Genomic DNA, 55,697 nt, shown 5'->3' with positions numbered 1-55,697 from the left:
AGGTTGGCGCGCACGCCGTCGGTGTCCGCCAGCACGAAGCGCGCGCCGCGCACCGGTGCGAACTGCTCGGTTTCCTGCACCAGCTGGCCGCCGGGCGCGGAGCGGAAGCCGGGCAGGCGGCCATCGGCAAATTCCGGCGGGCTGCGCACGTCCAGCAGGTACGTGGTGCGGCCGGGTTCCGCGATCAGCTGCGCCAATCCCTCGTGCGCCACGCGCAGCACGCCGGCGCGGTCGGCCAGCGCCCGAGCATCCGAAGCCGCCTGGCGGTGATTGGCTTCCGTGGCCGGCGGATAGGTGCGCGACTGGCCGTGCGCCAGCTTCTGCCCTGCCAGGGTCCAGCCGATGGTGCCGTTGCGCAGCGCCGAGACGGGATTGGGCACGCCGGCGTTGATCAGCGACTGGGTACCGATGATGCTGCGCGTGCGGCCGGCGCAGTTAACGATGATGCGGGTAGCCGGATCGGGCGCCAGTTCGCGCGCGCGCAGCGCCAGCTCGGCGCCCGGCACGCTATGACTGCCCGGGATGCTCATGGTCTGGTATTCGTCGTAGCGGCGGGCGTCGAGGATGACGATGTTGTCGCCGCCGTCGATCAGCGCCTGCACTTCGGGCGCCGACAGCGATGGCGTGTGGCGCTGTTCCTCCACCAGTTCGCCGAAAGATTTACTCGGCACATTCACGTCGCGGAACAACTCGCCGCCGGCATCGCGCCAGCCATCGACGCCGCCCGCCAGCACGGCCACATCGAGGTAGCCCAGCTGGCGCAGACGCGCGGCGGCTGATGCGGCCAGGCCTTCACCGCCATCGAGCGTGACAACACGCACGTCGCGGCGCGGCAGCTTGGTGTAGGCATCGAGCTCGATGCGGCCGAACGGCAAATTGGCGGCGAACAGCGGGTGGGCCTGGGCGTGCGGGTCTTCCTCGCGCACGTCGAGCAGCGCGATTTCGCGGCCGGCCAGCAGGTCAGCGCGCACGTCTTGATAGGTCGCGGTAAGATTTTTGGTCATGGTTGGTTGGCGTAGGCGGAACGAAAAGGTTTCACAGCGCCATCAAGCGAGAAGACGCTGCGGTCCACCGCGCCGATGTCGGCGCCATAGACATGGATGCCGATCGACACGCGGTCGGCGTAGGCATTGAAGACCTGGTGGATGTCGCCCAGCGATGGCGAGACGGCGGTGACAGCGCCGGTCTCGAGCCGCTGCGGCGCTCCCAGTTTGACCAGCGCGCCGTCGGCCGTGCGTTCGAAATCCTGCGAAATCTCGGCGCCGCGCAGCAGCCCGATCAGGCCCCACACGGTATGGTCGTGGATGGGCGTGGACTGGCCCGGGCCCCACACAAAACTGACCACGGAAAAGCGCGCCTGCGGATCGCGGTACAACAGGTACTGGCGGTAGTATTGGGCGTCGGGCTGGGCCAGGTCGTCGGGCAGCCAGTCGTCGTGGGCCACCAGGTCGCGCAGCAGTGTCGCGCCCTCGCGCACCACGCGCGGTTCGTCGGCGCCCTCTTCCAGCACGCGGCCCAGGTCCTCGATGAAGCGGCGCAGCCGGGGCGGCGCCGGCTGTCCGGTGGCGATAGTGTCTGCCATGGTTACTCCCTGATTACGCGGCCTGACGGCGCGCGGCGGTGTTGCGGTTTTCCGGCACGTCCAGGCCCAGATTACCACGCAAGGTGGTGGCCTCGTACTCGCGCCGGAACAGGCCGCGCTCCTGCAGCACCGGCACCACGTGGGTGATGAAAGCATCGAGCTGGTACGGCAGCGCCTCGAACAGGATGAAACCGTCGGCGGCATCGTTCAGGAACCAGCGCTGGATCGCATCGGCCACCTGCACGCCGGTACCGACGAACTCCTTGCGCGGGCTGGCGTAACGCAGCGCAGCCTGGCGCAGCGTGAGATTTTCCTCGCGGGCGGTGCGGATGATGCGCTCCGACGAGCTGCGATTGCTGTCGGCGCCATATTGGGCGATGTCCGGGAACGGGCCGTCGAGCGGATACTGGGTCAGGTCATGCTCGTTGAAGGACCGGGCCAGCGCCACCAGCGCGTCTTCGATGCGGATCAGCCCTTCGGCCTGGCGGTGCAGCGCCTGCGCTTCCTCTTCAGTCGCGCCCACGATGGCGCGCAGCGCCGGCAGCACGCTGACCTGGTGCGGCGCGCGGCCGAAGGCGGCGGCACGCTTCTTGATGTCGGCGTAATACGCCTGCGACGATTCGATGGTGGAGCCTTCGGTGAAAAAGGCGTCGGCATACCGCGCCGAGAAATTGCGGCCGTCTTCCGATGCGCCGGCCTGGAAGATCACCGGCTGCCCCTGCGGCGAGCGGGCGATATTGAGCGGTCCGCGCACCGAGAAGAACTCGCCCTGGTGGTTGAGCGTATGCAGCTTGGTCGGATCGATGAACTGACCGGTTTCCTTGTTGTGCACCAGCGCGTCGTCCTCCCACGAATCCCACAGTCCCTGCACAGTGGTCAGGTGTTCGGCGGCGATGCGGTAGCGCACTTCATGCGGCGGGTGCGTCGGTTTGCCGTAGTTCTCGGCGCTGCCCGACAACCACGAGGTGACCACGTTCCACCCCGCGCGGCCACGGCTGATATGGTCGAGCGACGCGAACTGGCGCGCCACCGTGTACGGCTCGCTGTAACTGACGGTGAGCGTGCCCACCAGGCCGATGTTTTTCGTGTGGGTGGCGACCGCCGAGAGGATGGTGAGCGGCTCGAAGCGGTTCAGATAATGGGGGCTCGATTTTTCGGTGATATGCACGCTGTCGGCCACGAACAGAAAGTCGAACTTTCCCTGCTCCGCCAGCCTGGCCTGGCGCAGGTAGAAGTCGATATTGGTGCTGGCCGTGGGATCGGCGTCGGGATGGCGCCAGTCGCCCCAGCCGGGGCCTACGCCGTGGAGGATGAAGCCGAGTTTGAGTTGGCGCGGTGCTTGATGTGTGCTCATGATGACTCCTTGTATCGATTCTCTGTATGGTTTTCAGACCGGGCGGAACACGCTGGCATCGACCAGCGCACTCGCATCCACCCGCTTGGGGAACAGCTTCGCTGCATAAAACGTATCGGCCACATCCTGCAACTGGCGCACGATCTCCTGGTCCACGGCGCGCAGTTGCGGGCGGTCGCGGCCCACCACCAGCTTCACCACGTCCGGCGGCAGGCCGGTCAGCTGCTGGAAAACTGCGGCATATTCCTCGGGATGGGCATTGGCCCAGGTGTTCGACAGCGCCAGGCGCCGCAGCACGTCCGCCAGCGCCGAGCGCTTGCCGGGATCGGCCAGCGCGGCGTCCGACGCGGCGATCACGCCGATGCCGGAATTGATGCCCACGCCGTCGCGCAGGATGCGCGCGCCCTGGATTTCGGCATTGGCCTGGTACGTGCCGAACGTGGCCCATGCTTCGATCTTCCCGCTCGAAAAAGCCACGGCGGCGTCGCTGGGCAGCATGAAGCCGGTGACCACGTCGTCCGGTTTCAGTCCCGCCTCGCGCAGCGCGCCGAACAACAGGTAGTGGGACACACTGCCGCGCGCGGACGAGACGATCACGTTGCGCCCCTTGAGGTCCGCCACCGTCTTGATCGGTGAACCGGGCGGCACCAGGATCGCCACACCGGTCGGCGACGACACGCTGGCCGCCACCACTTTTACCCGCGCGCCGCCGGCAGCAGCAGCCAGCGCCGGCGTGTCGGCCGCCATCGCGGTATCGACATCGCCCGACACCACCGCCTCGAACAACGGCGCGGCGCCCTGGAAGCTGGCCCACTTGATCTGGTACGGCAGGTTGTCGAGCACCCCGGCCGCTTCGGCCTTGGTGCGCAACAGCTTGACCTGGTCGCCCAGTACCAGCGTGACCTTGGAAAGGTCGGGCGCAGCGCCGGCAGCAGCGGTGGCGCCAGCTACCCCACCCTGCTTGCCGCAGGCGCCCAGCAATGCCGCCGCCGGCAGCATGGTCAGCAGGCGGCGCAGGCGGTCGGGCTCAAAAGTCATATGCGACCTTGCCATAGTAATAGGCGCCGCTCGGCGCGAATGGCGACGGGCCATAGGTAAAGCCGCTGCTGCCCGAGTTGGCGTCGCCGGGACCGTTGCGGTCAGGCTTGGTGTCGAACAGGTTGGCCGCGCCCAGCACCAGCTTGACGCTCTTGCTGACCGCGTAGCTGACGTCGAAATCCGTGAGCCACTTGGCGCCAAAATGGTAATCCTGGGCGCGGTTGGCGGTGGTTTGCCAGGTGTAGGAATCGAAGCGCGTGGTTTGCGCATTGACTTCCCAGTCGCCCGCGAACCAGCGCGCCGACAGGATGATCTTGGTGCGCGGCGTGGCGCTCAAGTCGCCGATGCCGCCGCCGGCCGAGTAGCCGAACCACACCGAGCTGCCGCCGGTATTGGCGCCCAGCGCGGTGATCTCCGGAGGCGTGGCGTTGATGCGCTGGACCTTGGTGCGGTTCCAGTTCACTGCCGCGCCCCAGCGCACCAGGCCATAGCTGCCGTAGTCGCTGGTCAGATCGGTCACCAGGTCGGCGCCACGGGTGCGGGTGTCGATGGCGTTGGCGAAGTACTGCACCCACTCGGTGCCGGTCAGTCCGGCCGCGCGCAGCGTCGGTGCGAAGGCGGGGCCGAACATGTAGCCGGTGCGGACGATGCGGTCTTTTACCTTGACCTGGTAGCCGTCGAGCGTGATGTTGATATTGTCGGCCGGTTTGAGCACCAGCCCCAAGCCGAAGTTCACCGACTTTTCCGGGTCGAGATCGCGCGCGCCAAAGCGGCGGGCCAGGTCGGAGTCGTTGCGCAGCAGCTTGGACAGGCTTGGCGCCACCTCGCCCGTCACCGGGTTGATGTTGGTGCGGTTGTCGGTTTGCGAGTAGCCGATCTGCGTGAGCGACGGCGCGCGGAAGCCGGAACCGGCGGTGCCGCGTATCGCCACCACCGGCGAAAAATCGTAGCGTGTATTGAGCTTGCCGCTGGCGGTATTGCCGGCGCTGTCGTTGTAGTGCTCCGCGCGCACCGCCGCACCCACGAACCACTGCTCCACCGGGTAGAAACCGATGTCGTTGTAGATCGCCAGCACCGTGCGTTTTACGCGCGTGGCATCGTCCGGCGACAGGGCCACACCGGCCTGCGCGCCCACCGCTGCCGGCCGGCCCACGTTCGGATTGCCTTCCTGGTCGCCGGGCTGGAAGATGTAGCCGCCATTGATGTAACCGAGGCGATCGCCCGCATAGGTGGAGAAACGCTCGAGGCGCTGCTCCAGGCCCCACGACCATTGCAGCTGCTTTTTCAGGCCCACGTCGAAGGCGCGCGTAAAGTCTTCGTTGGTAGTCCACTGTTCGAACTGGTACGTGGCCAGGTTGTCGAAGCTGGTCGGCGACGTCGGTCCCAGCGACGGGTTCAGGGTAAGGTTGCTGTACTGGCGGGCGCGGTTCTTGCCGTAGCCGGTGCTGATATCCCAGTTCCAGCCGGCCGTGCGGCCACGTGCGCCGGCATTCAACTGGAAGTCGAAGGCGCTCATGTTATTGATGGCGAAGTAGCCGTCCGGGTATACCTGGGCCAAGGTCGCCAGGCCATTCGGGCGGCGGAAGTTATTGCCGGCCACCGTGTTGCGGGTGCCGGCCGTGCCGAACGCGTACAGCGTGGTGTCCTTGTCGAGCGGCTTTTCCAGGTTGAAGCCGACGTCGTAGGCTTCGATACCGGGGTCGCCGTTGTGGGCGCCGTCGCGGTTCCAGGTAGCGTTCTTGGGGTTCGATGCCGGCGAATACGCCACCAGGTTCGTCGATGGGAAGTTTTTCCACGACTGGCCGCGCTTGCGCGCCGCCACGCCGATATTGACAAAGCCGTCGTCGCCCAGGCGGAAACCGGCATTGCCTTCGATCTTGGCGTTGCTCGGATTGCCGTCCACTTCTTTCAGCTCGCCGTAACTCACTCCCAGCTGACCGCCATGGTTGCCGGTCTTGAGGATCACGTTGACCACGCCGGCCACCGCGTCCGAGCCATACTGGGCGGCAGCGCTGTCCTTGAGCACTTCGATATGGTCGATAATCGACAGTGGAATGGTATCGAGATCGATGGCGTTAACGCCGCTGGTGTCGCCGCCGCCGTTGGTCAGCAGCGCCGAGTTGTGGCGGCGCTTGCCGTTGACCAGCACCAGCGTATATGCCGGTCCCAGGCCGCGATTGCTCACCGGCCGCACCACCGAGTTGACGCCGGCCTGGTTGGTGCCGAAGTTAAACGACGGCAGCAGGCGCGCCAGCGCCTCGCCCAGTTCGGCGCGGCCGGTATGGATCAATTGCTCGCCGCTGATCACGTCGATCGGCGCCGGGCTGTCGGCCACGGTGCGGGCCTCGCCGCGCACGCCGGTGGTCACCACCACGTCCTGCACCTGGCCCATGCTGGTTTGTGCCGCAGTGCTTTGTGCGATGGCCACGCCAGCGCCAAGCAAGCCTGCTGCCGCCAGTGCCAGTTGCAATGCCGTCAGGCGTGGCGATTTATTGTTATGAGTGGTCTGCTGCATGCCGTAATTCCCTCTTGTTTGGATGTATTGGTTACAGATAGGTTGAAAAGCTGCGGTCCCACAATGGGCGCACGTCGATGCGGCGCGCCAGCAAGCCCGCATCGGCAAACACGTTGGCCACCTGCTGCTGCGAGGCGATGGCCGCGTCGTCTATGGCGGTGAGCTTGTAGGGCTGGCTGCGCTGGCTCACCTGGTTGAGGAAGTACTGCGCCGGCACACCCGCGATCTGGCCGCTCTTGGCGGACCAGGGCTGCGGATTGCGGTTGATCCAGTCGTACACCTTCGAGATGCGTTGCAGGTAGTCGCCGATGGCCGCGTGCCGCACCGGATCGGCGATGGCCTTGGTGGCGGCGCTGATCACGTAGTTTCCGGACAAATAGCCGTCGGCCGTGCGCAGCACGCGCGCGCCCTGGCTCTTGGCCAGTTCCACCACCAGGCCGAAGATCACCCAGGCATCGAGCTGGCCGCTTTTGAAGGCCGCAAAGGCATCCTGCGGCGCCAGCGCTACCGGTTCGATGTCCTTGAAGGTCAAGCCGTTTTCCTTGAGCAGCTTGATCAGAAAGTAGTGCGACGTGGTGGAGCGCGCATAGCCGATGCGTTTGCCCTTGAACTGGGCCGGATCGGCAATTTTGGAACCCTTCGGCACCAGCACCACCTGGTTGTTGACATCCCCGCGCAGCACCGCCACCACCTTCATCTTGGCGCCGCTGGCGGCGGCAAAGATAGGCGGGATTTCGCTCATGCCGCCCAGGTCCAGCGAATCGGCGGCCAGCGCTTCCACGATCAGGTTACCGGCCGCGAATTCGGCCAACTGGGTGCGGTACGGGATCTGGTCCACGCCCGCCTCCTTGAAGTAATACGAGTCGCCGCCCTTGTAAGTGCCCACGCGCAGAAAAGCATTGCGGGCCTGGACCGCGTTGGCGCGCACGCCGGTGCTCCAGCCGCCGAACAGCGCGGCGATGCCGCCCGCCGCGCCCAGTCTGGCGGAACGTTGTAGAAATTGACGACGAGCGCCGCCCTTCGATGCCTTCGAATCCATAGCTACCGCCTGTACGAGTTGAGAGGTGTTGGTGCTTGCTCAGTTAATCCTGAAAACGATATTCCCGGCCAGCAGGTAGCTGGCGCCACCGAGGTCGGGCAGCTTGGGGAACGGCGCCGCCCGGCGGATAGCCTCGCGCGCCGCCTCGTCCAGCGCCGGGATGCCGCACGAGTCGATATCGAACGACAGCAGCGCGCCTTGGGGGCTCAGTGTCAGCCGATAACCGACCTTGCCCTGCTGGCGCCGCATCTTCGCTTCGCGCGGGTAATCGGTACTGCTGTTGATGCGGGCGTAGACCTGGTTCACGTAGTCGGTCGGGATGCCATCAGTGCTGATCTGGCGCGGCGCCGCCGGGGCCACGGGTGCCGGGGGTGCCGGCGGCGCCACGGGTGCTAGCGCGACCGGTGCCGGCGTGGTAACGGCGGCAACTGGCACAGGCGCCGGCGGCGTGAATGTCTCCTGCGGCACCGGCACTATTTTTTGTACCGGCACCGGCTGCACCACGGGTAGCGGCGGCGCCAGGGTCTTTTGCTGCAGCGGCTCCGGCTTGGGCAGCGTGATTTCCTTGGGCGGCGGCAGGTGGATCAGCTGCACCACCAGCGGTGGCGGCGGCGCCTTGATGACCGTGCTGCTGAAGTTCCAGATCGCCACCGCTGCCACGCCGTGGAGCACGATGGAGACGACCGCGCCGGGCCGGCGCCACCAGGCCCGCGCGCCGCCGTCGCCAAGGACCGGATACGAGGTCACAAAACTGTCGTTGGCAGCAGGTGTGACGACGACTGCATCGGCCTGGATAACAGGTGCGGCTTGTGCCGGGTAGCGGTCGCGCAGAGAGAGTGTGGCGCTGGACATTGGATTCCCCTTTTTGAAAACGATTAATCGAACAGGTCCGGCTCTTCGCGCGTGATCACGTCCCACAGCGGCTGGAAGCTGAACCAGCCGCCGGCGTCGGACCCGATCTGGCCGGCAGTGTGGCGCGCCACCTCGTGCGGAATCGGCTTGGTGGGACCGGCTGCCTCGGACAGCAACTGCGCCTGCGCCGCATTCTCGAACGAGATGTAGCGCCACACGGCCGACTCCACCGAGGAACCCACGGTCAGCAGGCCGTGGTTTTGCAGGATCACGGCCTTGCGCGGTCCCAGCGTCTGGGCGATGCGCTCGCCCTCGCTGGTATCGAGCACTACGCCGCTGAAGTCCGAGAAGATTGCGTGATCTTCGTAAAAGGCGCACGAGTCCTGCGTGAGCGGGTCGAGCAGGCGGCCCTGGGCGGCAAAGGCCTTGCCGTACAAGCCGTGCGAATGGGCCGCCGCGATCACGTCCGGGCGCGCCTTGTGCAGCTCGGAGTGGATGGCAAACGCTGCGCGGTTGAGCAGGCCGTCGCCCTCCACCACCTTGCCGTCGTGGCTGACCAGGATCAGGTCCGATACCCGCACGTGGCCGAAGTACACGCCGGCCGGATTGACCCAGAAATGGTCCGGGAACTCGGGATCGCGCGCGGTGATGTGGCCCGCGCCGCCCATGTCGAAGCCATAGCGCGCAAACAGCCGGAACGACACGGCCAGCCGCTCCTTGCGGTGCTGGCGTTGCGCTTCCAGGGTCGGCGGTGGCGGCGGTTCGGCAAAGATGATGTTGCCGTTGGCGTCGCGCGGGGCGTTGTGGATGGCCGGGCGCGGCACCGCTTTACCGACGGTACGCAAATGGGGGCGCGACAGCGGCGCGGAATGCAGGGGGGATGGGCTGCTCATAATGATCCTCTTCTTGTTCAGTAGCCGCGCGCGGTATCCACCACGTCGGTCAGGGGAGCGCCGCTGCGGAAGCGGTCCAGGTTCAGCAAAAACTTGTCGATCAGCGCCGGCACGATCTGCTCGGTGCTGGGCGAAATATGGGGCGAGAGACGCACGCGCGGGTGGCCGTAGAACGCATGGCCGGCCGGCAGCGGCTCGGGGTCGGTCACGTCCAGCGTAGCCAGCGCCAGCGCGCCTTCGTTCAGTGCATCGAGCAGTGCCTGGTGATCGACCAGATTGCCGCGCGCGATATTGATCAGGTGCAGGCCGGGCCGGGCGTGCTTGAGGGTGGCGCGGTTGATGGCGTGGCGCGTTTCCGGTGTCGATGGCGCGGCCAATACCAGGTGGTCGGCGCGCGCGATCAATTCCTCCAAAGTGGCCACCCGCTCCACGCCCTCCACTTCGAACGGCGCATTTGAGCGGCGCAGCGCCACCACCTTGATGCCCAGCGCCAGCGCGCGCTGCGCCAGCGCCTGGCCGATGGAGCCGAAGCCATACAGGCCCAGGGTGGTGCCCTGCACCAGTCGCAGCGACAGGCGGCGCCAGTCGCCGGCCTGCTCCAGCCAGATCTCCGGCACGCGCTTGGCGGCAGTGAAGATCGCCGCCAGCACGTATTCGGCAATCGCGACGGACGCGGTACCGCGCGCCGACGTCACCACCGGACCGTTGAACAGCCAGTCCGGGTAATAGTCGATGCCCACCGACGCCAGCTGCACCCAGCGCACGTCCTGCCAGCCGCTGGGCGCGGGCGTGTGCAGCAGGGACTGGCCCTTGGGCGCCGGCAGCGCGAACACCACGTCTGCGCCCGGCGGCAGCGCGGTCAATGGGCCCGGTGGCACATCGACCACGGCCAAGCCAGCGCGCTGCGCCAGCAAGGCATTGACCTTGGGATCGAACTGGCTGGCTACGATGACATCGCTCATGTGCTTCTCCTTGTGTGACTTTATGACTGTGTGACTTTATGACTGTGTGACTGTATGACTTAAGCGGCCAGGCGCTGGGACTGGTCCTGCGCTTCGCGCTCGGCAACGGCAGCGCGCACCAGCGGAATCAGTTCGCGGCCGTATTGCAGCGCGTCGGTGATCGGGTCGAAGCCACGGATCAGGAAGGTGGTCACACCCAGTTCCCAGTATTTGAGCAGCGCATCGCGCACCTGTTCCGGCGTGCCTACCAGGCCGGTCGAATTGCCGGCCGCCTTGGTCAGCGCAGCGATGCCGGTCCACAGCCGCTCATCGACCACCTTGCCCTGCGCGGCCGTGTCGAGCAGGCGCTGCGAGCCGACGTTTTGCGGTTGCTGCGGACGGCGGCTGAAGTGGTCGTTGCGGCCCACGCGCTCGGTGGCGGCGGCGAGGATGGCGTCGGCCTTGGCCCATGCCTTTTCTTCGGTCTCGGCCAGCACCGGCCGCAGCGACAGGCTGAAACGGATCTTGTCGGCGCGGCCGTACTTGGCGGCGGCTGCACGCACGCGGGCAATCGTCTCGCCCACCTGCGCCAGCGATTCGCCCCACAGCGCATACACGTCCGCGTGCTTGCCGGCCACCTCGATGGCAACGTCGGACGAGCCGCCGAAGTACACCGGCACGCTGTGGCCGTTCACCGGGCGCACGCCGGCGTTCTGGCCCTTGTGGCGGTAGATCTGGCCTTCGTGATCGAAGGCGCCGCTCGACGACCAGGTCTGCTTGACGATGTCGAGGTATTCGTCGGTGCGGGCGTAGCGCTGGCCGTGGTCGAGAAAATCGCCGTCGCGCTGCTGCTCGGTGTCGTCGCCGCCGCTGATGACGTGGACCGCCAGGCGGCCGTCGCTGAAGTGGTCGAGCGTGGCAAACTGGCGCGCCGCCAGCGTGGGGGCGACAAAGCCCGGACGGTGGGCCAGCAGGATGCCCAGCTTCTCGGTTTGCGAAGCGATGTACGACGCCACCTGGAAACCGTCCACCGAGGCGCTGCTGTGCGCCACCAGCACGCGGTCGAAACCTGCGTATTCGTGGGCGCGGGCCACCGCGCCGAGGAACGCCTTGTTGACGACCGGGCCTTGCGGCAGCACGGTTTCGGAGACTTCCTGGGTAGCGCTAAAGCCGATGAATTCGATGCTCATGATGCTTCCTTTGCAGTGATTGAAGATAAGCCGGCGCCGCCGGCGGGAGATATTTTTTTGGCCGCGCTCGCAGCAAACGCCGCGCGGCCGGCATTGACCAGGATGGTGTCGTTTTGCGGCGTGTGGATGCGGCTGCACAGCACGTCGCGGTAATGGCGTTGCAGCGCATTGGTGCGCGACAGGCCGGGGTTGCCGCTCAATTCGATGGCCTTTTCCACGACCTGAATGGCCTGGTTGGTCACCAGGTACTTGACCTGGAACGCGTCTTTGGACGCGATCGAGCCATTGGCGGCGGCGTCGATCAGCACGCGGTTGGAGAATAGCCAGGCATCGATCTGGCCCAGCGCTTCCTGGAAGCGCGGCAAGGAGGACAGCGGCGCACCGAGGTTGGCCGGCACCCGTTCTTCGAGCCAGGTTGCCAGCCAGTCGCGGGCAGAACGGGCCACGGCGTCGTAAATGGCCGACAGCAGCACCGACATCCACAGCAGCAGCGCAGGTTCCAGGTCCGGCGCGGCGCCGGCGGGCGCCGCATCCACCGCATGGTCGAGTGGTACCAGCACGTTGTCGAACACCACTTCGTGGCTGCCGGTGGCGCGCATGCCCAGGTGGTCCCAGTTTTCAATCACGGTAATGCCCGGCGTATCGCGCCGCACCAGCCAGCTGCCCACCAGCGGCTCGGCATCGTCGCTGCGGGCCCACACGCCGAGCCAGGTCAGGCGCGGAATGCCGGTCGAGTAAATCTTGCGGCCGCTGATGCGCCAGCCTTCCGGCGTGCGGCGGGCAATGGTGTTGGGCAGGCCTCCGCGCGCCGGGGTACCCAGTTCCGGCTCCACCCGCAGCGCGTTGATCAGGGCGCCGTCGCGCAAGGTTTCGCGCACCACGCGATCAAGCAGGTGCTGCGGCCACTTGGCCTTGCGGTCGGACGCATGCTGCAAGTACTGCATGGTGAGCACCAGGGCGGTGGACGGCTCGCCGCGCGCCACGGCCGCAACAACCCGCGTGGTCTGCGCCAGGTCGGCGCCAAGGCCGCCCAAGGCGCGCGGCACGGTCAGGCCCAGCAGACCCAATTGGTGCAGGCGTTCGAAGTTCGCGTGCGGGAAGCTGGCATCGCGGTCATGGTCGGCAGCGGTGGCGGCGAATTCCGCCGTCAAGGTGTCCAGCAGCGCGGCAAATTCCGGGCTGTCCAGTTGCTGCGTGTGGTCTGCGGTAGGTAAGCGGAGGACGGAGGTAGGCATGGTCGGAACGCTCGATTAAATCGAAAAATTGCTGAAGTTGAACGGGGTGTGGACTGGCGTGGGCACCGGGGCTACCGGTTCGGGTGCCGCTTCGATCTCCACGCCCAGCAATTGCAGCAACTGGGCGCGCACGCGCTGGAACTCGGGCCGCTCGGCGCTGCGCGGGCGCGGCTGGGTAATCGCGATGTCGGAGACGATGCGGCCCTTTTCCAGCACCAGCACGCGATCGGCCAGCAGCACCGCTTCATCGACGTCGTGGGTCACCAAGAGCACCGACGGCCGGTGTTCGCGCCACAGCGCCAGGATCAGCTGGTGCATACGGATACGGGTCAGCGCATCGAGCGCGGCGAACGGCTCGTCAAGCAGCAGCAGCTTCGGTTCGCGCACCAGCGCCCGGGCCAGCGCCACGCGCTGCGCTTCGCCGCCGGACAGCGTGGCCGGCCAGGCGTATTCGCGGTGGGCCAGCCCTACTTCGGCCAGCGCCTGGTTGGCGCGTTCACGCGGCTGGTCGATGTTCAAGCCGAGGGTGACGTTGCGCCAGGCGCGCTTCCATGGCATCAGGCGCGGCTCCTGGAACACGGCGGCGCGGGCTTGCGGCACGTCGAGCGTGCCGGACGTGATGCGATCGAGGCCGGCCAGCGCCCGCAGCAGCGTGGTCTTGCCCGAGCCGCTGCGGCCCAGCAGCGCGACGAATTCGCCGGGGCGGATATCGAGGTCGAGCTGATCGAGGATGGTGTTGTCGCCAAAGCGCTTGGTCAGCTGGCGTGCGCGCACCTGGGTATCCGTGGTGACCGGGGTTGGCACGGCTTGCACCTGCGGCCGGCCGCCCGCTTCATTGCACACATCGTTACGCAAATGAGCGCCGGGCAGATCGAGTGGTATGGTCTGCATGAATCAATCCTTGATAAAAGTCGGACGCCAGGCCAGCGCGTAGTGTTCGATGGCGCGTACCAGCAGGTCGGTGGCCAGGCCCAGCAGGCTGTAGACCAGCAGGCAGACGACGATGACGTCGGTGCGCATGAAGTCGCGGGCGTTGTTGATCAGGTAGCCCAGGCCCGCCGTGGCGTTGATCTGCTCCACCGCCACCAGCGACAGCCAGCTCACACCCAGCGAGTAGCGCAGGCCCACCAGGAACGACGGCAGCGCGCCGGGCAGGATCACGTGCACGATCAGCTGCGGGTACGAGAGGCCGAACAGGCGCGCTGCCTCCACCAGCTTGGAATCGATGCCGCGTATGCCGCTGTACAAGGTCAGGTACATCGGGAACGTGGTGGCAAACGCGATCAGTGCAATCTTGGTGAACTCGCCGATGCCGAACCACAGGATGAACAGCGGTACCAGGCCCAGGAACGGTAAGGTGCGCGCCATCTGCATGGTGGAATCGACCGCCATTTCGCCCTGGCGCGTAAGGCCGGCGATCAGCGCCAGCGCGGTGCCTAGCGTGAGCGAGACGGCCAGGCCGGTGCACACGCGCTGCAGCGATACCAGCACGTTGCTGCCCATTTCGCCGGACGCGATCAACTCGCCGAGGGTGACAAAAATTTGCGACGGTGCGGCCAGGATGCGCTCCGGCAGCACGCCGGTGCGCGAAGCGATTTCCCAGATTACCAGCATCACCAGCGGGCCGATGGCGCGCTTGACTAGGGGCGTGATGGTCTTGCCGATTGCCCAGCGGCGGGTACCGGGCGGCGAGGCGTTGCAGGCGGGAGTGAGTACCGACATTGTGCTTTCCTGTGCTGGTTATCGAGGGCTGTGCAGCCGATGAAACCTAGTATAGAAAGCAAATGATTATGATAGAACTAATTGTTTCGACTATTGATATATGATTTTCTGGAATAATCCTGAGGCCTGACCATGCGCATTACGCAAACTGCGCAAACAAGTGACGAGCGCAAATAAAGACCCCGCCACCATTCTAGGTAAGCGGGGCCCATTTACTAAGCCGCTATTTTGTATATCGTTATACGTGGTCAGCGCGCCACAATTTTCAAAGGCGCTGCCGCAAACGCCTGCTCCACCGATTCCGCAAACAGATCGATCGCATGCTGCACCGGCCCCGGTTGCAGCGGCTGCACCAGCCAGATATCGAGCACCGGCTTGAAGTCGGTGACGTTGACGATGTCGAGCTGTGCGCGGTGGCGGCTGCGCTCAAGGATCGGCCGCGGCATCAGGCCCAGCCCCACACCGTTGGCCACCAACCCCAGTTGCAGGTCGGTGCCGAAAGTCTCGAGGTTGATCTTGAACGACAGCCCCTGCTCGGCCAGCGCGCGCGCCAGCCCGGCGCGGAAGCCGCAGCCGTCCGGGTTGAGCACCCAGCCCTGGCCGAAAATATCGCGCAGCTTGTAGGCGCGGCGCGACAGCGCATCTTTTTTCGCCACCACCACCAGCTCGATGCGGCCCAGCGTGCGGCCGCGCAGACCGTCGGGCAGCACCTTGGTGGCCGGGAACAGCGCCACCGCCGCATCGATCTCGCCCTTGTCCACACGCTGCACCAGTTGCGCGCCCCAGCCGGACGCCACTTCCGTGTGCAGGCCATCGAAGGCCTGGTTGAGCTTTTGCAGGGTATCGAGCAGCACCACGTCGCCGATGGTCTGGATCACGCCGATGCGGAATACGCCGGTGGGTGCATGGTCTTCCTGCACCAGGTCGCGCAGCCGCTCGACCTCCAGCAGCACCTTGGCGCACTGCTCGTACACCTGCTTGCCCATGGCGCTGGGCTTGGGCGGCTTGACGCTGCGGTCGAGGAGTTCCACGCCCAGCGCCTGCTCCAGGTTTTGCACGCGGCGCGTGATGGCCGACTGGGTAAGCCCCAGCGCGTCGGCAGCGGCGCTGATGCTCTGGTTGCGCACCACGGCCACGAAGGCGCTGATGTCATCAATTTTCATAAGGGTTTCGGTGTAAGGCATGCGGTATCAGGCGCCATCTTAGCAGTATCGTTTCAGATTCAGAATTTGTAGTTGGCGCGCACGTAGTAATAGCCGCCGTTAAAGGCAATCTGCGACGCCGACGTGTCGAAGCGGTACACGCCCAGGTAGCGGCTGGCGGCCGGCGTCTCGGTCGGATACACGTCGAACAGGTTGTTGGCGCCCACGGCCAGTTGCAGATTCTTCGTGGCCGCGTAGCGCACTTCGAGGTCGGTGATGGTCTTCGGCTTGTTTTCGATGTGGTTGAACACCGACGTCGAATAGATGTTCGGCCCCGAATAGAAAGTGGCCTCGGTCTCGGTCTTGCCGTAGCGGGTGGCGTGCAGGGTCACGCTCCACTGGTCCAGGCTCCAGGTGCCGCCGACGATCAATTTATTCTTCGGCGTGGACGTGGTCAGGTAGCCAACCTGCTGGGCGTTGAGCAGCGGGCGGCCATTGCGGTCATTGGCTATCTTTGTCACCTTGCTGTCGTTGATGTTGGCGCTGAAGTCCCAGTCGATGCGGCCGGCGCTGCCGAAATCGGCCGGGTAGCCCGCCACCAGGTCCACGCCGCGCGTGCGCGTTTCCACCCCGTTGGCAAAATAACTGGCGCTTACCGATGACAGCCCGGTGGGCAATGCGATACCGGCGGCGGTCAGTGCATTGATCGCGGCCGCGCCGCTATAGGTGCCACCCTGCACGATGCGGTCGCGGATCTCGATGTGGTACGCGTCCAGCGTCAGGTTGAGTTTATCGATGGGCTGCGCCACCAGGCCCAGGTTGTAGCTGCGTGACTTTTCCGGTTTTAATGGCGCCGCGCCCAGGGTGCGGGCGGCATTTGAATTCACTGCCAGCTGGCCGCCGGCAGTGGTGGGCGAGACGGCCAGGCTGGTGTAATACGACTGCGCCAGCGACGGCGCCCGGAAGCCGGTGCTGCCGGTGGCGCGGATGGCGTAGCGCGGATCGAACTCGTAGCGCGTGGACAGCTTGGCGTTGCGGGTACTGCCGGCGTCGGAAAAGCGCTCGTAGCGGGCCGCCACTTCCGCTTCCCACTGTTTAGTGAGCTTGGTGGACAGGTCGAGGTACGCCGCGCTGATGTTGCGCGAGTGCTTGCCGGCGCTGACCGGCGACAGGCCGGGCAAAGCTTGCGAACCGCTGCCGAAGTACGAGGCCGGATCGCCGGCGCCGATCTCGTAGCTCTCGCGCCGGTACTCGGCGCCCAGCGCCACGCTTAGTGCGGCCGGCAGCACGCCGGTCTCGAACGAGCGGGCGATATCGCCATTGGCGCTCTGCTGGATATTGTGGAATTTCGACAGGTGGAAGCTCGTCGGCGTGGCGCCGGTGGCGGCGTACAGGTCCGTGTTGGCCGAATCGTTCATGCCGATCTTGACGTTGTCGCTGCCATAGCTGGCGCTCAGGTCCCAGCGCCAGCCGCCAAGGTCGGTGCCCTTGATGCCGGCGGTGAGCGCGGCATCGGTTTCGTTACTGGTCTCGACGGGGCTGAACCCGTTCGGGAACACCTGCGGCAGGCGCGAGGCCAGGCGGAAGTTCTGCACGGTGGCGCCGGCGCGGTGGGCGGCGGTGCCGAATGCATACAGTTCCACGTCTGGCCCGAGCGGGATGCCGGCGTTGGCGCTGAACGATTCGCGGCGGATGCGCGGGTCGCCCAGGGTGCGGTTGTCGTAGCCGCCGGTACGCTCATCGGGGCCGCTGCGTACGCTGTGTTCGTGGCGGCGGTACTCGGCGCTCAGGTGCACGAAGCCGTCCGCGCCCAGCGGCAGGCCCACGTCGGCCGCGCCGCCCAGGGTAAAGCCGTCGCGCTTGTAGTACTGGCCGCTGGTGGCGGTCAGCGTGCCGCCCTGGCTCGATGATTTGAGGATGACGTTGATCACGCCGGCAATCGCATCGGAACCGTATTGGGCGGCGGCGCCGTCGCGCAGTACCTCGATGTGATCGACCGCGCTCACGGGAATCAGGTCGATATCGACCGGCGTGGCGCCCTGCTGCGCGCCCGGGTCGGCGCTGATGTTGGCGGTGGTGTGTCGGCGCTTGCCGTTCACCAGCAGCAGCACGTGGTTGGGGCTCAGGCCGCGCAGCGTGAGCGCGCTGGTGAGATTGGCGGCGTCGCCAGCTTGCGCCAGGCGGTTAATCGACGGCAGCAGCTTGACCAGTGCGTCGCGCAGGTCGGTCTGGCCAGTGCGCTGCAAATCCTTGGCGCTGATCACATCGATGGGACTGAGGCTCTCGGCGGCCGAGCGGGTGATGTCGCGGGTGCCGGTGACCACCACATCCTGGACCATGATGGGGGATGCGGCGTCTTCCGCCAACACGGGTGCGGCGGTAAACAGCAAGGAGATGGCGATGGCTAATTTGGTACGGGATGGCTTCATGCAGGGCTCCGGTAACTGTAAGGGTTAATTCTTGACGCGGGCGGCGACCAGGTCGATTTCCACCAGCGCGCCGGGCAGCGGCAGCGCCACCACTTGCAGCGCGGTGCGCGCCGGCTTCGAGGGCTGGGCGGCGGTGCCGAACGACTGGCCGAAGGCGTTGTTCAAGCCGGTGAAATCGAGCTTGTTATCGAGCCTGGGATCGCCCACCAGGAACACCCGCAGCGACACCACGTCGGCAAAGCTCAAGCCCTCGTTGGCCAGCGCCGCCTGCAGCTTGCGCAGGACCGACAGCGTCTGGGTCTCGGTGTTGCCATAGGCGGCCGGCGTGCCCTTGGCGGCTGTAGGATCGGCAACGTCCGGCAGCACGCCGCTGAGATAAATGGTGTCGGCGCCGGCAGGCACGGTGACGGCCACCGAAATCGGGAAATTCGAATTCGGAATCGGCGTGCGCTTGATTTGCTGGGCATTCGCAATGGTGGCAGTAGAGATCAGCAGACTGGCGAGCAGGATGGAGGTTTTCATGGTGCGGCTTTCTTCAAGGGTGGATGGTTATGCGTTGCGGGCAGCGATGGCGGCGACGGCGTGGTGGCCCGACAGCACCGCGCCCTCCTGCCAGGCGCCGATCTGGCTCAGGTACTCGCCTGCGAAGTGCACGCGGCCGTCGGGCTGGTTGAGCAGCGTGTATTCCTTTTCGGCCGGCGTGGCCCAGTGCACCCAGGAGCCCAGGCTGTAGGGCACCTTGTGCCAGGCCACGCTGACCGGGTGGTGCAGCGCGGCGCCACGTCCGGGATGCACGCGGTCGATGACGTCGCGCGACGAGGCGAATTGCGCGGCCAGCGGCTTGGCGGTGAAGTCGCGCGCCACCTGGCCGATGTTGTAGCAGCCCACCAGCACGCCGGTCGGCTGGTGGTAGCCGCCGCTCGGGTACCAGATCAGGCCTGTCTCGTGCTTGACGATGGAGATGCCGCCGTAAATCTGCGTATCAAGCTCCCAGAAGCGCGGGGCCTGCCAGGCGATCTTGCTGGCCGTGTCGTAATGCACGCTGGCGATGGCCGCCTTGACGTTGGGCGCGAAGTTGTTCTCCACTTTTGCCAGCACCGGCAACGGGAAGGTGACGATGGCGAAATCGGCATCGAGAGTCTGTTGTCTGCCGCTGGCGCGGTCGCGCACCACCACCGCCACCTTGTCGGCCTGGTTGTGGATGGATTTCACCTCAGTCCCCAGCCGTACCGCGTCTTTCAGGCGTTCGTGGAACGCGGCGGGAATGCGGTCCATGCCGCCCACCGGTTGCAGCATGGTGGGCTGAAAAATCAGCAGCTCGTCGAAGATCAGCGACGTCCACAGGTCGGGGTCGAGCAGCGCATCGAGCGACAGCGGTTCCTGGCGCTCGCCCACCTGGTCGGCGGTGCCGGGAAAGACCTTGTAGCCGGAGCGCTCGGTGCCCTTGAACTGCCCCTGCGGCGTCAGATCGCCATACACCTTGAGGAACTCGACCAGTTTGGCGCGGTCGGCGGCACTGAGTTCGTCGTCAAGCGCGCCCTTGCCCACCGACGTGGCCAGCAACTCGGCGATATGGCCGCGCGCGTCGTTGATGGCGCGCCGCAGCTGGATCGGTTTGTCGCCGCGGGCGGGGTCGGGCAGGAAGTAGGCGCTGCGACTGGTGTTGACCTCCGCTTCGAGCTGCACGCCGAACTCGCGGCAGTAACCGAGAATGGCCTGGTGATGGCTGGGCAGGCGCGCCGGCCCGGCGTTGAAATAGTGGCCCGGCTCGAACTGCGCCACCTGCGTACTGCCATCGGTGTAAACGATGCGGGTACCGTCGCGGATGGTCCAGTTGCGGCCACCCACGCGGTCGCGCGCTTCGATCAGTTGTACCTCGTATCCGGCCTTGCGCAGCTCGTACGCCGACACCAGCCCGGCAATCCCCGCCCCCAGCACCAGCACCCGCTTGCCCTTGCCGGAGCCAGGCGCAAGCTGCGGCAGCACCGGCGCCGGACCTGCCGCCGCAACGACCGTGGCAGCGCCGAGACCGAGCGTGGTCATGGCGGCAGCGGCGGCATAGCCGCTGCTGGCGGCAAGTTGAACCAGGAAATTGCGACGACTGACAGGCATAAGAGCTCCACGAATGATCAAGTTGGAACGATCTTATGCTGTCGATAATTATGCTAGAACTAATTATTTATCATAATTAAATATGTTCTTTGAGAATAATGTATTTTCATGATTTTTCTCGCCCGATCCGGTATTGCTGGCGTTGCCGGAGCCAATAGCCGGAGCCAAGATATCCAAAGCGGCAGCTTACGCTTGCATTAATCAGAAAAGTAACTAAAATCCAGTTACATGAAACTCGCGGTGATGAGCCATGACCAAGCATTTGCGCGCACATGGATTCATCAAGGATTAGGATATGAATATTCTGAAATACAAAGGTTACGAAGGAAGTGTCGAACTCGACCTAGAAGGTGGGGTTTGCCGAGGGAAAATTCTTTTCGTCCGTGACCTCGTGACATTCCAGTCTGTGTCGATTGCGGACATCCAAAAGGAATTCGAGGCTGCGGTGGACGACTACCTCGACACATGTCTTGCGCTCGGCCGCGAGCCAGAGGTTCCGCTCAAGGGACAATTCAATGTCCGCATCCCTCCAGCATTGCACAAGGCCGCAGTGTTGCGTGCGGTGTCCGACAACTCGTCCTTGAACGATGTGGTCGTGCGTGCGCTCGATGCTTTCGTCAATGTCGTTTCGGGCTTCAGTCTGCCACAAGCAATCCCCGATGGCCCGGCGCATTCCGTCGCTGCGGCCAAGCCCAAAGTCAAACGGACCATCAAGCGGAAAACCTGAACGAAGCATTGCATGCCCTTATACGAATAGCGACGCAACAAACGCGAAACCATTCGTTCCCGCCACCCCGCGCAGCGCCCTAGAATGCGACCACCACCCTACCTGGAGTCGTCATGACCTTGCTGCGCCGTCGTACCCTGCTCACCGCCATCGCCTTGCTGCCATTGGCTTCGTTCGCGCAAAAGCCCGCATCCCTACTACGCATCGGTTATCAGAAATCGTCCACCCTGCTCACCATCCTCAAGGTGCGCGGGCAGCTGGAGCAGGACCTCGCGCCGCTTGGTGTGAAGGTGAGCTGGCACGAGTTTTCCAGCGGCCTGCCGCTGCTCGAAGCACTCAATGTCGGCGGTGTCGATCTGAGCGCCGACGTGGCCGATACGGTGCCCGTGTTCGCCCAGGCGGCCGGCGCGCAGCTGACGTATTTCGCCCAGGAGTCGCCGTCGCCCTCGGCGCAGGCCATCGTGGTGCGCGCCGATTCGCCGATTGCCAGCGTGGCGGAACTGAAAGGAAAAAAGATCGCGGTGACCAAGGCGGCCGGCAGCCATTACCTGCTGATCGCGGCGCTGGAAGAAGCGGGCATACGCTTCAAGGATATCGAACCGGCCTACCTGTCGCCGGCCGACGGCCGCGCCGCCTTCGAGCGCGGCAGCGTGGCTGCATGGGTCACGTGGGACCCGTACCTGGCCGGCGTGCAGCGCCAGTCCACCGTGCGCATCCTGGCCGATGGCCGCAACGTCGCCGACTACCAGCGCTACTACCTGGCTTCCACCGCGTATGCGCAGGCGCGCCCCGATGTGCTGGCAGTGGTATTCGAAGCGCTGCGCAAGACCGGAAAATGGGTCAAGCAGTCACCGAAGGAAGCGGCAGAATTGCTGGCGCCAGCGTGGGGTCTGGATGCGAAAACCGTGGAACTGGCCAACGGCCGCCGCAGCTACGAAGTGCGGCTGGTGGTCAAGGGCGCGCTGGCCGAACAGCAGCGCATCGCCGACGCCTTCCACAACGAAGGCCTGCTGCCGCGCAAGCTCGATGCGACGGCGGTCCCGCTGTGGAACGGCAAGGCTACGCTGTAAGCGCGGCGCCAGCCATCCGGGCGATGCGGTCGTACGCCGCATCGTCGAGATAATCGAAACCCTTGATGCGCAAAACATCCATGGCCGATCGCAGCCGCGCACTCGGCCATAACAACGCCGCCCGCAAGCGCTCCACCAAGTGCGCCGGCACCTGCCCGCCCGCGATAAACGGCAACCCCGGCGCAGACGCCGAGTAGTCGAGCACCGAGATCGCGCGCAGCCGCTCCGGGTACTCCTGCGCGATATAGCCATAGGTAACGCAATCGATGGCGGCGATGTCCGCATCGCCGCTTGCCACCAGCGCCAGGCTGGCCGCATGGCTGCCCGACCACTTTATCGCGCCAAAGAACTCGCCGCCGCCAGCGAATGTCGCCACCGCATGGCGCAGCGCGTTCATGCCGCTGTTGGAGTGGGCGTCGTTGATCGCTGCCACGCGCCCGCGCGCCTGTTCCAGGCTGGCGATGCCGTTACCGGTGCGGGTGACGATCACGCTCGAATAATCGCAGTCGTCACAACCGGGAAAGTCGTAGGCGGGAGTGGCCAGCAACTGCACCTGGCCGCGCAGCTGGGTGACATACGGGTAACCGCAGGTCTGGCTCACCAGCAGGTCGGGCCGGCGCCAGAAATCGATCAGGGAGGCAGGATGGTCCGGCATGGCGCGCACCCCGGCTTCATCGATCAGCACCGCGAGCAGAGTGTCGTAACCCTGCTGCAAACGGGGCGAGACGTTATACATGGGCAGCGCGGTTTTCCAGTGCATGATCGGTCAAGGAATGCTGGGGCATGAGGGGATGCACCGGCGCGTCGATGGCGGTGAAACCGTAACGGCGCATCAATTCGCCGTAGCCGTCCACGTGGAAGCCGCCGCTGCGCGCGTTGTAGGTATCGCGCCTGGCGCGGTACACGCGCGGCAGCAAATACCATGGCAACGACGGCAGGTCGTGGTGCACCAGGTGCAGATTGTTATTGAGGAACAGCAGGCGGAAAAACCACCCTGCTTCGTTGAGCACGATGCGCTGCTTGTGGTCTTGCGCAGGGCGGTGCTCGTGGTACGAGCGTACCATGGCCAGCGATTGCGCCGGGTACGATATCGCCAGCAGGTACCACCACGAGGGCACGCCGAACGCGGACCAGATCCACCACAGCAGCGCCGCCACCATGGCGATATGCGCAAGCCACATCGGCACGTAGCGCCAGTCGCCGCGCCAGGGCTGGCGCACCGCCTCGAACAAGGTGCCGCCGATGGCCAGCGCCGGCCCCACCAGCACCCTGCCCCAGAACGTCTTGTTGAACCAGTACACCAGCCGCACCGGCCGGCTCATGCCCGCCCACTCGCGCGGGCAGATGTACTGGCTCTCGGTATCGAGCGCCGGCATGGTCAGATGCGAATCGACGTGGTGCGCCAGGTGGCTGTCGCGGTACAGGCGGTACGGATACCAGATCGCCAGCGGTGCATGGCCGAACAGGCGATTCACCGATGGCCACGGCGTAGGATGGCCGTGTATCAGCTCATGCTGGAGCGACATGTACCAGGAGCTCCACCAGATCAAGAGCAGCGTTGCCGGGACAGGACCCAATACGCGCCAGTTGGCCAGCGTGAGCAGCCAGCCGCCGTAGATCGCCACAATCAGCAGCCAGGTGGGCCACTCGGCACGCCACAGGGGGCGGGCGCGTTCGCATGCCACTTCGGCGCGCTGAAGACTATCGAGATATTCCGACCTTGCATAATGCCCAACCATCCTGACCTCCGCGAACTGCTACGGGATCAAGTATAGAGATGGTCGCAAACTTGGAAAACGAATGAAAACATTCATCGTTATGCGATTTACGTATTCTCGTTCAGATCAACCAAGGTGAGGCAGCGTACAGCCGGGAAATCGGAGCGGGGGCAGAATCAACCCATGGATACCTCGCACAGCACCGTCAAAAAGCATCCCCCAGCGGCCTACGCTCTGCATCGGCAGATGGTGGCCGTGCAGCGGACCATGTCCGCTGCTACGGTGGAAGAATCGGTGAGGGCTTCGCGTTGGGCCAACGCCTGGTACCAGGTGGTGCAGCGCAAGCTGGATCAGCTTCAGCAGGCGCCACGCTATCTGCACTGAGCCGCACCGGTACCGGGCGGTTCAGTGCAAACGAGGATTATGCAGGGGTGTAGCAACCGCCGGCGCGGCGTTCCATGCCGGCGCGGTCGATGACGGTGACGGTGCCGCGACGATAAACGATCAGGCCTTCTTCCTGGAGCTTGCCGGCGGAGCAGGTGATGCTTTCGCGGCGCACGCCCAGCATGTTGGCGATCATTTCCTGAGTTACTTTGAGTTCGTTCGACAGCGAACGGTCCAGGCGTTCGAGCAACCAGCGGCACAGGCGCTGTTCGATGCTGCCGTGACGCACGCCGGCGACGGTTTGCGCCAGTTGGGCGAACAGGGCGCTGGTGTGGCGCATCAGTTGCTGGGCCAGGGCGCCGCCGCTAAAGAAAGCATTGCGCAGCACCGAGGCGCGAACGCGGTAGCCGTAGCCCGAGGTTTGCACCACGGCCGAGCAGTTGGCGCGTTCGGTCTCGTACATCGACACGCCCACCACACCTTCGCGGCCGACCACGGCGATCTCGGTGGCGCCGCCTTCTTCGGTCACGTATTGCAGCGAGATGATGGCGTTGGTCGGGAAGAAGGCGTAGTCCATTTTGTCGCCGATGTCGAACAGGTGTTTGCCGGCCTGCAGCGGAACCAGTTCCAGGTCGGCAAACATGGCGATCAGCTCTTCGCGCGACAGGGCGCGCAGCAGCTCGTTCTGTTGAGCGCCGGTCAGGCTCACGGTAGCAGAAGCTTCCGTCGCGATGGTGCGAGCTGCGTTGCCGATGGTGTTGGCGGAGACGGAAGTTTGAGTAACGTGGAACATGGCGGGCCTCTTCGAATAGTGTTGTTGTCTGCTGCCGGCGCCTGTTTACAAGTGCCGGCTGATGAACAACACTATATCCCCGCTATGTTCGCTACCTTATAGGACCACCTACACGCCTAATGTAGGTTAGGAACATAACACAGCGTAAGACCAGTCCTACCCGGATCACCCGGGCGGAAACCTGCTACTAGAAGTCACCGACATAGTTTTCCGCCAGCGCCGTGGCCATTGCCCGCGACGAGACGATATTGGCCAGTTCCGCCCTCTGCATCTCGCGCTCGAACGGCGTGGCGTCGGCAAACGTGTGCAGCAGGCGCGTCATGGTCCACGAGAAGTACTCGGCGCGCCAGATGCGCCTGAGCGCATCGTCGGTGTAACCGGCCAGCAGCGCATCCCTGCCCTGCTTGTAGAACTGCTCGAACCCGCGCGCCAGCAGCTTGACGTCGCCCACCGCCAGGTTCATGCCCTTGGCGCCGGTGGGCGGCACGATGTGCGCCGAATCGCCGGCCAGGAACAGGCGCCCTGCCTGCATCGGCGTGGACACGAAACTGCGCATGGCGATGATCCCCTTCTGGAAGATGCGGCCCTCGTTGACCTTCCAGCCATCGTTGTTTTCCAGCCGGGCGTGCAGTTCGGACCAGATGCGGTCGTCGGACCAGTTATCGACATGGTCTTTCGGGTCGCACTGGAAGTATAGGCGTTGTACGGTTGGCGACCGTGTGCTGACCAACGCAAAACCGCGATCGTGCTGCGCGTAGATCAACTCGTCGGACGACGGGCTTGATTCCACCAAAATGCCGAACCAGCCAAACGGGTAGATGCGCTGGAAGTCGCGGCGCTGCTCCTGCCCCGGCATGGACGCACGCGACACGCCATGATAGCCATCGGCGCCGATAATGAAATCGGCATCGATACGGGCCTCCTCGCCGCGATGGATGAACGTGACCGACGGCTTGTCGGTCTCCACGCCATGCAGCGCCACACCGGACACCTCGAACAGGATCTGGCCCTGGGCCGCCAGGCGCGCCGCCACCAGGTCCTTGATCACCTCGTGCTGCGGATAGACGGTAATCGCCTTGCCCGTCAACTCGGTCAGGTCGATGCGGTGACGCTTGCCGTCGAACGACAGCTCCACGCCGTGGTGCAGCGCGCCGATGGTGCGCATGCGCTCACCGACGCCGGACTCGTTGAGGATGTCCATCGTGCCCTGTTCCAGCACACCCGCGCGGATGGTCGCCTCGATATCGTCGCGCGAGCGCGATTCGATGACGACCGATTCGATGCCCTGCAAGTGCAGCAGATGGGATAACAGAAGGCCGGCGGGGCCGGCGCCGATGATGGCTACCTGGGTATGCATGGTGTGTCTCCGGGTTGTTGTTTGAAGTGTTATGGCTGCATCGTAGCGCCGCACCGGCAGAAAAAACATGGAGGAAAGCGCATAAAACTTGTACTATTTCGACAGACCTCCTACCGCACCCGCCATGCCCAAGACTGCGCCGCTACTTGAAACCACCACCGCCGCAATTCCGCGCTTCGCCCTGTACGGTGAGCAAACACGGGCGGAAAACGCCGAATCCGTGCATATCGAGCTGATCGAAACCCGCAGCCGCGTGTACGACTGGCATATCGACCGCCACACGCATCCGGGCATGTTTCAGGTACTTTTTTTGTTCGGCGGCGAAGTGCACGCCGGGGTGGAGGACCAGGTGTGGGAGTGCACGGGACCGACCGTCATCACCATCAACCCGGCCGTGGCCCACGGCTTCGACTTCGCGCCCGAGGCGCACGGCTATGTGCTGACGGTGGACCAGAACGTGGTGTTTTCGGCGGCTGAAAACCAGGCCGATTTGTACGCGTCGCTGTTCATGGCGCCGCTGGCGATCGACCTGGCGGCCCTGCCCGAGATGCGCGCGCGCCTGGAGGTGCTGCTGCAGCAGTTGCTGGCCGAGGCGACCTGGCCGCAGCACGGCCACACCCTGATGCTCGACTGGCTGGCGCGCTGCGTGCTGCTGCTGCTGGTGCGCGTGCACGCCGAGCACCGCATCGCCGACCAGTCGGGCCGCCTGGACTTCGAACTGTTTTCGCGCTTTCGCGCCGAGGTTGAGCAACACTACAAGGACCAATGGCAGGTGGCCGACTATGCCGGCGCACTGCGCGCCACGCCCACCCGGTTGAACCGCCTGTGCGTCAAGCTGGCCGGCAAATCGGCGTTCGACATCGCCCAGGACCGGCTGGTGCTCGAAGCCTGCCGCAAGCTCACCTACGTCCCGGCCAGCATTGCCAGCATCGCCTACGAGCTGGGGTTCCAGGACCCCGCGTATTTCAGCCGCCTGTTCAAGAAGCGCGTGGGCGTGACGCCGAAGGCGTTCCGGCTGCGCGTGCCGTCACAATAGCGCGTTCAGTTCAACCTGGATCTTGACCAGCGCCGGCAGGCAGCGCTCCACCATCTCGCCCGGCGGCATGCGGCCCGCGTGGACGCTGATGTTCATGGCCGCCACCACCTCGTTGCGGAAATTGCGCAGCGGGACCGACAGCGTGCGCAGACCCAGTTCCAGCTCCTGGTCCACCAGCGCGTAACCCTGGGCGCGGGCGCGGGCGATCTCCAGCGCCAGGCGTTCCTTGCTGACGACGGTGTGCTCGGTGATCTGTTCGGGCTGCACGCGCTCCAGGTAGGCGTCCAGCTGCGCAGGCGGCAGGCTGGCCAGCAGCATGCGGCCATTGGCGGTACACCACGCGGGCACCCGGGTGCCCGGCTGCAGCGTGCTCGAGACCAGTTGGCCGGCGCTCACCGCCGCCACGCACACCAGCTGGTCGTGATCGAGGATGCCCACCGACGACGCCTCGCCCAGCGAATACGCCAGCCGGTACAACAGCGGCTGCGCCAGGCGCGGCAAGCGCGCCGAATGCAGGTACGACTGACCAAGCCGCAGCACCATCGGCGTCAGCGAAAACAGCCTGTTCTCGTGCCGCATATAGCCGAGGTGCGTGAGCGTGATCAGATAGCGCCGCGCCGCCGCGCGCGTGAGACCGGTGTGCGCGGCCACGTCCGCGATACTGAGGCGGCTGCGTTCCTGGTCGAATGCCTGGATCACTTGCAGCCCTTTTTCCAGGCCGCCCACCAGGTCGCGCGGGCTGGGATTGTCGTCGATGTCGGTTGTCATAGGCAGATAAATGCGGATTTGGGCGCTATGCGCACAAACCGTGCGCATGTCGAATATAGCACGCACCAGGTGTCTTGTCGCAGGGGGGTGCTTTGCCTAACATCGTTGGCACCAACACCAAGGAGACAGCTGTGAAATTCGACACCATCGCCGCGGGCGTCTATCCCGAACTCGTTTATCCACCGTATAAATCCACGCTCAAGCGCGGCCCCTTGCAGCCGGCGTTGCGCATCAACGCGCCAGTGCCGGTAAGCGAAAACATCGCGCCCTCCCCGCGCATCCTGCTGCCGTTCGACGCCGACCTGACCGCGCAAGGCGACGGCGCGCCGCTGGGCGAAAAAATCGTGGTCACCGGCCGCGTGGTCGATGAAGACGGCAAACCGGTGTGCAATTCGCTGGTCGAAGTCTGGCAATGCAATGCGGCTGGCCGCTACCGCCACAAGAAGGACCAGCACGATGCGCCGCTCGACCCCAATTTCAACGGCTGGGGCAAGATGATGACCGACGACGAAGGCCGCTACCGATTTGTGACCATCAAGCCGGGCCCTTACCCGTGGGGCAACCACCACAAGGCCTGGCGTCCCGCCCACATTCATTTTTCGTTGTTCGGCAATGTGTATGCGCAGCGCCTGGTGACGCAGATGTACTTCCCCAGCGACCCGCTGTTCGACTTCGACCCGATCTTCCAGAGCATTCCCGACCTGGCCGCGCGCCAGCGCCTGATCTCGCGTTTCAGTCTCGAAGAGACGGTGAGCGACCAGATGCTGGGCTACGAATTCGATATCGTCCTGCGCGGACGCAACGCCACGCCCATGGGCATCTGAGGAGCACCACATGACCACACCTATCACAACCTCCCAAACCATCGGTCCGTTCTCGCACGAAGCGTGGCAGTGGGCGGTGGAGCTTGGCACTGTCGCCAGCGCGGCAGCCGCCGGCATCACGATTGCCGGCACCATCTACGATGGCGACGGCGTGCCGATCAACGATGCCCAGATCGAGGCCTGGCAGCCCGGCGCTGCCGGAGTGGAAGCAGCGCGCGATATTCCCGCCTTCCGCCGCATCCCCAGCGACGACCAGGGCGGCTTCACCTTTACCCTGGCCGATATCGCGCTGGCGCCCGGCCAGCCGGTAGCCTACGTTACCGTGTTCGCGCGCGGCCTGGTCAAGCACCAGTTCACCGCCGTGTTCCTGGCCGACGACGCCGAGCTGGCAAAATCGGCGATACTGGAACAGGTGCCGGCCACGCGCCGCCCCACCCTGCTCGCAACGAAAACATCGGACGGCCAGTATCGCTGGGACATCCGCATGCAAGGCGACATGGAAACCGCCTTCTTCGACTACGTTTAGCCTGGAGCCGCAGTGAGTGTATCGATCTTCGACAGCTTTTTGACCACTACCGACATGATCGCCGTGTTCGACGACGCGGCCATCGTGCAGGGCATGTTCCGTTTCGAGCAGGCGCTGGCGCAGGCGCAGGCCGACGAAGGCCTGCTGCCGCAATCGGCTGCGCGGGCGATTGCCGGCGTGTGCAACGCCCAGCTGTACGACATCCCCGCCCTGATCACCGCCGGCCGCCGCGCCGGCAGCCTGGCCATCCCGCTGGTCAAGGAGCTGACCAGGACCGTGGCCCTGTACGACCAGGAAGCTGCCGCCAAGGTCCACTGGGGCAGCACCAGCCAGGACGTGATCGACACGGCCATGGTGCTGGCCACGCGCGACGCCCTGCAACTGCTCGACGACGGCCTGCACGACCTCACCGGCCGCCTGTTGCTGCTGGCTGGAGAACACCTGGCCACGCCGGTGCTGGCGCGTACCCTGATGCAGCCGGCACAGGTGACCAGCTTCGGCTTCAAGCTTGCCGGCTGGCTGGCGCCGCTGGTGCGCGCGCGCGCGCGTTTGCGCGAATGCGCGCAGCGCGCCTTGCAGCTGCAACTGGGCGGCGCAGTGGGCACGCTGGCGGTGATGGGCGAGCAAGGCGCCGCCGTGGGCGCCCGCATGGCGCAAGCGCTCGATCTGCGCCTGGCCGACGCGGCATGGCACACGCAGCGCGACGAATGGGTGCGCCTGGGCCTGGAAGTGGCGGTACTGACGGGCAGCCTGGGCAAGCTGGCAACAGACCTGAGCCTGATGGCGCAAGGAGAGATCGCGGAACTGGCCGAGCCTTCGGGCAATGGCCGGGGCGGTTCGTCGGCCATGCCGCACAAGCGCAATCCTGTCTCGGCGATGATCGCGCTGGCCGCCGCCACCCGCACTCCGCAACACGCCGCCGCGCTGCTGGCCGCCATGGGACAGCAGCACGAACGGGGCCTGGGCAACTGGCAGGCCGAACTGGCCGAGTGGCCCGGGCTGTTCCTGAGCGCGCACGGCGCCTTGCAGGCGCTGGACGAAGCGTTCGCCGGCCTGCACATCGACACCGCGCGCATGCGCCGCAATATCGACAGCCTGCAAGGGCTGGTGTTCGCAGAGGCCGCGTCGAGCTACCTGGCCGCCACCATCGGCAAGTCCGCCGCCCACGCGCTGCTGGAAAAAATGACGGGCGAATCGCTGACCAGCGGGCGTCACCTGGCCGACGTCCTGGAAGAGGCGATTGCCGCCGACCCGCAACTGCAAGCCGCCATCGACCTGGCGCACCTGCGCACCCTGTTCGACCCCGTCGCCGCCACCGCACCGGCGCACAAGCTGGCGCAGGAACAGTTGCGCCGCCTGCGCGACGACATCCACCATTTTTCCAAGTGAGTATCTTATGAGTTTCGACCCGATCGACCACGACTTCGAGCGCGGGCTGGGCAACCGCCGCGCCATCCTCGGCGACGCGTGGGTGGAGCGTTCGCTCGGCAACGCCAACCAGTTCAATGCCGACTTCCAGAACCTGATCACGCGTTTCGCCTGGAACGAGATCTGGGGACGCCCCGGCCTGGAGCAGAAAACGCGCCGCGCCATCGTCCTCTCGATCACCATCGCGCTGGGCCGCTGGGAAGAATTCGACCTGCACGTGCGCGCCGCGCTGCTGGGCGACGACAGCAACCGCCTCACGCCCGACGAATTGAAGGAAGTGCTGATCCAGTCCGCCATCTACGCCGGCGTGCCGGCCGCGAACACCGCATTCACCCACGCCATGGCGATCCTGCGCGAAGTCGGTCCGCAGATCGGCTACGAACTGGAACCCTCGGCGCCGCTGGCAGCAAGCCATCCGGGCGTAGGCAGCGCGGGCCGCAGTAGCGGCAGGCCCGCCCTCCACTACACGGTGCGCGAACCACGCAATGGCAAGGCGCCACGCCACACGGTGGTACTGAGCCACGCGCTCGGTTGCGATTTGACCATGTGGGACCAGCTGGCCAACCAGCTGGCACTTGATCACCGCGTCATCACCTACGACCATCGCGGCCACGGCAGTTCGGAATCACCGCCCGGCGCCTACGCGATGGCCGACCTGGCCGACGACGCGGCCGCACTACTGCGCGAGCTCGATACCGGCCCGGTGGTGTGGATCGGCTTGTCGATGGGCGGCATGGTCGGCCAGGAGCTGGCGCTGCGCCATCCGGCCCTGGTACGAGCGCTGGTGCTGGCCAACACCACGTCCGGCTACCCGGCGCCGGTCCAGGAAGTCTGGCGCCAGCGCATCGCCACCGTGCAGCTCGAAGGCATCGAACCGATCGCCGATGCGGTGATGGGCCGCTACTTCCACGACGCCTTCCGCGCTGCGCATCCGGGCACCGTGACGCGCTTTCGCCGCCGGGTGGTGGCAACCGACAACGTCGGCTATGCGGGCTGCTGCCACGCGGTGGGAACCGTGGATACCACGGCGCGCCTGGGCCAGATCAAGGCGCCGACGCTGGTGATTGCGGGAGAACTGGACCAGGGCACGCCGGTGGCAATGGCGCAGGTGCTGGCCGAGGGCATTGAAGGTGCCCAGCTGGAGGTGCTGAAGGAGGCTTCGCATTTGAGCTATATCGAGCAGCCGGAAGCGTTCAGCGCGGCGGTACGCGGGTTTATCGCAAACTTGTAAGTCGCCGGGTCCGTCATCGCTGCGACAGCCGATGACGGACTCTTTCCCTGTCAGGCTTATACGCCGGGATCGCGCACCTTCTCCACCTGGTCGAACTCCACGTTGTAGTACCCTCCTCCCACCAGCTCCGCCTTGCGGATATACACGGTCTGCACGATATCGCGCGTTGCTGCATCGATGCTCACCGGTCCGCGCACACTGGTCCACGCCATCCCTTTCATTGCCGCCAGCAGCTTGTCGCCATTGCTGTCGCCGCCGGTTTTTTTCAGCGCCTGGTACAGCAGGTGCATGCCGTCGTACGCGCCCACCGAGTGGAAGTTCGGACGCATGCCCTTGTTCGCTTTCTGGAACGCGTCCACGTACACCTTGTTCTCGGCCGACGGATGCGCGGCCGAGTAGTGGTGGCTGCTCACCACGCCGGCCGCTGCCGGGCCGATGCTGGCCATCAAATCGTCATCGAGCACGTCGCCGGTGCAGATCAGGCGCACGCCCGCTGCGGCCAGTCCGCGCTCGGTGAACTGCTTGAGCACCGCCGCACCTTCGCCCGATGGCACGAACACGAACAGCGCGTCCGGTTTCAGGTCGCGCACCTTGGCCAGGAACGGCGCGTAGTCAGGATTGCGCAGCGGCGCGCGCACCGTTTCCACGACCTTGCCGCCGCCTTCCGTAAAGCCCTTGACGAACACTTTTTCGGCGTCTAGCCCGGGGCCGTAATCGCTGACCAGCGTCACCACCGTACGGATCTTGTTTTTTGCCGCCCACTGGGCCATGGGCGCAGTCACCTGGGCCAATGTAAAACCGGTGCGCACGATGTACGGCGAGCGTTGCGGGATCACCGAGGTGGCGGCGGCCATCACAATCATCGGCACCTTGGCTTGCGTGGCGACCGGCGCCGCTGCAAACGCCAGCGGCGTCAGACCAAAGCCGGCCAGCACCTGCACCTTGTCGCGCGAGACCAGTTCCTGCGCCAGGCGCTTGGTGACGTCGGGCGACACGCCGCCGTCGTCCTTGAGAATGATTTCCACCGGCCGGCCCGCCACCGTGGCGCCGTTCTGGGCGAGATACAGTTTGACGGCCGCCTCGATCTGCTTGCCGGTGGAGGCGAACGGCCCGGACATCGGCAGGATCAGGCCCACCTTGAACGGGTTGGCGGCAAATGCGGACAGCGGCAGCAGGCCGGTCGATAAAGCGGCAGCGCCCAACACGAGGCGGCGGCGTGGCTGGTTGATATGGTTCGTCATCATGTCTCCTTGGGTATTTTTATAAGTCCAGCAGCAGCCTGGGAGTTTTGGAACGGGAACAACACGGGGTGAACTGGTCGTTGGCGGCCTGTTCTTCTTCGGTCAGGTACTGGTCGCGGTGATCGGGCACACCTTCAAGAACACGCGTCAGGCACGTGCCGCATACGCCCTGCTCGCACGACGCTGGCACGAACACGCCGGCGTCCTGCAGCACCTTCATCACGGTCACGCCGACAGGGATGGTGTACACCGCGCCGCTGAACTTGAGCTCCACGTCGAATGGCTGGTCGCCGGTCGACTCCACCACGACAGCGCCGAAATATTCGAGGTGCAGCTGGTCGGCCGGCCATTGCTGCTGCGCGGCCGCCGCCTTGACGTGGTCGATGAAGCCGGCCGGCCCGCAAAAGTAGATGTGGGTGCTGCGATCGAGACTGGCCAGCAGCGCCGGCAGATCCAGCTTGCGGGCGCTTTCGCCGGTATCGAAATACAGGTGCGAGACAGCAGCGAAAGGCGAAGCGGCGATGCGGTCGCGGAACGCCATGCGTTCGGGCGCGCGCGCACAGTAGTGCAGTTCGAACTGCGCGCCCTGCGCCGACAAGGCCTCGGCCATCGCCAGGATGGGCGTAACGCCGATGCCGCCGGCCAGCAGCAGGCTGCGCGGCGCGTCCGCCAGGGCGAACAGGTTGCGCGGTGCGCTGATTTGCAGCCGGGCGCCAGCCGCGATACCGTCGTGCATGGCGCGCGAGCCGCCGCGCGATACCGGGTCGCGCAGCACGCCGATCACGTAGCGGTGGCGCTCGTGCGGCGGGTTGCACAGCGAGTACTGGCGCACCAGCCCTGGCGCCACGTGGACGTCGATATGCGCACCGGCGGCAAAGGGCGGCAGTTCGCTGCCGTCTTCGCTCACCAGTTCATAGCTGCATATGTCGTCCGCCTCGCGGGTCCGGCGGTTCACCCGGACGCTCAGCAGACCGGCGCTCATGCCGGCTGCTCCGCAGGGGCAGCCGGCGCGGCTTCCTTGGCCATCCACTGCTCCAGCACCCGGCGCGACTGCATGCCGCCGGCGTCGATGTTCAGCGCCAGCAGTTTGCGCTCGGGATGGCGCAGCAGGTTGGCCTGCTGCAGTTCCAGCATCTCGCGGTCTTCGTTGAAGATCTTGCCCTGTCCTTCGCGGATGGTGGCGGTCAGTTCCTTGTCTTCGGGCTTGAAGTTGCGGGCCATGCCCCAGAAGTACCAGTGCGAGGTTTCGGTTTCCGGCGTGATGAAGTCCACCACGATGCTCGACGCCTTGAACTGCGGCGCGGCGTCGTAGCCGCCGTTGCCGGCGTGCGCCACGCCGACTTCGATCATCACGTGGCTCGGTGGCGTGAAGCGGCACACCTGCCAGCGGTCCACCGGCACGTCGTCGGCCAGGCCGTTGCCGCGCAGGGCCGCGCGCCAGAACGGCGGAGCCATGATGTTTTCCATGTAGCGGCTGGTGATCACTTCCTCGCCATTGACGCGGGTGGTCACCGGCGCTTCATCGATCTCCTTCTGGCCGATGCTCGATGCGTGGACATAGGTTTCGTGGGTGAGGTCCATCAGGTTGTCGATCATCAGGCGGTATTCACAGTTGATGTGATACAGGCCGCCGCCGTAAGCCCATTCGGGGCTCTCGGCCCATTCCAGGTAAGGGATCTGCGCGGGGTCGGCCAGTGCGCGGTCGCCGGGCCACACCCAGATGAAACCGTGGCGCTCCTCCACCGCGTAGCTGACTATGCACGGGAAGCCGCGCACGCGCTGGCCCGGCATGCTGATCACCTTGCCGTCGCAACCCATTTCCAGGCCGTGATAACCGCAGACCAGGTTGCCGTCGCGGACAAAGCCGAGCGACAGCGGCGCACCGCGATGTGGACAGAAATCCTCTACCGCCGCCACCTTGCCGTCCGCGCCGCGATAGAACACGATCTTCTCGCCGCAGACCTGGCGGCCCAGCGGCTTGCCGTCGATTTCGTCCGGTGTGCAGGCTACATACCAGGTATTTTTCGGGTACATATTGTCTCCTTTGTTTTTAATATTCAGTACACTGAATATCGTAAAGTATAGTCCTGAAAGCGGAGAAGTAAACCACCGCACCCAACTCTTTTCATATTGCGCCGCACCAGCGGCGCCGGGAACCGCCATGCCTGACACCGAAAGCAAATTGATCGACCTGTACGAACACCCGGGCCACCTGCTGCGGCGCGCGCAGCAGATATCGGTGTCGATCTTTTACGATGAAATGGGCAGCGAGCTGACGCCGATCCAGTACGCGGTATTGCGCAACCTGGCGGCCCATCCGGGCACCGACCAGGTAACGCTGGCCGCGCTCACCGGCATCGATACGTCCACCGGCGCCACCGTGTGTGCGCGGCTCGAGGAAAAAGGACTGCTGGAGCGCAAGGTGATTCCGACCAACCGCCGCCAGCGCGCGCTGACCATCACCGGCGCGGGCGAGCAGCAACTGGCCGACATGATCCCGGGCGCGCAGCGGCTGCGGCGCCGTTTGCTGGCGCCGTTGACGGGGCCGGAACAGTTGCAGTTCATGGCGTTGCTCACCAAGCTGGTCCAGGAAAACAATGAGCAGAGCCGCGCGCCGCTCACTGCTGCCACCGGCAGCGTCAAATAGGAGACATCAAGCCACCGCGACCAGCTTGTCCAGCTTGTCGCCATCGGCCAGCAGACTGGCGCTGTCCGAGTCGTGCACGATGCGGCCGCGATCGAGCACGATGGCGCGCTTGGTCAACGACAGCGCCAGGCGCGCATGCTGTTCCACCACGATCACCGACATGCCCTCCTCTTCCACCAGCTTGCGGATCACTCGCACCAGGTCCTGCACAATGATCGGCGCGAGGCCTTCCATCGGCTCGTCCAGCAGCAGGATGCGCGGGTTGGTCATCAGGGCGCGGGCGATCGCCACCATCTGTTGCTCGCCGCCCGACAGCTGGTTGCCCATGTTGGTGCGGCGCTCGTGCAGGCGCGGGAAGATCTCGTAGATCTTTTGCAGGTTCCACGGCCCCGGACGGGCCACCACGGTCAGATGTTCTTCGACCGTGAGCGACGGGAACATATGGCGCTCCTGCGGCACCCAGCCCAGACCCGCACGGGCGCGCTTGTGGGTGGTCATGCGGCCGATGTCAGCGCCGTCCCAGTGAATGCCGCCGCCGTGCAGGCGCGTCAATCCCATCAAGGTCACCAGCAGGCTGGTTTTGCCGACCCCATTGCGGCCCAGCAGCGCCAGGCTGTCGCCTTCGTTCATCGAGAACGACACGTCTTCCAGGACGATCGACTCGCCATAGCCGGCCGTGACCTTATCGAGCTTCAGTAATTCACGCATGCTCCGCCTCCCCCAGGTACACTTCTTTGACACGCGGATCGGCCGCGATTTCTTCGGGCGTGCCTTCGGTCAGCACCTTGCCGCCCACCATGACCGTGATGCGGTCGGCAAAGCGGAACACCAGTCCCATATCGTGTTCGATGAACAGCACCGTCACGTCGCGCGGCAAATTGGCCAGCACTTCGAACAGTTCCTTGCTCTCGGCCGACGGAATGCCCGCCGCCGGTTCATCGAGCAGCAGGATGCGCGGCTTGGTGGCCAGCGCCAGCGCGATTTCCACCAGCCGCTGCTTGCCATAGGCCATGCTGCGCGTGATGCTGTTGGCCTGGTCGCTGAGCTTGAGGGTGGCCAGCAGCGCCATCGCCTCGTCGATCACGTCCGGGTGGTTGGCCACGGTCTTGTACCAGACCGACTGCAGGCCGCGCCGCTCGGAGATCGCCAGCGCCACCGATTCCAGTACCGTCATGCCGGCAAACAGGGTGTTGAGCTGGAACGTGCGCGTCATGCCGCGATGGACGCGTTCATGCTGCGGCAACTGGGTGATATCCTCGCCGCCCAAGAACACCTTGCCGCTGCTGGGCATGAAGCTGCCCGTCAGCAGGTTGATGAAGGTGGTCTTGCCGGCGCCATTGGGACCGATCAGCGCGTGGCGCGCGCCGGGCTTGAAGGTGAGGCTCACATCGCTGTTGGCCAGGAATGCGCCCCAGCGCTTGGACAGCCCTTCGGTGCGCAAGGTGATGTCGGTGCCGACGGTGCTCATGCTGCCTCCTTTTTCGATTTGAAGCCAGCCGCCAGTTTTTCCAGGCCACCGAGGATACCGCCGCGCGCAAACAGCACGATCAGCACCAGCAGCAAGCCGATATAGAACTGCCAGTAAGCGGGGTTGAGACCGGAGATGTAATCCTGCGCCACCATGAACACCGCCGCGCCGATCAGCGCGCCGTACAGGCGCCCGGTGCCGCCCAATACCAGCATGATCAACAGTTCGGCCGAACGGGGGAAGCCGAGCGAATCGAGACCGACAAACTGCGTGGTCTGCGCCAGCAAGCCACCGGCCACGCCGGCAATCACGGCCGAGACGGTGTAGATGGCGATCAGGCGGCGATTGACGTTGACGCCGAGTGACGGCATACGGCGCACACCTTCGCGGATACCGATCAGGCTCAGACCGAATGGCGACTTGACCAGCCGGCGCAGCACCACGAACAGGATGAACAGCACCGCAAAGCTGTACCAGAAGGCCACCGTGCCGTTCAAGTCGAATTCGAACCTGCCGAACAGGTTACCGACCATCATGCCCGACAGACCATCGACGCCGCCGGTCAGCCACGAAGCCTTGTTGGCCGCTTCGTGCAGCATCAGGCAGATGCCCAGCGTGACCATCAGGCGCGTCAAGTCCTGGCCGCGCACGACCAGGAACGAGACGATGAAGCCGAAGATGCCGGCCACCACGGCCCCCGCCAGCAGGCCGCTGAGCGGCTCGCCCCATCCATGCACGGCCAGCAGGCCGGCAGTGTAGGCCCCGAGTCCGAAAAAGGCGGCATGACCCAGCGAGACGATGCCGGCGTAGCCGAGGATCAGGTCCAGCGACAGGGCGAACAGGCCGATGATCATGATCTGGCTGATCAGGACCAGGTAGCCGGGAAAGGCGAAGTAGGCGGCAATGGGCAGCAGCCAGAACACGATTTCCAGCGGCTTCCAGCGGTCGTTGGGCAGGTTCAGATGCGCGGTCGGAATGGTGGTCATGGTGGTCTTCGCAACTGTTGCGGGTTTCAAGGTGTCGGTCATGGCGTTCATGCTTTCCTCCGGATCAGGCCAGCGGGGAACAGGATCAGCAGCACCACCATCAGCGCGTAGATCACGAAGGCGCCGATTTCCGGCACATAGTATTTGCCGGCCACGTCGAACACGCCGAGGATGAGCGCCGCCACCAGCGGACCCTTGATGGTGCCGGCGCCGCCTACAGCCACCACCAGCAGGAAGTACACCATGTACTTGATCGGGAAGCTCGGGTCGAGACCCAGCACGTCGATACCGAGACCGCCGCCAAGGCCGGCCAGGCCGGAGCCCAGCGCAAACGTCAGGCTGAATACCAGGCTCACATTGATACCGAGGCCGGCCGAAGCGGTCTGGTTGTCCACCGAGGCGCGGATCTGCGCACCGAAACGGGTACGCTCGATCAGCAGGCCGAGAGCAATCGTCACCAGCACCACCACGCCGATCAGGAACACCCGGTAGGCGCCCACGTCCAGGCCCAGGATATGCACCTGGCCGCGCAGCCATTCCGGCAGCGTGACCGGCTGCTGGGTGGGGCCGAAGAACCAGGTGGCAGCGGCCACCGACATGAAGGTGAGACCGATCGAGAACAGCACCTGGTCCAGGTGGCTGGCCTTGTACAGGCGCCGGTACAGCAGGCGCTCGAGCACCAGCCCCACGAGGGCGGACGCGATGAACGCCAGCGGCAGCGACGCCAGGAACGGCACGCCCAGGGTGGACAACACGGTCACGCTCACATACCCGCCCAGCATGGCAAAGGCGCCGTGGGCCAGGTTAATAAAGTTCATCATGCCCATCGTGACCGACAGGCCCACGCTGATCAGGAACAGCAAGCTGCCATAGGCGATGCCATCGAACAGCACGCCCGCGAAGTTGGCTAACATGGCTGCCCCCGTTTCATGTCCAGGCGCTCTGCGGCGCCGTGTTGGTGTCGTTGTTTCATTTTGTCTCCTGCCATTCTCAGACTTACATTAAATCACACCGTTTCAGACTTTCTCGATGATGATCGCGATGCCCTGCCCCACGCCGATACACATGGTGCACAGCGCGTAACGCCCGCCGTTGTGTTGCAACTGCCAGGTGGCGGTGGTCACCAGGCGCGCGCCGCTCATGCCCAGCGGATGGCCGAGTGCAATGGCGCCACCGTTGGGATTGACGCGCGGGTCGGTATCACTGAGACCCAGTTCGCGCAGCACGGCCAGGCCCTGCGACGCGAACGCCTCGTTCAACTCGATCCAGTCCATCTGTTCGAGCGTGAGGCCGGTCTGGCGCAGCAGCTTGCGCACCGCCGGCACGGGCCCCACGCCCATCACGCGTGGCGCCACGCCGGCCGTGGCCATGCCGACGATGCGCGCCAGCGGCTTCAAGCCGTGCTGCTGCGCCGCTTCGGCGCTGGCAATCAACAGCGCGCAGGCGCCGTCGTTGATGCCCGAAGCATTGCCGGCAGTGACGCTGCCGTCGGCCCGCACCACGCCCTTGAGCTTTGCCAGCGCTTCGACTGTGGTGGCGCGTGGATGTTCATCCTGGGCGAAGACGATCGCATCACCCTTTTTTTGCGGAATGGTGACCGGCACGATCTCGCGCTGGAACACGCCTGCGGCAATCGCGGCAGCGGCCTTGTTCTGGCTGGCCAGCGCGAACGCATCCTGGTCGCTGCGGCTCACCTGGTAATCGGTGGCGACGTTTTCCGCCGTTTCAGGCATGGTCTCCACGCCATAGGCATCTTTTAATGCCTTGTTGATGAAGCGCCAGCCCATGGTGGTGTCCTGCAGCGAGGCGTTGCGCGAGAAGGCGCTGTCGGCCTTGCCCATCACGAACGGCGCGCGCGTCATCGATTCCACGCCGCCGGCAATGATCAGGCTGGCGTCGCCGGACTGGATGGCGCGCGCCGCCGTGCCTACGGCGTCCATGCCGGAGCCGCACAGGCGGTTGATGGTGGTGCCGGGCACCTCCACCGGCAGACCGGCCAGCAGCGACGACATGCGCGCCACGTTGCGGTTGTCTTCGCCGGCCTGGTTGGCGCAGCCGTAAAACACGTCGTCCACCTGGTCCCACTGTACGCCGGGATTGCGTTCGACCAGCGCGCGCAAGGGTACCGCGCCCAGGTCGTCGGCGCGCACGTCTTTCAGGGCGCCGCCGTAGCGGCCGATCGGGGTGCGTACCGCGTCGCAGATATAAGCATCGGTCATCATCAATCCTTTCATTGCACCAGCGTGGCTCCGGTGGCCGCCTGCAGTTCTTCGAAGGTAAGGCCGGGCGCCATTTCCAGTACCGCCAAACCGTTCGGGGTCACGTTGAGCACCGCCATGTCGGTGTAGATGCGGTTCACGCACGCCACGCCGGTAAGCGGGTAGCTGCACGCCTCGACGATCTTGCTCTCCCCGGACTTGGTGACGTGGTCCATCATCACGAACACCTGCTTGGCGCCGATGGCCAGGTCCATGGCACCGCCGACGGCGGGAATCGCATCGGGCGCGCCCGTATGCCAGTTGGCCAGGTCGCCATGTTCGGACACCTGGAACGCGCCCAGCACGCACACGTCGAGGTGACCGCCGCGCATCATCGCGAACGAATCGGCGTGGTGGAAGTACGCGCCGCCGGTGAGCAGCGTAACCGGCTGCTTGCCGGCGTTGATCAGGTCTTCGTCCTCGTCTTCCGGCGCCGGTGCGGGGCCCATGCCGAGCAGGCCGTTCTCGCTGTGCAGGAAGACTTCACGTTCCGCCGGCAGGTAGTTGGCCACCTTGGTCGGCAGGCCGATGCCGAGGTTGACGTACGCGCCTTCGGGAATGTCCTGCGCCACGCGTGCGGCGATCTGGTCGCGGGTAAAGCGCTTAGCGGGTTTGGTGATATCGGTCATGCTGCCTCCTTGACTACACGCTGAACGAAAATGCCCGGCGTGACGATCGTTTCGGGATCGAGTTCGCCCAGCGCCACCACGTCGCGCACCTGGGCGATGGCCACCTTGGCCGCCATGGCCATGATCGGGCCGAAGTTGCGCGCGGTCTTGCGGTACACCAGGTTGCCCCAGCGGTCACCGCGCAGCGCCTTGATCAGCGCGAAGTCGGCATGGATCGGTGCTTCGAGCACGTAATGGCGGCCGTCGATCAGGCGCGTCTCCTTGCCTTCGGCCAGCAGCGTGCCGTAGCCGGTGGGGGTGAAGAAACCGCCGATGCCGGCGCCGGCTGCGCGGATGCGCTCGGCCAGGTTGCCTTGCGGCGTCAGTTCGAGTTCGATTTCGCCGGCGCGGTACAGCGCATCGAAATGCTGCGAGTCGGCCTGGCGCGGGAACGAGCAAATGATCTTGCGCACCCGCTTGGCCTTCAACAGCGCGGCCAGGCCGGTCTCGCCATTGCCGGCGTTGTTGTTGACGATGGTAAGTTCGCGCGCGCCCTGTGCGATCAGCGCGTCGATCAGCGCCGACGGCATGCCGGCGTTGCCGAAGCCGCCGATCATGACGGTGGCGCCGTCGTGGATGTCGGCCACCGCGCGCTCCAGTGATTCAAAAGTTTTGTCGATCATCGTGTGCTTTCATGATTCTTCTTGTTTCGGTTTGTGCGATAATCGAACTAATGATTGATCACCGCACAGTCAGTGTATGACTTGCTCCGGCGGTGGTCAAGAAAAACCGTCTATCGAATCGATCGCCTGGATTAAAATCACGCCATGTCAAAAGCCAAACCAACCGAAACCGCTGCGCCTGTCCCTGCAACTGCCGACGAGGACCGCGAGCCCACCATCGCCGAACAGATCGACGCCATGACCGATCCCAGCTTCATGACGTCGCTCGCGCGCGGCCTGGCCGTGGTGCAGGCGTTCAGCGATTCGCGCAAGCCGCAAACCATCGCCAACATCAGCCAGAAGACCGGCATCCCGCGCGCCGCCGTGCGCCGCTGCCTGCATACGCTGCGCGAACTAGGGTACGTGGACGCGGAGCTGAACAACTTCTCGCTGCGGCCCAAGGTCCTCACGCTCGGCTACTCCTACCTGTCATCGACGCCGCTGACGGTGTCGGCCCAGCCCTACCTGAACAGCATCAGCCGCACGCTCAACGAATCGAGCTCGCTGGCAGTGCTGGACGACGGCGAGGTGCTGTACGTGGCCCGCGCCGCCACGTCGCGCGTGATGTCGGTCGCCTTGAATACCGGCAGCCGTTTGCCTGCCTACTGCACGTCGCTGGGCCGCGTGATGCTGGCCCACCTGCCGCCCGCAGAACTCGACCGCTACCTGGCCAACACCAGGCTGCGCGCGATGACCAGGAACACCGTCGTCAGCCAAAAGGGCCTGCGCGAAATCCTGGCCGGCGTGCGCGAACAGGGTTACGCCGTCAACGACGAGGAACTGGAACTGGGATTGCGATCGATCGCAGTGCCGGTGCGCGGCGCCTCGGGCACGGTGCTGGCCGCCCTCAACGTGGGTGCGCAAGCCGCACGTGTCAGTGTCAAGGAGCTTGAGAAAGAGTTCCTGCCCGTGCTCCTCAAGGGAGCACAGGAACTATCCATCCTGCTACCTTGAATGAGGCCATTTCAGCGGCGCCAGGGCAAGGCGCTGCAACGACGCCATGGCGCCGGTGATATGGCCGGATTAGAATGAATGGCGCAAGCCCGCCATAAAGCCATTCTGCGTTTTGCCGGCGCCGACGGTGCCGCCGGCATCAAGCGCGATTGCCGACAAGCCGCTGTTTTTCATGCGGCCGATGCCGACGTAGCTGGCGGTGCGCTTGGAGAAGTAATAGGTCAGGCGCGCGACCACCATGGTGGCGTCGGCGTTGCTGTTCTTCAGATCGCGGCGGGCCACCTGCGTGTCGAGCGTGGTCAGTGGCGTGACCGGATAGCTCACGCCCAGGAAGTACAAATCCGATTCCGACAGGCCGGTCACGGCGCGCGTGGTGCGGTCCACGATGCCGGCGCCGATCTTGCCCTCGCCTACCTTGACGTAGCCGTTGGCGGTCACGCGCTTGTCGCTGTTGTCGCTGCTGGTCAAGCCGCCGGCCGCCCCGACGTTGCCGTACATGATGTCGTAGGACGCATTCAGGCCCCACGCCGGCGTTTCGTAGCCGAACAGGCCGGTGATCTGGCGGCAGGCTTTCGAGTTGCCCGCCACTTCGCCGGGGCAGCCCGTCGCTGCCGGGCCGCCGGCGGCCGATACGTCGCGCCCGGTGCTGTAGGTGGCGCCGATCACGAAATTGTTAAAGTTGCCGAGGTAGCCGATGGCGTTGTCGCTGCGGGCATTCGGCAGGTACGGGTCGATGCTGCCGATGGCGAACAGGTTGGGACCCATCACGTCCGACTTCATGCCGGCGATATACGTCATGTTGATCTGGCGGCCCAGGGTAACGGTGCCGAAGGCACCCTTCAACCCGACCGATGCCTGGCGGCCGAACAGGCGGTTGCCCTGCCCCATCGAGCCGCTGTCCATGGTCAGTCCCGCTTCGAGCGTGAACACCAGTTGCAGGCCGTCGCCCAGGTCCTCAGCGCCGCGGAAGCCGATACGCGACGGGAAGGAACCGGTCAGCGATGGCATCTTGGTGACCGAATCGCCGGCAGCGTTGGCGTTGGTGGTGTGGACCACGCCGGTGTCGAGCAGTCCATACACGGTGACGCTGGACTGGGCCATCGCTGCGGACGCACCGACGCATGCCATCAGCGCCACGGCGCCACGGATACTGTTTTTCATTGCTGTCTCCTGTTTGTTTTATTGTCTCTTTATAAGCATGTGCGATTAACGAACATCTGGTTGTTAATCGCACATAAATTGGATACTATGATCGTCGCGAGGCGATGTCAAGCTGCCTGATATCATCGTTAGGCCACAATGCAACATTGCGAGCAGCGCCACGCGGGGCTACACCGCGCATTTCATAGACAAAAACAGGAGACCGGCATGAACAGGAAAAATTTTGTAAAGACAGCGTTGACCACGATCGCGCTGGCCGCAGCGACGCTGGCCATCGGCCCGAACGCCTACGCCCAGGACACCATCAAGGTCGGCGTGATCGCCGCGTTCTCCGGCCCCTTTGCCGACTACGGCAAGCAGATCGAAGGCGGCATCAAGGCCTACATGGCCCAGCACGGGTCCACCGTGGCCGGTAAAAAAATCGAGATCATCGTCAAGGACACGACCGGCCCGGCGCCGGAAATCGCCAAGCGCCTGGCGCAGGAACTGGTGGTGCGCGACAAGGTGGACTTCCTGGCCGGCTTTGGCCTGACGCCCGAAGCACTGGCCGTGGCGCCGATTGCCCAGCAGGCCAAGAAGCCGATGATCATCATGAACGCGGCCACGTCGTCGATCACCACCAAGTCCAGTTACATCGCCCGCTTTTCGATGACGCTGCCGCAGATCTCGGCGCCGATGGCCACGTGGGCGGCCAAGAACAACATCAAGAAAGTCGTGACCCTGGTGGCCGACTACGGCCCCGGCATCGATGCGGAAGCCGCCTTCAAGGCCGAACTGGTAAAAGGCGGCGGCACGGTGACCGAAGCGATCCGCGTCCCGCTGCGCAACCCGGAATTCGCGCCGTACATCCAGCGCATCAAGGACGCCAAGCCCGACGCGGTGTTCATCTTCGTGCCGGCCGGCGAGCAAAGCATCGCCTTCATGAAGGGCTACCGTGAGCGCGGCCTGGCTGCTGCCGGCATTAAGGTCATCGCCACCGGCGACCTGACCGACGACCACGTGCTGCCGGCCATGGGCGACGCCACGCTGGGCGTGATCACCACCTTCCACTATTCGGCCGCCCACAAGTCGCCGGAAAACGCCGCATTCCTGAAAAGTTTTGCGGCCACCAATCCGGGCGGCGGCCGTCCCAATTTCATGGCGGTGGCGGCCTACGACGGCATGGCCGCGATTTACGAAGTGGCCCGCAAGTTGAACGGCAAGATCGACGGCGACAAGGCAATGGAAGTGCTCAAGACGATCAAACTCAATAGCCCGCGCGGCCCGATCGCAATCGACCCGGCCACCCGCGACATCGTCCAGACGGTGTATGTGCGCAAGGTGGAAAAGGTTGGCAACGAGGTCTACAACATCGAATTCGACCAGTTCCCCAACATGAAGGATCCGGGTAAATAAGCAACACTTGTTTCATGTTTCTGCCGGTGTCAACCACCAGCGGGCTTCATGCGTTAAGGGAATGTCTCGACACCGAATGCCAGCAGTGGCACAGTAGAACGGCGCTGAGACACCCTTACGCAGAATGGAGCTGGACGATCATGCAAGCATATACAAACACTAATTCGACGGTAGCTAGCCGCCAGGGCTTTATCAACCCGAACCACGTGCAGGAGGTGCGCTACTGGGCCGAGGAGTTCCACATTCCGCCGGCGCGCCTGATCGCTGTCGTGCGCGAAGTGGGCCGCAACCTTTACGAAGTGCGCAAACGCCTGGCGATGTAGGCAGCTGCCAGCGCCACGCACAGCAAACCAGAATCGACCCCAGCGACGCCCACGCCCCCGGCGCCGCCACGCTGGCCCTGAACCAGGGCGGTCAGCAAATGATCGCCGGTAGTGGCCCAATTGAGCGCCACCGCCAGCACCGCCAGCACCCCGATGACGATCGCCTGTTCGCGCCACGCGGCGCGGCCGCGCGACCACGCGTGCGCAAATGCCGCGAGCCACGCGCCATAGAACGCCTGCACTTCGTGCAGCGCGCTGCCCTCGGCATGGCTATCGATTGTCGGCAGCAGCCGGTTGGCGACCATGAAAACCAGCGTGGCCAGCACGATGCCGGTGACGCTGCCGATGGTCAGTCCCTCCACCACGCGCACACCGGCCAGTCCACGTTTCGCATGCTGCGCGCGCCGGCCCTCGATCCAGAACAGGAAGCCGGTGCAGATCATCGCGCAGCCGGCCAGCCCGCCCGCAAAATACAGCCAGCGCAGCAGCGCGTGGTCGAAGCGGATGAAGTGCAGGCCCGAGATAAAGCGCTGCGCGGTCATTACCGGTCCCGCCTCGAAGCGCGCCAGCACGCGGCCCGTTTGCGCATCGAAGAAAATCTGGTCCAGGTTCATGGTGACGTCGTTGGCGTACGAGCGGCGCAGCTCGACGTAGCTGTTGGCGTCGCCGGGGTGGAACACGCGCACGAAATACGGCTCGCCGCCGCCCCAGGTGGCGGCAGCGGTCGCGCGCATGGCGTCGATGGAGCCCAGCTGGCCGGGCGCCTTGGCCGGCTTGCGCGTGTACTTGCCGTAGGCTTCGGCCATGAACGCCGCCTTGGCCTTGGCGCCTTCGCCGTAAGCGCCCGCGTGCAGTTGCGGGAAGTAGATGGTAATAAAAATGATCAGGCCCGTGAGCGCGATCATGAAGTGGAATGGCAGCGCCACCACGCCGGTCAGGTTATGCAGGTCCAGTGCGCTGCGCTGCAAGCGCTTGTGCGGACGAAACGTGAAAAACTGTTTGAAGATCTTCTTGTGGACCACCACGCCGGAAACCAGCAGCACCAGCATGCTCATCGCCGCCAGGCCCACCAGCCACTTGCCCAGCTCCAGCCACTTGATGTGCAGGGTATAGTGAAACGGCACCAGGAAACCGGTGGCCGCATCGGACTGCTGCGGCGCCAGCAAGGTGTTGGTGTTCGGGTCGATGAAGCGGCCATGCTCGGCGCCCTTGGCGTCGCGCCAGGTCAGTTCCGCCACCGGGTTGCGGCTGGTGGGCAGGTCGATGCGCCATTGCCTGGCACCGGCAGGCACCTGTGGCGCGGCGGTTGCCGCCAGCCGGTCCAGCGACAGCGGCGCGATCGCCCCGGCGATGCGGGTTTGCGGCAGCATCCAGCGGTCGATCTCGCTGCCGAACACGCTCAGTGTGCCGAACCAGAATATCGCGAACAGCAGGCTGCCGATGATCACGCCGGCCCACGTGTGCAGCAGCGCCATCGACTTGGTCAACGTATCGCCCATGTCAGGTTACCGTCCACCATAACGCGGCTAGCACCACTGCCAAACCGCTCAGCACCAGCCACAAACGCATGACGCTGCGCACGCTGAAGGCCCACAGCGCCAGCACCAGGTAAAACACGAAGCCCAGCATGGCGCACAAGGCCACCGCCTCGGAGCGCACCATGCCGGCATGCGCCAGCGCGGCGCTGCAAGCCGCCACGGCCAGGGCGGTAACCGCGTAGCCGCCGACGATGGCGCCGACCACGCGCAGCGCCAGGGCCAGCCACGCCGGCAGCCGGCCCAGGGCATCGGGCGCGCGATCGTGATCACGCGTCCTGTGCGGTTCATGCGGTTTGTGCCGATAGTCCTGCTGGCGCAGCTCTCCCGGCACGGACGGCGGCGCGCCGGCAGAACCGGCGCTGGCGTCAGTGGGCGTCACCTTAGAACCGCAGCGCGTAGCCGAGGCTTAGCGTGCGGCCACGGCCGGCGAAGTAACGCTTCGGTTCAACCAGCGCGCTTTGCGAGTAATAGGTGATGTAGTTCTTGTCGAACAGGTTGGCGACCGACAGACGCAATTCACCGTTGCCTTTGCCCAGCTTGTAGCTGGTGGTGGCATCGACCAGCGAATAGCCGCTGAACTCCTTGGCCGCCTCGTCGAACGACTGGCTGAACGCGTGCTGCGCCTGCACGAAGGTGGACCAGCGGTCGTTCCAGTCGGCGTTCCAGGTGGCGATCACGCGATTGGGCGCCACGTTCAGGCCATCGAGCTTGCCGTCGAGCGAGCCGTCGCCGTTGGTGTCGTAGCGGCCCTTGGTGTAGGCATACGATACCTTGGCGCGGTGCGCGGTGTTGATGCGGTAGGCCGCGCCCAGGTCCAGGCCTTCGGTGCGGGTCTTTTCGCGCGCCATCATGAAGGCGCCGTTGACCGCGATCACGCGCGTGCCGAAGTCGGAATCGGCGCGGAAGTAGGCGGCGTCCAGGTCCCAGGCGCCCTTGTGATAGCGGCCGCCCAGTTCCACGTTCCTGGTCAGGATCGGCGCCAGGTCGCGCATGTTCGCAACGCTCTGCCCCACCGTGTTTATCGAGCGCAGCACGCGGCCGATATCGGGCATGCCGAAGCCTTCCGAGTAGCTGGTAAACAGCGTCAGGCCCGCCGCCGGATTCCATACCAGGCCGGCGTTATACAGCTCTTCGCTGAAATCGAGCTTGCCGCCCTGGACCAGTACGCGGCGGTACTGGGCCAGCGTGCGGTAGGTGTCCACCGTGAGATCGGCCTTTTCCTTGCGGGCGCCGGCGTGCGCGGTCAGGCTGTCCGTCAACCTGTACTCGCCTTGGGCGAACAGCGAGTAGTTGCGGTACTCGGAGTTCGGCACGTAGGTGCGGCCGGTCAGGTACAGGTCCTGCTTGCCCTTGTCGAACAGGGTATCGAAACCGACGGTAAGCTTCAGGCGGCCGCTCAACAGATCGTCGCGGCCCAGGCCCACCTTGCTGCCGTACTTCGAGGCGACGGAACGCGACTGGTCGTACAAGGTGCCGGTGGGCGCGATCAGCGGGTCCTGGAAGGTGGCAGAGATGTCGGCGCCGAACAGGCCTTCGAATTCCTGGTTGAAGATCATCGCGGTCAATTCCATGCCGGCCAGGTTGGCGTGGCGGTAGCTGAGGCTCGAGGTCCACACGTCGTTCCATGGCGGCGTTCCCGCCGGTGTGAGCTTGACCGAGGTGCTCGGGATGCCCAGCGCGCGGTCGCCGGACACCACCTGGTAGTTGGCCTTGGACTTGATCTTGTAGCGATTGACGGACAGTTGCAGGCGCTGGTTGTCGTCGAACCAGTAGCCGAGTTTGACCAGCGCGTCGTAGCTGCGCGAGTCCATCAGGTCGCCCTGGGTGGTGTCGGCGCCGATCGAGCGGCCCTTACCATCGAGGTACAGGCCCTGGTCTTCATAACTGAGGCCGAACAGGTATTCGAACTTGTCGTTACGCCCGCTGGCGTTGTACGAAGTTTTATAGTTGGCCGTATCGCTGCCGATGTCGGTGGTGGGCAGCGTGGTCTGCACATCGACAGACTGCTTGAAGGCGCCCTTTTCCGGCCGCTTGGTGATGATGTTGATGGTGCCGCCGGTAGCGCCCAGGCCGTTGATGGCATTAGCGCCCTGGACGATCTCGATCCGCTCGACCATCGAAAAATCGATGGTGTGCGCTTCGCGGCCGGTGGGACGCATCGGGTTCGATTGCGGTACGCCGTCGACAAGGATCAACGGCGTGCGGCCGCGCAGCGTTTCGCCCGAACCATTCATCTTGCCCCGGCTCGGCGTATATGAAGGCAGGATGCTCGACAACACATCGGACGAATTGCCGGAAATGGCCAGTTGCTTCTCGATGTCTTCCTGCTTGATGATCACCACCGTTTGCGGCGCCTGGTTGGCGGCGATGTTGGAGCGCGAGGCGGAGACGATCACGGTATTGGCGTCGGCAACTTCCTTGGCCCCGGCGGTTGGCGCAACCCAGGCAGTCAATACGGTGGACACGAACACAACAAGCGCGCGGGGGCTGGGCGCGGAGGACAAGGATTTCACGGCAAGACCTGGGTGTAATTGAGAATGATTGCTATTATCGTGATAGCTTGGTGATGCGTCAAGAAAACATCCGGTATATTCACTTATGTGAGCGACTGCACCGAGTGCAGAAAGCCAAAGTGCCATGATGGGCGCCCAAGAATTATCGGACAGACATCATGAACACCCAACATCAAAACAATACCGGAGACTTCCGCCACCAGGCTTACATCAACCCGAACATCGCCCAGGCGGTGGCTTACTGGGCCCAGGAATTCCGCGTTACCCCGTCCAGGCTGATCCAGGTGGTGCGCGAAGTGGGCCGTAACGTGGGCGAGGTGCGGCGCCAGTTGTCGCGGTAAGATCGTGGCGCCGGGCAGGCGGAGACAAGGGTTTGAAGCGGTGATATGATATTGATCAAAGCATGGGCGGTGCAATCAGGTCAGCCTTGCTGATTGGAGGATCTCATGACATCGATACCGTTCGACACCCTGAAAATGATGGAGCGCCTGGAGAGCGCTGGCTTCACTAACGCGCAGGCCAGGGTGCAGATCGAAGTTCTTGCCGAGGTCATCGGCAAGGAAAGTGCGGGGGTGGCCGACCGCTATCTCAGCAAGCAGGAGTTCGCTCCCGAAATCGCCGGGATACGGGCATCACTGGGTACACTGGATGTAAAAATCGACAAGGTCGCCGCCGAGGTCAAAAGCGAGCTGATCCGCTGGGTGGTGTCGGTAGGGGTGCTGCAAACGGCATTGATCGCCGCGCTGCTCCTCAAACTTACGCACTAAACAGGCCCGACTCACTTCGCGTTCGCTGGCGACGGCACCCCTGCCTTGCCCCCACCGGGCACCAGCCAGCCCCCATCGGCCAGCCAGTCCGCCAACCGGTCGGGCCAGTGCGCATCGGACAGCCGCTCAGACCTCTGCCCCATGTTGAAAGCATGGCCGGTATCGGCATACAGGTGCAGCTCCGCCGATACACCCGCCGCAATCAGTTGCTGATACAGGGCGATCGACGGCGGCGTGCAGCATGTGTCGTTGGATCCGGACACGATGAACGCCGGTGGTGCACCACTGGCCGCAGTTGCCGGCACGCCCAGCGGTCCCGGATAGACCAGGACCTGGAAGTCCGGCCGGGCGTTATAACGGTCAACCGCATCGACCTTCCCGGTGAGCGCCGGGCCGGCGTGGTCGGCCACCAACGTGGCCAACTCGCCGCCGGCGGAAAAACCCATCACGCCCACCCGGTCAGGATCGATCTTGAAGTCCTCCGCGTGCGCCCTCACCCAGCGCACCGCACGCCGCATATCGGCGACCGCGTCGCGCTCGATCGAATAGCTGGACCCCGGGTCGCGCGCCAGCCGGTATTTCAGTACGAAAGCGGTGACGCCCACGCGGTTCAAGGCGCGCGCGGCGACCATGCCCTCGTTCATCCACACCAGCATGCGGTGGCCGCCCCCGGGAGCGATGACCACCGCCGCGCCGTTGGCGTGGCGCGGATCGGCCGGCACCACCGTCAGCGAGGGATCGTGGATGTTGGAGACGTAGGTATCGACCACCTTCTCCGCCTCTCCATGGCGGCGCTCGGAGCCGGGCGCGCCATCGGGCCACAGCAAATGCGCCGGCTGCGCGCCAGCCACCGCGCACCACAGCAATGCCGCCAGCCATGCCAGGTTCAAGACACCGGTGCGCATCTGCCCTCCCTAGAAGTTATAGCGCACGCCAGCGCGGTACACGCGGCCCAGCACATCGTACAACTGCGGATTGATGCCGAAGCTGAGGTTGGTCTGCGGCGCCGGCGCCGGATTGACATCGCCGATATTGTCGATCTTGAAGAAGCCGGTCAGCTTGTCACTGAACTTGTAGCTGCCGCCCAGGTCCACGTAAAACGCGCCCTTCATCTTGTTGTTGGCGATGGTCGGATGGATGATGGTGGAGACAGGGCAATCGGTCTGGCATTCGATGTATTCATTGCTGTACACGCCCTTGCTGATCCAGCGCTGGGCCAGGGTCAGGCTGTACTGGTCGGTATCCCACGACTGCGACGCCAGGCCTTTCCAGCGCGGCGTGGTGCCGAGGTTGTTGCCCGCGCCTTCAGACGGAATCGTGCCCACCACGCCCGGATCGGTGAGGAAGCTGATGTTGCGGGTGACCAGCGCGCGCAGGGTCAGGCGGCCCGGCAGGCCCCAGTCCTTCAGGTTCATCCGGTACGAGCCTTCCAGGTCGTAACCCTTGCTGCGCAGCGAAGCCAGGTTGAATGCCTGCACGGTCACGAAGTTGTTGGTGGCCACCGGGTTCCCCAGCGACACGGCGCCGCAGATCTCCTGGTTGCCGGCTACGCACAAATCCACTTCCTGTTGCGCCGTCAGCGCCGAGATCACGCCATCGACCTTGATGTCGAAGTAGTCGATCGATGCCGAAAAGCCCGGCGCCCACGACGGTTGCGACAGCACGACGCCAACGATGGTATTGCGCGCGATCTCGGGACGCAGGCGGGTATTGCCCACGCTGCGCTGCTGGATCGCCACCGTGTTGCCCTGGTATTGCACGATATTGTTCACCACTACCTGCGCCGCGTACAGCTCGCTCAGATTCGGCGCCCGCACGTCCTTGGACGTGACCGCACGCAGGCGCCAGCCGTCGAGGCCGGTCTTCCAGTTGGCGCCCAGTTTCCAGCTTTCCACGTGGCCCGACGTGCTGTACCTGGTATGACGGTCGGCCAGGTTGAGGTTGGCTTCGCCCCAGGTAGCGGATTTTAATACCGGCACGTTCAGCTCCACGTAGGCTTCCTTGACGTTATACGTGCCCTGGGCGTTGTGATAATTGCCGGCATACCAGTTGTTGCCCACAGTGGTGTTGAGCAGCGGGTCGGCCGGGTAGTCGGCGGTGTTGGGGCTGTCGGCGAAGATGCCGTTGCCGTACGGATCGCCGGTGACCTTGTAGTGTTCGCGGCGGTACTCGGCGCCGGTGGCGATTGCAATCGGACCGGCCCACGACGAAAACGCTTCGCCGTTGAAGTTGATGCTGGCCACGTCCTGGGTCTGGCGCGTGTGCTGCTGCGGGCCGTTGGCCGGCGCGATGTAGCGCCAGGCCGCCTGGTCCACCGGCACGTCGCCGATGATGTTGAACGGCCGGCAGCCAGCGGCAGCGGCCACCGCGTTACGGCAGACGATGGTGCCGTCGGGCGCGCGCACGGCGTCGATCGCCGCGTTGTAGCGCGCATTGAGCGTCATGTCATGGACGATGATGTCGGTACGGTTGACGCCGTGTTCGGCGTAGGTGTCGTACGACCATTCCTTGCCGCCCAGCTGGAACTTGCCGTTGGCGCCGACGACCATCCGCTTCATTTCGCGGATGGGATGGACATTGATATTTTCCGGGAACACGGCATTGGCCGTGCCGTACTGGAAGCTGGTGATATTGTTGGCGGCGCACGCGGCAACGATGGACGCCGGCAGGTAGGGATTGTCGCAGCGGATGTTCAGGTTGGCGTTCTTGGCCGCGCCAGGGTTGGGCGAGAAATGCGATTTGACCTTGCCGTAGTTGGCGGTGAAGTAAATTTCGTGGTCGGGGCTGATGTCGAAACCCACGCGGGTATAACCCACCTGGCGGGTGAGGTCCATGGCCAGGTTGGTACCGGCGCCCACGCTGCCGCTGAGGTCACCGCCGATGCAGAACGGATTGACGCAGTTGGTGACCGAACCGGTACCGGTCGGCACACCGTTGGAGCCGTAGTTGAACTGGTATGGCTGGCCGTTGGCGCCAAATGCCGTACCTTGCAGCGGGCCGCTGGTGATCAGGCCGAATTTCGAATACTGGTATTGCTGGGCATGCTCGATGGCCGTGTACTGTGGTTTGCCGTCGTTGGTCTGGCTCAAGGGACGGACCTGGAACGCCGGGTTCTTGTACCAGGTGCGGCCATTCGGTCCCACTTCGCCGAAACCGGGCGACTCGATGCCCTTCTCGCGGCCGTATTCCGCGCTGGCCGTCACGTGCAGGCGGTTGTCCATGAACGCCTTGCCCCAGGCTGCTTGCAGCGAGCCATTCTTGTCGTCGTGATACCTGGTCATGCCGCCTTCGATATTCGCCTTGAAACCCTCGAATTTCTTGTCGGTGATGAAGTTGACCACGCCGCCGATGGCGTCCGAACCGTACGAGGCCGAGGCGCCGCCGGTGACCACGTCCACCCGCTTGATCAGCAGTTGCGGGAACTGGCTCACATCGGTCACGCCGGTGACATTGGCGCCCACCACGCGCTGGCCGTCGAGCAGGGTCAGGGTACGGATCGCACCGAGGCCGCGCAGACTCAGCGAACTCAACCCCTGCACGCCGCTGCTGGTACTGTTGGTGCTGGTGGTGCGGCCGGTGCTGCCCTGCAGGGCCGGCAGTTCGGCAATCGCGTTGAACAGGTTGGGCTTGGCAGTCTTGGCCAGGTCCTCGGCGCCAAGCGACGTGGTGGGCGTCGGTTGCGTGAAACCGCGCGCGGCGATGCGCGAGCCGGAAACGGTGACCACGTTCTCTTTTGCCACTTCGGCTGCCGATCCCGGCGCCGTCTCGATGGCTGCCGGTGCCGGTTGGACTGGGGTCGCGGCCGGTTCCACTGCAGCGGGCGCTGCGGCCGGCGCGGCAGTGGCCGGCGTTGTATCGGCTGGCGCCTGCTGCGCCTCGGCGACAGCCTGCTGTGCCTGTGCCGATAACGCGAAACAGGCGCAAGCACTGGCCACGGCCAGGCGCATGATGGTAAGACGGGTTGGGGTTGGGTGTTGCATGTTGTCTCCGATCTTCGTTTGTTTTATGTGTGTTGTCCGCGCGGTACTGCTGACGGTCCGCTGCTGTGGTTGTGAGTAATGCCGCCAGTCCGCCAGTCCCGGCTTAGTCAGGCTCTCTTTAAAAATTAGTCGGTGGCGAGGATGCGCGCCACCAGCTCATCGGGCGCCAGCGTGATCGACAGCGTCACGCCCGCCTCGTCGGCCTGCAACGGTTGCAGGTCGTGGAACTGGCTGTCGAGCAGTGAAGGCGGCATGTAATGGTCGTGCCGTGCCAGCATCCGGCCAGCAATCAATTCGCGCGGACCGTCGAGGTGGGCGAAGCGCAGTGCCGGATCGCCGGCACGCAGCAGGTCGCGGTAGCGGCGCTTCAGAGACGAGCACGACACCACCAGTCCCACGCCCTGCCCGGCCGCCCGGCGCAGTTCCGCTTGCAAGGCCAGCAGCCAGCCAGCGCGGTCGTCGTCGTCAAGCGGCAGGCCGGCCGACATCTTGGCCACGTTGGCGGGCGGGTGAAACTGGTCGCCCTCGACAAACGCCACGTTCAGGCGCGCAGCCAGCGCCTGGCCGACGGTGCTCTTGCCACAGCCGCTCACGCCCATCACCACCCAGCGTACCTGGCTCATGCACGGCCCCAAGTTAGCGCTAACATTTTTATTCTCAAAACATGGACTGGCATATGCAGGACTCGGCTCACAAATAAGGGAAAATGTTCGATGACGCGGGTGGATCAAAAGTTAGCGTTATCATTGATGCCTGAACTTTAGCGGAATGCCGGATTTTGTAAAGATTTATCCGTATTGCATCGCAACATGGGAGTCATGCGAAGCGGCGGGAACAAGCAGCCGTCACCCTTGTCGAGCAGCGAAAGCCACGGCGCCGGCTGCGTGGTTGGCAGACTGGCCGCCGTGGCAAAGCAACAACATCACAGCATGAATTTAAAGCGCGAGGCTTCTTCGGCCAGCGCGTGCTCGTCCTTGCCACGCAGACGTCCCATGTTGCGGCGCTGCGCGGGCTCGGACACCACCCGGTTGATAACTGTCGGCAGTACGCCACGTCCGCTGAGATAGGCGGCGGCGCTGGCCGGTCCTTGCTGGTCCGCCAGCTCGATGCCGGTCTGGACGATTTCCGACGACACCAGGTCGGGGCGATAGGTATGGCTGCTGGACATCGTGATTCTCCTTGAAGAAGGTCTCGATTGTCGCACCACCAACCGCGCACAAATGCGCGCAA

At 64.8% G+C, this 55,697-nt stretch carries 54 protein-coding genes (1 of these 54 only partly in view); 14 read left to right on the top strand and 40 right to left on the bottom strand.

The genetic code is table 11. From position 1 onward, the window contains the following. The 17 genes from ASF04_RS17710 to ASF04_RS17630 all read right to left on the bottom strand — a co-directional run. On the bottom strand, window positions 1-1,004 hold the 5' portion of the coding sequence (locus ASF04_RS17710; protein ID WP_056144409.1) for a rhodanese homology domain-containing protein. The gene continues 589 nt to the left of window position 1, outside the view; 1,004 of the gene's 1,593 nt are visible here — the first part of the coding sequence; its start codon is at window positions 1,002-1,004; its stop codon lies off the left edge, out of view. After that, window positions 1,001-1,582, bottom strand: a complete 582-nt coding sequence (locus ASF04_RS17705; RefSeq protein ID WP_056144406.1) for a cysteine dioxygenase — start codon at window positions 1,580-1,582, stop codon at window positions 1,001-1,003. The genes ASF04_RS17710 and ASF04_RS17705 overlap by 4 nt, the downstream gene beginning before the upstream one ends. Window positions 1,583-1,595: 13 nt before the next feature. Further along, the gene (locus ASF04_RS17700; RefSeq protein ID WP_056144403.1) at window positions 1,596-2,936 is read right to left on the bottom strand and encodes an LLM class flavin-dependent oxidoreductase; all 1,341 of its coding nucleotides are present in this window, start codon (window positions 2,934-2,936) and stop codon (window positions 1,596-1,598) included. A 33-nt stretch (window positions 2,937-2,969) separates the two neighbouring features. After that, window positions 2,970-3,974 carry an ABC transporter substrate-binding protein gene (locus tag ASF04_RS17695; RefSeq protein ID WP_056144400.1) on the bottom strand — a complete coding sequence of 335 codons (1,005 nt, stop codon included), beginning with the start codon at window positions 3,972-3,974 and terminating at the stop codon, window positions 2,970-2,972. Next, entirely contained in the window at window positions 3,964-6,489 is a 2,526-nt protein-coding gene (locus ASF04_RS17690; RefSeq protein WP_056144397.1) for a TonB-dependent siderophore receptor, read from the bottom strand. Before ASF04_RS17690 ends, ASF04_RS17695 begins: the two co-directional genes overlap by 11 nt. A 31-nt stretch (window positions 6,490-6,520) precedes the next feature. Further along, a complete protein-coding gene (locus ASF04_RS17685) occupies window positions 6,521-7,528 on the bottom strand; it encodes an ABC transporter substrate-binding protein (protein ID WP_056144394.1) in 1,008 nt (335 codons plus the stop codon). Between the two features lie 39 nt (window positions 7,529-7,567). After that, window positions 7,568-8,380 (bottom strand): TonB family protein, encoded by an 813-nt coding sequence (locus ASF04_RS17680; RefSeq protein ID WP_056144391.1) that lies wholly within the window; start codon window positions 8,378-8,380, stop codon window positions 7,568-7,570. A 23-nt stretch (window positions 8,381-8,403) separates the two neighbouring features. Next, entirely contained in the window at window positions 8,404-9,273 is an 870-nt protein-coding gene (locus ASF04_RS17675; RefSeq protein WP_082488829.1) for a class II aldolase/adducin family protein, read from the bottom strand. Window positions 9,274-9,290: 17 nt separating this feature from the next. Next, on the bottom strand, window positions 9,291-10,235 hold the full coding sequence (locus tag ASF04_RS17670; RefSeq protein WP_056144390.1) for a D-isomer specific 2-hydroxyacid dehydrogenase family protein: 945 nt from the start codon (window positions 10,233-10,235) through the stop codon (window positions 9,291-9,293). Window positions 10,236-10,294: 59 nt separating this feature from the next. Beyond that, on the bottom strand, window positions 10,295-11,404 hold the full coding sequence (locus tag ASF04_RS17665; protein WP_056144387.1) for an LLM class flavin-dependent oxidoreductase: 1,110 nt from the start codon (window positions 11,402-11,404) through the stop codon (window positions 10,295-10,297). After that, entirely contained in the window at window positions 11,401-12,639 is a 1,239-nt protein-coding gene (locus ASF04_RS17660; protein ID WP_056144384.1) for an acyl-CoA dehydrogenase family protein, read from the bottom strand. The genes ASF04_RS17665 and ASF04_RS17660 overlap by 4 nt, the downstream gene beginning before the upstream one ends. Window positions 12,640-12,654: 15 nt before the next feature. Beyond that, window positions 12,655-13,530 carry an ABC transporter ATP-binding protein gene (locus ASF04_RS17655; RefSeq protein WP_200931106.1) on the bottom strand — a complete coding sequence of 292 codons (876 nt, stop codon included), beginning with the start codon at window positions 13,528-13,530 and terminating at the stop codon, window positions 12,655-12,657. A 3-nt stretch (window positions 13,531-13,533) separates the two neighbouring features. Then, window positions 13,534-14,361: an ABC transporter permease gene (locus ASF04_RS17650; protein ID WP_056144381.1), complete on the bottom strand. Its 828-nt coding sequence runs from the start codon at window positions 14,359-14,361 to the stop codon at window positions 13,534-13,536. A 248-nt stretch (window positions 14,362-14,609) separates the two neighbouring features. Then, a complete protein-coding gene (locus tag ASF04_RS17645) occupies window positions 14,610-15,524 on the bottom strand; it encodes a LysR family transcriptional regulator (protein WP_026637376.1) in 915 nt (304 codons plus the stop codon). A gap of 59 nt (window positions 15,525-15,583) precedes the next feature. Then, window positions 15,584-17,932: a TonB-dependent siderophore receptor gene (locus ASF04_RS17640; protein ID WP_056144378.1), complete on the bottom strand. Its 2,349-nt coding sequence runs from the start codon at window positions 17,930-17,932 to the stop codon at window positions 15,584-15,586. Between the two features lie 24 nt (window positions 17,933-17,956). Next, window positions 17,957-18,454 carry a RidA family protein gene (locus ASF04_RS17635; protein ID WP_056144375.1) on the bottom strand — a complete coding sequence of 166 codons (498 nt, stop codon included), beginning with the start codon at window positions 18,452-18,454 and terminating at the stop codon, window positions 17,957-17,959. A 27-nt stretch (window positions 18,455-18,481) separates the two neighbouring features. Continuing rightward, the gene (locus tag ASF04_RS17630; RefSeq protein WP_056144373.1) at window positions 18,482-20,044 is read right to left on the bottom strand and encodes a flavin monoamine oxidase family protein; all 1,563 of its coding nucleotides are present in this window, start codon (window positions 20,042-20,044) and stop codon (window positions 18,482-18,484) included. Window positions 20,045-20,339: 295 nt separating this feature from the next. Between ASF04_RS17630 and ASF04_RS17625 the strand changes: the two genes are divergently transcribed. Continuing rightward, window positions 20,340-20,771 carry a type II toxin-antitoxin system HicB family antitoxin gene (locus ASF04_RS17625; RefSeq protein ID WP_056144370.1) on the top strand — a complete coding sequence of 144 codons (432 nt, stop codon included), beginning with the start codon at window positions 20,340-20,342 and terminating at the stop codon, window positions 20,769-20,771. Between the two features lie 113 nt (window positions 20,772-20,884). Further along, window positions 20,885-21,841, top strand: coding sequence for an aliphatic sulfonate ABC transporter substrate-binding protein (locus ASF04_RS17620; RefSeq protein ID WP_056144367.1), 957 nt, complete (start codon window positions 20,885-20,887; stop codon window positions 21,839-21,841). Here the strand turns inward: ASF04_RS17620 and ASF04_RS17615 are convergent. Both ASF04_RS17615 and ASF04_RS17610 read right to left on the bottom strand, forming a co-directional pair. Then, window positions 21,831-22,601, bottom strand: a complete 771-nt coding sequence (locus ASF04_RS17615) for a phosphate/phosphite/phosphonate ABC transporter substrate-binding protein (protein WP_056144363.1) — start codon at window positions 22,599-22,601, stop codon at window positions 21,831-21,833. The genes ASF04_RS17620 and ASF04_RS17615 overlap by 11 nt on opposite strands. Beyond that, the gene (locus ASF04_RS17610) at window positions 22,570-23,580 is read right to left on the bottom strand and encodes a fatty acid desaturase (protein ID WP_056144360.1); all 1,011 of its coding nucleotides are present in this window, start codon (window positions 23,578-23,580) and stop codon (window positions 22,570-22,572) included. The genes ASF04_RS17615 and ASF04_RS17610 overlap by 32 nt, the downstream gene beginning before the upstream one ends. Before the next feature lie 162 nt (window positions 23,581-23,742). Here ASF04_RS17610 and ASF04_RS17605 point away from each other — a divergent pair, with 162 nt between their 5' ends. Further along, complete coding sequence (locus ASF04_RS17605) at window positions 23,743-23,943, top strand: hypothetical protein (RefSeq protein WP_056144357.1); 201 nt, start codon at window positions 23,743-23,745, stop codon at window positions 23,941-23,943. A 37-nt stretch (window positions 23,944-23,980) separates the two neighbouring features. Here the strand turns inward: ASF04_RS17605 and ASF04_RS17600 are convergent, their stop codons facing one another. After that, entirely contained in the window at window positions 23,981-24,736 is a 756-nt protein-coding gene (locus tag ASF04_RS17600; RefSeq protein ID WP_056144354.1) for a Crp/Fnr family transcriptional regulator, read from the bottom strand. A 187-nt stretch (window positions 24,737-24,923) separates the two neighbouring features. Further along, window positions 24,924-26,093, bottom strand: a complete 1,170-nt coding sequence (locus ASF04_RS17595) for a 4-hydroxybenzoate 3-monooxygenase (RefSeq protein WP_056144351.1) — start codon at window positions 26,091-26,093, stop codon at window positions 24,924-24,926. Between the two features lie 124 nt (window positions 26,094-26,217). Between ASF04_RS17595 and ASF04_RS17590 the strand changes: the two genes are divergently transcribed. Beyond that, a complete protein-coding gene (locus tag ASF04_RS17590) occupies window positions 26,218-27,129 on the top strand; it encodes a helix-turn-helix domain-containing protein (RefSeq protein WP_056144744.1) in 912 nt (303 codons plus the stop codon). Here the strand turns inward: ASF04_RS17590 and ASF04_RS17585 are convergent. Beyond that, on the bottom strand, window positions 27,121-27,897 hold the full coding sequence (locus ASF04_RS17585) for an IclR family transcriptional regulator C-terminal domain-containing protein (RefSeq protein WP_056144348.1): 777 nt from the start codon (window positions 27,895-27,897) through the stop codon (window positions 27,121-27,123). The genes ASF04_RS17590 and ASF04_RS17585 overlap by 9 nt on opposite strands. Window positions 27,898-28,028: 131 nt before the next feature. Here ASF04_RS17585 and pcaH point away from each other — a divergent pair, with 131 nt between their 5' ends. From pcaH to pcaD, 4 genes are read left to right on the top strand one after another with little or no spacing between them, the layout of a single operon-like run. Further along, the gene (pcaH, locus tag ASF04_RS17580) at window positions 28,029-28,721 is read left to right on the top strand and encodes a protocatechuate 3,4-dioxygenase subunit beta (RefSeq protein ID WP_056144345.1); all 693 of its coding nucleotides are present in this window, start codon (window positions 28,029-28,031) and stop codon (window positions 28,719-28,721) included. A 10-nt stretch (window positions 28,722-28,731) separates the two neighbouring features. Then, window positions 28,732-29,247 (top strand): hypothetical protein, encoded by a 516-nt coding sequence (locus ASF04_RS17575; RefSeq protein WP_056144343.1) that lies wholly within the window; start codon window positions 28,732-28,734, stop codon window positions 29,245-29,247. A gap of 12 nt (window positions 29,248-29,259) precedes the next feature. Further along, window positions 29,260-30,636, top strand: coding sequence for a 3-carboxy-cis,cis-muconate cycloisomerase (pcaB, locus tag ASF04_RS17570; RefSeq protein WP_056144339.1), 1,377 nt, complete (start codon window positions 29,260-29,262; stop codon window positions 30,634-30,636). Window positions 30,637-30,643: 7 nt separating this feature from the next. Next, the gene (gene pcaD / locus ASF04_RS17565; protein ID WP_056144337.1) at window positions 30,644-31,906 is read left to right on the top strand and encodes a 3-oxoadipate enol-lactonase; all 1,263 of its coding nucleotides are present in this window, start codon (window positions 30,644-30,646) and stop codon (window positions 31,904-31,906) included. Window positions 31,907-31,962: 56 nt separating this feature from the next. Here pcaD and ASF04_RS17560 read toward each other — a convergent pair whose 3' ends face one another. From ASF04_RS17560 to ASF04_RS17550, 3 genes are read right to left on the bottom strand one after another with little or no spacing between them, the layout of a single operon-like run. Then, a complete protein-coding gene (locus ASF04_RS17560) occupies window positions 31,963-33,150 on the bottom strand; it encodes an ABC transporter substrate-binding protein (RefSeq protein WP_056144335.1) in 1,188 nt (395 codons plus the stop codon). Between the two features lie 16 nt (window positions 33,151-33,166). After that, window positions 33,167-34,129 carry a PDR/VanB family oxidoreductase gene (locus ASF04_RS17555; RefSeq protein WP_056144330.1) on the bottom strand — a complete coding sequence of 321 codons (963 nt, stop codon included), beginning with the start codon at window positions 34,127-34,129 and terminating at the stop codon, window positions 33,167-33,169. Continuing rightward, entirely contained in the window at window positions 34,126-35,181 is a 1,056-nt protein-coding gene (locus tag ASF04_RS17550; RefSeq protein WP_056144328.1) for an aromatic ring-hydroxylating dioxygenase subunit alpha, read from the bottom strand. The genes ASF04_RS17555 and ASF04_RS17550 overlap by 4 nt, the downstream gene beginning before the upstream one ends. A 127-nt stretch (window positions 35,182-35,308) precedes the next feature. On the opposite strand from ASF04_RS17550, the gene ASF04_RS17545 reads away from it, so the two are divergent. Further along, window positions 35,309-35,794 carry a MarR family winged helix-turn-helix transcriptional regulator gene (locus tag ASF04_RS17545; RefSeq protein WP_056144325.1) on the top strand — a complete coding sequence of 162 codons (486 nt, stop codon included), beginning with the start codon at window positions 35,309-35,311 and terminating at the stop codon, window positions 35,792-35,794. Window positions 35,795-35,800: 6 nt separating this feature from the next. On the opposite strand, the gene ASF04_RS17540 is transcribed toward ASF04_RS17545, so the two are convergent. From ASF04_RS17540 to ASF04_RS17510, 7 genes are all read right to left on the bottom strand, one after another. Then, window positions 35,801-36,502, bottom strand: a complete 702-nt coding sequence (locus tag ASF04_RS17540) for an ABC transporter ATP-binding protein (protein WP_056144322.1) — start codon at window positions 36,500-36,502, stop codon at window positions 35,801-35,803. Continuing rightward, window positions 36,495-37,262, bottom strand: a complete 768-nt coding sequence (locus ASF04_RS17535) for an ABC transporter ATP-binding protein (RefSeq protein ID WP_056144319.1) — start codon at window positions 37,260-37,262, stop codon at window positions 36,495-36,497. The genes ASF04_RS17540 and ASF04_RS17535 overlap by 8 nt, the downstream gene beginning before the upstream one ends. Beyond that, window positions 37,259-38,248 carry a branched-chain amino acid ABC transporter permease gene (locus ASF04_RS17530; RefSeq protein WP_051120339.1) on the bottom strand — a complete coding sequence of 330 codons (990 nt, stop codon included), beginning with the start codon at window positions 38,246-38,248 and terminating at the stop codon, window positions 37,259-37,261. Before ASF04_RS17530 ends, ASF04_RS17535 begins: the two co-directional genes overlap by 4 nt. Window positions 38,249-38,295: 47 nt before the next feature. After that, complete coding sequence (locus tag ASF04_RS17525) at window positions 38,296-39,162, bottom strand: branched-chain amino acid ABC transporter permease (protein ID WP_056144317.1); 867 nt, start codon at window positions 39,160-39,162, stop codon at window positions 38,296-38,298. 102 nt (window positions 39,163-39,264) lie between these two features. Then, window positions 39,265-40,467 (bottom strand): 3-oxoadipyl-CoA thiolase, encoded by a 1,203-nt coding sequence (gene pcaF / locus ASF04_RS17520; protein WP_056144740.1) that lies wholly within the window; start codon window positions 40,465-40,467, stop codon window positions 39,265-39,267. A gap of 11 nt (window positions 40,468-40,478) precedes the next feature. Then, complete coding sequence (locus ASF04_RS17515) at window positions 40,479-41,135, bottom strand: CoA transferase subunit B (protein WP_056144314.1); 657 nt, start codon at window positions 41,133-41,135, stop codon at window positions 40,479-40,481. Then, complete coding sequence (locus ASF04_RS17510) at window positions 41,132-41,797, bottom strand: 3-oxoacid CoA-transferase subunit A (protein WP_019922312.1); 666 nt, start codon at window positions 41,795-41,797, stop codon at window positions 41,132-41,134. Before ASF04_RS17510 ends, ASF04_RS17515 begins: the two co-directional genes overlap by 4 nt. Window positions 41,798-41,941: 144 nt before the next feature. Here ASF04_RS17510 and ASF04_RS17505 point away from each other — a divergent pair, with 144 nt between their 5' ends. After that, on the top strand, window positions 41,942-42,790 hold the full coding sequence (locus ASF04_RS17505; protein ID WP_056144310.1) for an IclR family transcriptional regulator C-terminal domain-containing protein: 849 nt from the start codon (window positions 41,942-41,944) through the stop codon (window positions 42,788-42,790). Between the two features lie 69 nt (window positions 42,791-42,859). On the opposite strand, the gene ASF04_RS17500 is transcribed toward ASF04_RS17505, so the two are convergent. Next, on the bottom strand, window positions 42,860-43,951 hold the full coding sequence (locus tag ASF04_RS17500) for a porin (protein ID WP_056144307.1): 1,092 nt from the start codon (window positions 43,949-43,951) through the stop codon (window positions 42,860-42,862). 207 nt (window positions 43,952-44,158) lie between these two features. On the opposite strand from ASF04_RS17500, the gene ASF04_RS17495 reads away from it, so the two are divergent. Both ASF04_RS17495 and ASF04_RS17490 read left to right on the top strand, forming a co-directional pair. Then, window positions 44,159-45,346 carry an ABC transporter substrate-binding protein gene (locus tag ASF04_RS17495; protein WP_056144304.1) on the top strand — a complete coding sequence of 396 codons (1,188 nt, stop codon included), beginning with the start codon at window positions 44,159-44,161 and terminating at the stop codon, window positions 45,344-45,346. A 140-nt stretch (window positions 45,347-45,486) separates the two neighbouring features. Beyond that, window positions 45,487-45,669 (top strand): DUF3606 domain-containing protein, encoded by a 183-nt coding sequence (locus ASF04_RS17490; RefSeq protein WP_056144301.1) that lies wholly within the window; start codon window positions 45,487-45,489, stop codon window positions 45,667-45,669. Here ASF04_RS17490 and ASF04_RS17485 read toward each other — a convergent pair. The 3 genes from ASF04_RS17485 to ASF04_RS17475 are packed head-to-tail and all read right to left on the bottom strand — an operon-like array spanning window position 45,639 to window position 49,672. Further along, on the bottom strand, window positions 45,639-47,168 hold the full coding sequence (locus ASF04_RS17485) for a PepSY domain-containing protein (RefSeq protein WP_056144298.1): 1,530 nt from the start codon (window positions 47,166-47,168) through the stop codon (window positions 45,639-45,641). The two genes, ASF04_RS17490 and ASF04_RS17485, sit on opposite strands and share 31 nt — an antisense overlap. A gap of 1 nt (window position 47,169) precedes the next feature. Then, window positions 47,170-47,586 carry a hypothetical protein gene (locus tag ASF04_RS17480; protein ID WP_056144294.1) on the bottom strand — a complete coding sequence of 139 codons (417 nt, stop codon included), beginning with the start codon at window positions 47,584-47,586 and terminating at the stop codon, window positions 47,170-47,172. A gap of 1 nt (window position 47,587) precedes the next feature. Beyond that, entirely contained in the window at window positions 47,588-49,672 is a 2,085-nt protein-coding gene (locus ASF04_RS17475; protein ID WP_229205092.1) for a TonB-dependent receptor, read from the bottom strand. Between the two features lie 206 nt (window positions 49,673-49,878). Between ASF04_RS17475 and ASF04_RS17470 the strand changes: the two genes are divergently transcribed. Beyond that, complete coding sequence (locus ASF04_RS17470; RefSeq protein ID WP_019922304.1) at window positions 49,879-50,061, top strand: DUF3606 domain-containing protein; 183 nt, start codon at window positions 49,879-49,881, stop codon at window positions 50,059-50,061. Window positions 50,062-50,166: 105 nt separating this feature from the next. Next, window positions 50,167-50,487, top strand: a complete 321-nt coding sequence (locus ASF04_RS17465) for a coiled-coil domain-containing protein (RefSeq protein ID WP_056144288.1) — start codon at window positions 50,167-50,169, stop codon at window positions 50,485-50,487. Window positions 50,488-50,498: 11 nt separating this feature from the next. Here the strand turns inward: ASF04_RS17465 and ASF04_RS17460 are convergent, their stop codons facing one another. From ASF04_RS17460 to ASF04_RS17445, 4 genes are all read right to left on the bottom strand, one after another. Next, window positions 50,499-51,392: an alpha/beta hydrolase gene (locus ASF04_RS17460; RefSeq protein ID WP_056144285.1), complete on the bottom strand. Its 894-nt coding sequence runs from the start codon at window positions 51,390-51,392 to the stop codon at window positions 50,499-50,501. Between the two features lie 9 nt (window positions 51,393-51,401). Then, window positions 51,402-54,467 (bottom strand): TonB-dependent siderophore receptor, encoded by a 3,066-nt coding sequence (locus ASF04_RS17455; protein ID WP_229205091.1) that lies wholly within the window; start codon window positions 54,465-54,467, stop codon window positions 51,402-51,404. Between the two features lie 125 nt (window positions 54,468-54,592). Next, window positions 54,593-55,090 carry a gluconokinase gene (locus ASF04_RS17450; protein ID WP_056144280.1) on the bottom strand — a complete coding sequence of 166 codons (498 nt, stop codon included), beginning with the start codon at window positions 55,088-55,090 and terminating at the stop codon, window positions 54,593-54,595. Window positions 55,091-55,389: 299 nt separating this feature from the next. Continuing rightward, complete coding sequence (locus ASF04_RS17445; protein WP_019922300.1) at window positions 55,390-55,635, bottom strand: hypothetical protein; 246 nt, start codon at window positions 55,633-55,635, stop codon at window positions 55,390-55,392. Between the last annotated feature and the right edge of the window lie 62 nt (window positions 55,636-55,697).

It is taken from the genome of Duganella sp. Leaf61, from assembly GCF_001421905.1.
GTDB lineage: Bacteria > Pseudomonadota > Gammaproteobacteria > Burkholderiales > Burkholderiaceae_D > Rugamonas > Rugamonas zoogloeoides.
This window is presented reverse-complemented; position numbering and strand designations above follow the sequence as displayed.

What these genes read in the sequence shown, in the direction of transcription:
- ASF04_RS17705 (WP_056144406.1), bottom strand. Translation starts at nt 1,582, where the DNA reads ATGGCAGACACTATCGCCACCGGACAGCCGGCGCCGCCCCGGCTGCGC.
- ASF04_RS17700 (WP_056144403.1), bottom strand. Translation starts at nt 2,936, where the DNA reads ATGAGCACACATCAAGCACCGCGCCAACTCAAACTCGGCTTCATCCTC.
- ASF04_RS17695 (WP_056144400.1), bottom strand. Translation starts at nt 3,974, where the DNA reads ATGACTTTTGAGCCCGACCGCCTGCGCCGCCTGCTGACCATGCTGCCG.
- ASF04_RS17690 (WP_056144397.1), bottom strand. Translation starts at nt 6,489, where the DNA reads ATGCAGCAGACCACTCATAACAATAAATCGCCACGCCTGACGGCATTG.
- ASF04_RS17685 (WP_056144394.1), bottom strand. Translation starts at nt 7,528, where the DNA reads ATGGATTCGAAGGCATCGAAGGGCGGCGCTCGTCGTCAATTTCTACAA.
- ASF04_RS17680 (WP_056144391.1), bottom strand. Translation starts at nt 8,380, where the DNA reads ATGTCCAGCGCCACACTCTCTCTGCGCGACCGCTACCCGGCACAAGCC.
- ASF04_RS17675 (WP_082488829.1), bottom strand. Translation starts at nt 9,273, where the DNA reads ATGAGCAGCCCATCCCCCCTGCATTCCGCGCCGCTGTCGCGCCCCCAT.
- ASF04_RS17670 (WP_056144390.1), bottom strand. Translation starts at nt 10,235, where the DNA reads ATGAGCGATGTCATCGTAGCCAGCCAGTTCGATCCCAAGGTCAATGCC.
- ASF04_RS17665 (WP_056144387.1), bottom strand. Translation starts at nt 11,404, where the DNA reads ATGAGCATCGAATTCATCGGCTTTAGCGCTACCCAGGAAGTCTCCGAA.
- ASF04_RS17660 (WP_056144384.1), bottom strand. Translation starts at nt 12,639, where the DNA reads ATGCCTACCTCCGTCCTCCGCTTACCTACCGCAGACCACACGCAGCAA.
- ASF04_RS17655 (WP_200931106.1), bottom strand. Translation starts at nt 13,530, where the DNA reads ATGCAGACCATACCACTCGATCTGCCCGGCGCTCATTTGCGTAACGAT.
- ASF04_RS17650 (WP_056144381.1), bottom strand. Translation starts at nt 14,361, where the DNA reads ATGTCGGTACTCACTCCCGCCTGCAACGCCTCGCCGCCCGGTACCCGC.
- ASF04_RS17645 (WP_026637376.1), bottom strand. Translation starts at nt 15,524, where the DNA reads ATGAAAATTGATGACATCAGCGCCTTCGTGGCCGTGGTGCGCAACCAG.
- ASF04_RS17640 (WP_056144378.1), bottom strand. Translation starts at nt 17,932, where the DNA reads ATGAAGCCATCCCGTACCAAATTAGCCATCGCCATCTCCTTGCTGTTT.
- ASF04_RS17635 (WP_056144375.1), bottom strand. Translation starts at nt 18,454, where the DNA reads ATGAAAACCTCCATCCTGCTCGCCAGTCTGCTGATCTCTACTGCCACC.
- ASF04_RS17630 (WP_056144373.1), bottom strand. Translation starts at nt 20,044, where the DNA reads ATGCCTGTCAGTCGTCGCAATTTCCTGGTTCAACTTGCCGCCAGCAGC.
- ASF04_RS17625 (WP_056144370.1), top strand. Translation starts at nt 20,340, where the DNA reads ATGAATATTCTGAAATACAAAGGTTACGAAGGAAGTGTCGAACTCGAC.
- ASF04_RS17620 (WP_056144367.1), top strand. Translation starts at nt 20,885, where the DNA reads ATGACCTTGCTGCGCCGTCGTACCCTGCTCACCGCCATCGCCTTGCTG.
- ASF04_RS17615 (WP_056144363.1), bottom strand. Translation starts at nt 22,601, where the DNA reads ATGCACTGGAAAACCGCGCTGCCCATGTATAACGTCTCGCCCCGTTTG.
- ASF04_RS17610 (WP_056144360.1), bottom strand. Translation starts at nt 23,580, where the DNA reads ATGGTTGGGCATTATGCAAGGTCGGAATATCTCGATAGTCTTCAGCGC.
- ASF04_RS17605 (WP_056144357.1), top strand. Translation starts at nt 23,743, where the DNA reads ATGGATACCTCGCACAGCACCGTCAAAAAGCATCCCCCAGCGGCCTAC.
- ASF04_RS17600 (WP_056144354.1), bottom strand. Translation starts at nt 24,736, where the DNA reads ATGTTCCACGTTACTCAAACTTCCGTCTCCGCCAACACCATCGGCAAC.
- ASF04_RS17595 (WP_056144351.1), bottom strand. Translation starts at nt 26,093, where the DNA reads ATGCATACCCAGGTAGCCATCATCGGCGCCGGCCCCGCCGGCCTTCTG.
- ASF04_RS17590 (WP_056144744.1), top strand. Translation starts at nt 26,218, where the DNA reads ATGCCCAAGACTGCGCCGCTACTTGAAACCACCACCGCCGCAATTCCG.
- ASF04_RS17585 (WP_056144348.1), bottom strand. Translation starts at nt 27,897, where the DNA reads ATGACAACCGACATCGACGACAATCCCAGCCCGCGCGACCTGGTGGGC.
- ASF04_RS17575 (WP_056144343.1), top strand. Translation starts at nt 28,732, where the DNA reads ATGACCACACCTATCACAACCTCCCAAACCATCGGTCCGTTCTCGCAC.
- pcaD (WP_056144337.1), top strand. Translation starts at nt 30,644, where the DNA reads ATGAGTTTCGACCCGATCGACCACGACTTCGAGCGCGGGCTGGGCAAC.
- ASF04_RS17560 (WP_056144335.1), bottom strand. Translation starts at nt 33,150, where the DNA reads ATGATGACGAACCATATCAACCAGCCACGCCGCCGCCTCGTGTTGGGC.
- ASF04_RS17555 (WP_056144330.1), bottom strand. Translation starts at nt 34,129, where the DNA reads ATGAGCGCCGGTCTGCTGAGCGTCCGGGTGAACCGCCGGACCCGCGAG.
- ASF04_RS17550 (WP_056144328.1), bottom strand. Translation starts at nt 35,181, where the DNA reads ATGTACCCGAAAAATACCTGGTATGTAGCCTGCACACCGGACGAAATC.
- ASF04_RS17545 (WP_056144325.1), top strand. Translation starts at nt 35,309, where the DNA reads ATGCCTGACACCGAAAGCAAATTGATCGACCTGTACGAACACCCGGGC.
- ASF04_RS17540 (WP_056144322.1), bottom strand. Translation starts at nt 36,502, where the DNA reads ATGCGTGAATTACTGAAGCTCGATAAGGTCACGGCCGGCTATGGCGAG.
- ASF04_RS17535 (WP_056144319.1), bottom strand. Translation starts at nt 37,262, where the DNA reads ATGAGCACCGTCGGCACCGACATCACCTTGCGCACCGAAGGGCTGTCC.
- ASF04_RS17530 (WP_051120339.1), bottom strand. Translation starts at nt 38,248, where the DNA reads ATGACCACCATTCCGACCGCGCATCTGAACCTGCCCAACGACCGCTGG.
- ASF04_RS17525 (WP_056144317.1), bottom strand. Translation starts at nt 39,162, where the DNA reads ATGTTAGCCAACTTCGCGGGCGTGCTGTTCGATGGCATCGCCTATGGC.
- pcaF (WP_056144740.1), bottom strand. Translation starts at nt 40,467, where the DNA reads ATGACCGATGCTTATATCTGCGACGCGGTACGCACCCCGATCGGCCGC.
- ASF04_RS17515 (WP_056144314.1), bottom strand. Translation starts at nt 41,135, where the DNA reads ATGACCGATATCACCAAACCCGCTAAGCGCTTTACCCGCGACCAGATC.
- ASF04_RS17510 (WP_019922312.1), bottom strand. Translation starts at nt 41,797, where the DNA reads ATGATCGACAAAACTTTTGAATCACTGGAGCGCGCGGTGGCCGACATC.
- ASF04_RS17505 (WP_056144310.1), top strand. Translation starts at nt 41,942, where the DNA reads ATGTCAAAAGCCAAACCAACCGAAACCGCTGCGCCTGTCCCTGCAACT.
- ASF04_RS17500 (WP_056144307.1), bottom strand. Translation starts at nt 43,951, where the DNA reads ATGAAAAACAGTATCCGTGGCGCCGTGGCGCTGATGGCATGCGTCGGT.
- ASF04_RS17495 (WP_056144304.1), top strand. Translation starts at nt 44,159, where the DNA reads ATGAACAGGAAAAATTTTGTAAAGACAGCGTTGACCACGATCGCGCTG.
- ASF04_RS17490 (WP_056144301.1), top strand. Translation starts at nt 45,487, where the DNA reads ATGCAAGCATATACAAACACTAATTCGACGGTAGCTAGCCGCCAGGGC.
- ASF04_RS17485 (WP_056144298.1), bottom strand. Translation starts at nt 47,168, where the DNA reads ATGGGCGATACGTTGACCAAGTCGATGGCGCTGCTGCACACGTGGGCC.
- ASF04_RS17470 (WP_019922304.1), top strand. Translation starts at nt 49,879, where the DNA reads ATGAACACCCAACATCAAAACAATACCGGAGACTTCCGCCACCAGGCT.
- ASF04_RS17465 (WP_056144288.1), top strand. Translation starts at nt 50,167, where the DNA reads ATGACATCGATACCGTTCGACACCCTGAAAATGATGGAGCGCCTGGAG.
- ASF04_RS17460 (WP_056144285.1), bottom strand. Translation starts at nt 51,392, where the DNA reads ATGCGCACCGGTGTCTTGAACCTGGCATGGCTGGCGGCATTGCTGTGG.
- ASF04_RS17455 (WP_229205091.1), bottom strand. Translation starts at nt 54,467, where the DNA reads ATGCAACACCCAACCCCAACCCGTCTTACCATCATGCGCCTGGCCGTG.
- ASF04_RS17450 (WP_056144280.1), bottom strand. Translation starts at nt 55,090, where the DNA reads ATGAGCCAGGTACGCTGGGTGGTGATGGGCGTGAGCGGCTGTGGCAAG.
- ASF04_RS17445 (WP_019922300.1), bottom strand. Translation starts at nt 55,635, where the DNA reads ATGTCCAGCAGCCATACCTATCGCCCCGACCTGGTGTCGTCGGAAATC.